At 72.0% G+C, this 54,404-nt stretch carries 55 protein-coding genes and 2 tRNA genes (2 of these 57 only partly in view); 31 read left to right on the top strand and 26 right to left on the bottom strand.

The genetic code is table 11. From position 1 onward, the window contains the following. From ACJ5H2_RS16165 to ACJ5H2_RS16135, 7 genes are all read left to right on the top strand, one after another. Positions 1-649, top strand: partial view of an XdhC family protein gene (locus ACJ5H2_RS16165; RefSeq protein WP_408896445.1) — the 3' portion only. 470 nt of this gene lie to the left of the window's left edge; only the last 649 of its 1,119 coding nucleotides appear in the window; its start codon lies beyond the left edge, outside the window; its stop codon occupies positions 647-649. A 142-nt stretch (positions 650-791) separates the two neighbouring features. Next, complete coding sequence (locus ACJ5H2_RS16160) at positions 792-1,268, top strand: hypothetical protein (RefSeq protein WP_408896444.1); 477 nt, start codon at positions 792-794, stop codon at positions 1,266-1,268. A gap of 12 nt (positions 1,269-1,280) precedes the next feature. Then, the gene (locus tag ACJ5H2_RS16155) at positions 1,281-2,006 is read left to right on the top strand and encodes an ABC transporter ATP-binding protein (protein ID WP_408896443.1); all 726 of its coding nucleotides are present in this window, start codon (positions 1,281-1,283) and stop codon (positions 2,004-2,006) included. Beyond that, complete coding sequence (locus ACJ5H2_RS16150) at positions 2,003-3,271, top strand: hypothetical protein (protein WP_408896442.1); 1,269 nt, start codon at positions 2,003-2,005, stop codon at positions 3,269-3,271. Before ACJ5H2_RS16155 ends, ACJ5H2_RS16150 begins: the two co-directional genes overlap by 4 nt. Then, a complete protein-coding gene (locus tag ACJ5H2_RS16145) occupies positions 3,204-3,818 on the top strand; it encodes a hypothetical protein (protein ID WP_408896441.1) in 615 nt (204 codons plus the stop codon). The genes ACJ5H2_RS16150 and ACJ5H2_RS16145 overlap by 68 nt, the downstream gene beginning before the upstream one ends. Positions 3,819-3,855: 37 nt before the next feature. Further along, positions 3,856-5,094, top strand: a complete 1,239-nt coding sequence (locus ACJ5H2_RS16140) for a transcriptional regulator (protein WP_408896440.1) — start codon at positions 3,856-3,858, stop codon at positions 5,092-5,094. Between the two features lie 2,089 nt (positions 5,095-7,183). Further along, the gene (locus tag ACJ5H2_RS16135) at positions 7,184-7,342 is read left to right on the top strand and encodes a hypothetical protein (RefSeq protein ID WP_408896439.1); all 159 of its coding nucleotides are present in this window, start codon (positions 7,184-7,186) and stop codon (positions 7,340-7,342) included. On the opposite strand, the gene ACJ5H2_RS16130 is transcribed toward ACJ5H2_RS16135, so the two are convergent. Both ACJ5H2_RS16130 and ACJ5H2_RS16125 read right to left on the bottom strand, forming a co-directional pair. After that, complete coding sequence (locus tag ACJ5H2_RS16130; RefSeq protein ID WP_408896438.1) at positions 7,343-8,503, bottom strand: CaiB/BaiF CoA transferase family protein; 1,161 nt, start codon at positions 8,501-8,503, stop codon at positions 7,343-7,345. Positions 8,504-8,568: 65 nt separating this feature from the next. Then, positions 8,569-9,021: a MaoC family dehydratase gene (locus ACJ5H2_RS16125; RefSeq protein WP_408896437.1), complete on the bottom strand. Its 453-nt coding sequence runs from the start codon at positions 9,019-9,021 to the stop codon at positions 8,569-8,571. 49 nt (positions 9,022-9,070) lie between these two features. Between ACJ5H2_RS16125 and ACJ5H2_RS16120 the strand changes: the two genes are divergently transcribed. Further along, positions 9,071-10,168 carry an adenosine deaminase gene (locus ACJ5H2_RS16120; RefSeq protein WP_408896436.1) on the top strand — a complete coding sequence of 366 codons (1,098 nt, stop codon included), beginning with the start codon at positions 9,071-9,073 and terminating at the stop codon, positions 10,166-10,168. A gap of 3 nt (positions 10,169-10,171) precedes the next feature. On the opposite strand, the gene ACJ5H2_RS16115 is transcribed toward ACJ5H2_RS16120, so the two are convergent. Both ACJ5H2_RS16115 and ACJ5H2_RS16110 read right to left on the bottom strand, forming a co-directional pair. Continuing rightward, positions 10,172-10,690: a hypothetical protein gene (locus tag ACJ5H2_RS16115; RefSeq protein ID WP_408896435.1), complete on the bottom strand. Its 519-nt coding sequence runs from the start codon at positions 10,688-10,690 to the stop codon at positions 10,172-10,174. Next, a complete protein-coding gene (locus ACJ5H2_RS16110; RefSeq protein WP_408896434.1) occupies positions 10,674-11,306 on the bottom strand; it encodes an ATP-binding protein in 633 nt (210 codons plus the stop codon). The genes ACJ5H2_RS16115 and ACJ5H2_RS16110 overlap by 17 nt, the downstream gene beginning before the upstream one ends. A 59-nt stretch (positions 11,307-11,365) precedes the next feature. On the opposite strand from ACJ5H2_RS16110, the gene ACJ5H2_RS16105 reads away from it, so the two are divergent. Continuing rightward, the gene (locus ACJ5H2_RS16105) at positions 11,366-12,559 is read left to right on the top strand and encodes a dipeptidase (RefSeq protein WP_408896433.1); all 1,194 of its coding nucleotides are present in this window, start codon (positions 11,366-11,368) and stop codon (positions 12,557-12,559) included. Positions 12,560-12,909: 350 nt separating this feature from the next. Beyond that, the gene (locus ACJ5H2_RS16100; protein WP_408896432.1) at positions 12,910-14,205 is read left to right on the top strand and encodes an HNH endonuclease; all 1,296 of its coding nucleotides are present in this window, start codon (positions 12,910-12,912) and stop codon (positions 14,203-14,205) included. Positions 14,206-14,284: 79 nt separating this feature from the next. Here ACJ5H2_RS16100 and ACJ5H2_RS16095 read toward each other — a convergent pair whose 3' ends face one another. The 4 genes from ACJ5H2_RS16095 to deoC are packed head-to-tail and all read right to left on the bottom strand — an operon-like array spanning position 14,285 to position 18,138. Further along, positions 14,285-14,806, bottom strand: coding sequence for a putative immunity protein (locus ACJ5H2_RS16095; protein ID WP_408896431.1), 522 nt, complete (start codon positions 14,804-14,806; stop codon positions 14,285-14,287). A gap of 22 nt (positions 14,807-14,828) precedes the next feature. Further along, entirely contained in the window at positions 14,829-15,701 is an 873-nt protein-coding gene (locus ACJ5H2_RS16090) for an aldehyde dehydrogenase family protein (protein WP_408896430.1), read from the bottom strand. Continuing rightward, positions 15,701-17,137 carry an aldehyde dehydrogenase family protein gene (locus tag ACJ5H2_RS16085; RefSeq protein ID WP_408896429.1) on the bottom strand — a complete coding sequence of 479 codons (1,437 nt, stop codon included), beginning with the start codon at positions 17,135-17,137 and terminating at the stop codon, positions 15,701-15,703. Before ACJ5H2_RS16085 ends, ACJ5H2_RS16090 begins: the two co-directional genes overlap by 1 nt. 17 nt (positions 17,138-17,154) lie before the next feature. Beyond that, positions 17,155-18,138 carry a deoxyribose-phosphate aldolase gene (gene deoC, locus ACJ5H2_RS16080; protein ID WP_408896428.1) on the bottom strand — a complete coding sequence of 328 codons (984 nt, stop codon included), beginning with the start codon at positions 18,136-18,138 and terminating at the stop codon, positions 17,155-17,157. A gap of 23 nt (positions 18,139-18,161) precedes the next feature. Here deoC and ACJ5H2_RS16075 point away from each other — a divergent pair, with 23 nt between their 5' ends. Together ACJ5H2_RS16075 and ACJ5H2_RS16070 are read left to right on the top strand one after the other, a co-directional pair. Next, a complete protein-coding gene (locus ACJ5H2_RS16075) occupies positions 18,162-18,734 on the top strand; it encodes a hypothetical protein (protein ID WP_408896427.1) in 573 nt (190 codons plus the stop codon). Between the two features lie 29 nt (positions 18,735-18,763). Then, positions 18,764-19,309: an FKBP-type peptidyl-prolyl cis-trans isomerase gene (locus ACJ5H2_RS16070; RefSeq protein WP_408896426.1), complete on the top strand. Its 546-nt coding sequence runs from the start codon at positions 18,764-18,766 to the stop codon at positions 19,307-19,309. Positions 19,310-19,334: 25 nt separating this feature from the next. Here the strand turns inward: ACJ5H2_RS16070 and ACJ5H2_RS16065 are convergent, their stop codons facing one another. From ACJ5H2_RS16065 to ACJ5H2_RS16055, 3 genes are read right to left on the bottom strand one after another with little or no spacing between them, the layout of a single operon-like run. Further along, positions 19,335-21,005 (bottom strand): phospho-sugar mutase, encoded by a 1,671-nt coding sequence (locus ACJ5H2_RS16065; protein ID WP_408896425.1) that lies wholly within the window; start codon positions 21,003-21,005, stop codon positions 19,335-19,337. Positions 21,006-21,036: 31 nt separating this feature from the next. After that, positions 21,037-22,023 (bottom strand): aldo/keto reductase, encoded by a 987-nt coding sequence (locus tag ACJ5H2_RS16060; RefSeq protein WP_408896424.1) that lies wholly within the window; start codon positions 22,021-22,023, stop codon positions 21,037-21,039. Between the two features lie 34 nt (positions 22,024-22,057). Continuing rightward, on the bottom strand, positions 22,058-22,441 hold the full coding sequence (locus ACJ5H2_RS16055; protein ID WP_408896423.1) for a MerR family transcriptional regulator: 384 nt from the start codon (positions 22,439-22,441) through the stop codon (positions 22,058-22,060). Between the two features lie 77 nt (positions 22,442-22,518). Here ACJ5H2_RS16055 and ACJ5H2_RS16050 point away from each other — a divergent pair, with 77 nt between their 5' ends. Beyond that, positions 22,519-22,959: a polyketide cyclase gene (locus ACJ5H2_RS16050; protein ID WP_408896422.1), complete on the top strand. Its 441-nt coding sequence runs from the start codon at positions 22,519-22,521 to the stop codon at positions 22,957-22,959. Here the strand turns inward: ACJ5H2_RS16050 and ACJ5H2_RS16045 are convergent. Further along, complete coding sequence (locus ACJ5H2_RS16045) at positions 22,942-23,517, bottom strand: VanZ family protein (protein WP_408896421.1); 576 nt, start codon at positions 23,515-23,517, stop codon at positions 22,942-22,944. The genes ACJ5H2_RS16050 and ACJ5H2_RS16045 overlap by 18 nt on opposite strands. A 38-nt stretch (positions 23,518-23,555) precedes the next feature. Beyond that, a complete protein-coding gene (locus ACJ5H2_RS16040; protein ID WP_408896420.1) occupies positions 23,556-24,506 on the bottom strand; it encodes a helix-turn-helix transcriptional regulator in 951 nt (316 codons plus the stop codon). Positions 24,507-24,569: 63 nt separating this feature from the next. Between ACJ5H2_RS16040 and ACJ5H2_RS16035 the strand changes: the two genes are divergently transcribed. Together ACJ5H2_RS16035 and ACJ5H2_RS16030 are read left to right on the top strand one after the other, a co-directional pair. Then, positions 24,570-25,586 carry an ABC transporter ATP-binding protein gene (locus ACJ5H2_RS16035; protein ID WP_408896419.1) on the top strand — a complete coding sequence of 339 codons (1,017 nt, stop codon included), beginning with the start codon at positions 24,570-24,572 and terminating at the stop codon, positions 25,584-25,586. Beyond that, complete coding sequence (locus ACJ5H2_RS16030) at positions 25,583-26,410, top strand: ABC transporter permease (protein WP_408896418.1); 828 nt, start codon at positions 25,583-25,585, stop codon at positions 26,408-26,410. The genes ACJ5H2_RS16035 and ACJ5H2_RS16030 overlap by 4 nt, the downstream gene beginning before the upstream one ends. A 30-nt stretch (positions 26,411-26,440) precedes the next feature. On the opposite strand, the gene ACJ5H2_RS16025 is transcribed toward ACJ5H2_RS16030, so the two are convergent. The 5 genes from ACJ5H2_RS16025 to ACJ5H2_RS16005 all read right to left on the bottom strand — a co-directional run bounded on the left by ACJ5H2_RS16025 (position 26,441) and on the right by ACJ5H2_RS16005 (position 30,589). After that, positions 26,441-27,022: a Uma2 family endonuclease gene (locus ACJ5H2_RS16025; protein WP_408896417.1), complete on the bottom strand. Its 582-nt coding sequence runs from the start codon at positions 27,020-27,022 to the stop codon at positions 26,441-26,443. A 72-nt stretch (positions 27,023-27,094) separates the two neighbouring features. Beyond that, complete coding sequence (locus ACJ5H2_RS16020; RefSeq protein WP_408896416.1) at positions 27,095-27,760, bottom strand: DUF2332 family protein; 666 nt, start codon at positions 27,758-27,760, stop codon at positions 27,095-27,097. A 14-nt stretch (positions 27,761-27,774) separates the two neighbouring features. Then, a complete protein-coding gene (locus ACJ5H2_RS16015; RefSeq protein ID WP_408896415.1) occupies positions 27,775-28,626 on the bottom strand; it encodes a purine-nucleoside phosphorylase in 852 nt (283 codons plus the stop codon). Continuing rightward, positions 28,626-30,062: a YncE family protein gene (locus ACJ5H2_RS16010; protein ID WP_408896414.1), complete on the bottom strand. Its 1,437-nt coding sequence runs from the start codon at positions 30,060-30,062 to the stop codon at positions 28,626-28,628. The genes ACJ5H2_RS16015 and ACJ5H2_RS16010 overlap by 1 nt, the downstream gene beginning before the upstream one ends. Positions 30,063-30,136: 74 nt before the next feature. After that, positions 30,137-30,589, bottom strand: coding sequence for a gamma-glutamylcyclotransferase family protein (locus ACJ5H2_RS16005; protein ID WP_408896413.1), 453 nt, complete (start codon positions 30,587-30,589; stop codon positions 30,137-30,139). A 142-nt stretch (positions 30,590-30,731) separates the two neighbouring features. On the opposite strand from ACJ5H2_RS16005, the gene lpdA reads away from it, so the two are divergent. Then, complete coding sequence (gene lpdA, locus ACJ5H2_RS16000) at positions 30,732-32,144, top strand: dihydrolipoyl dehydrogenase (RefSeq protein WP_408896412.1); 1,413 nt, start codon at positions 30,732-30,734, stop codon at positions 32,142-32,144. Positions 32,145-32,204: 60 nt separating this feature from the next. On the opposite strand, the gene ACJ5H2_RS15995 is transcribed toward lpdA, so the two are convergent. The 3 genes from ACJ5H2_RS15995 to ACJ5H2_RS15985 are packed head-to-tail and all read right to left on the bottom strand — an operon-like array spanning position 32,205 to position 34,698. Continuing rightward, positions 32,205-32,960 carry an amino acid ABC transporter ATP-binding protein gene (locus ACJ5H2_RS15995; RefSeq protein ID WP_408896411.1) on the bottom strand — a complete coding sequence of 252 codons (756 nt, stop codon included), beginning with the start codon at positions 32,958-32,960 and terminating at the stop codon, positions 32,205-32,207. Further along, a complete protein-coding gene (locus ACJ5H2_RS15990) occupies positions 32,960-33,820 on the bottom strand; it encodes an amino acid ABC transporter permease (protein WP_408896410.1) in 861 nt (286 codons plus the stop codon). Before ACJ5H2_RS15990 ends, ACJ5H2_RS15995 begins: the two co-directional genes overlap by 1 nt. Next, positions 33,817-34,698 carry an ABC transporter substrate-binding protein gene (locus tag ACJ5H2_RS15985; protein ID WP_408896409.1) on the bottom strand — a complete coding sequence of 294 codons (882 nt, stop codon included), beginning with the start codon at positions 34,696-34,698 and terminating at the stop codon, positions 33,817-33,819. Before ACJ5H2_RS15985 ends, ACJ5H2_RS15990 begins: the two co-directional genes overlap by 4 nt. Positions 34,699-34,742: 44 nt before the next feature. On the opposite strand from ACJ5H2_RS15985, the gene ACJ5H2_RS15980 reads away from it, so the two are divergent. The 9 genes from ACJ5H2_RS15980 (at position 34,743) to ACJ5H2_RS15940 (ending at position 42,159) form a co-directional block, all read left to right on the top strand. Beyond that, a complete protein-coding gene (locus tag ACJ5H2_RS15980; protein ID WP_408896408.1) occupies positions 34,743-36,110 on the top strand; it encodes an NAD(P)H-quinone dehydrogenase in 1,368 nt (455 codons plus the stop codon). A gap of 61 nt (positions 36,111-36,171) precedes the next feature. Further along, positions 36,172-36,693 carry a ribose-5-phosphate isomerase gene (locus ACJ5H2_RS15975; protein ID WP_408896407.1) on the top strand — a complete coding sequence of 174 codons (522 nt, stop codon included), beginning with the start codon at positions 36,172-36,174 and terminating at the stop codon, positions 36,691-36,693. Then, on the top strand, positions 36,693-37,553 hold the full coding sequence (locus ACJ5H2_RS15970) for an Fpg/Nei family DNA glycosylase (protein WP_408896406.1): 861 nt from the start codon (positions 36,693-36,695) through the stop codon (positions 37,551-37,553). Before ACJ5H2_RS15975 ends, ACJ5H2_RS15970 begins: the two co-directional genes overlap by 1 nt. Further along, positions 37,508-38,599: a PP2C family protein-serine/threonine phosphatase gene (locus ACJ5H2_RS15965; RefSeq protein WP_408896405.1), complete on the top strand. Its 1,092-nt coding sequence runs from the start codon at positions 37,508-37,510 to the stop codon at positions 38,597-38,599. Before ACJ5H2_RS15970 ends, ACJ5H2_RS15965 begins: the two co-directional genes overlap by 46 nt. A 75-nt stretch (positions 38,600-38,674) precedes the next feature. Then, a tRNA-Gly gene (locus tag ACJ5H2_RS15960) sits at positions 38,675-38,745 on the top strand. A gap of 39 nt (positions 38,746-38,784) precedes the next feature. After that, a tRNA-Pro gene (locus tag ACJ5H2_RS15955) sits at positions 38,785-38,857 on the top strand. A 68-nt stretch (positions 38,858-38,925) separates the two neighbouring features. After that, complete coding sequence (gene tig / locus ACJ5H2_RS15950; protein WP_408896403.1) at positions 38,926-40,332, top strand: trigger factor; 1,407 nt, start codon at positions 38,926-38,928, stop codon at positions 40,330-40,332. 120 nt (positions 40,333-40,452) lie between these two features. Further along, a complete protein-coding gene (locus ACJ5H2_RS15945; protein WP_408896402.1) occupies positions 40,453-41,622 on the top strand; it encodes an esterase/lipase family protein in 1,170 nt (389 codons plus the stop codon). A 60-nt stretch (positions 41,623-41,682) separates the two neighbouring features. Beyond that, a complete protein-coding gene (locus ACJ5H2_RS15940; RefSeq protein ID WP_408896401.1) occupies positions 41,683-42,159 on the top strand; it encodes an SRPBCC family protein in 477 nt (158 codons plus the stop codon). A 16-nt stretch (positions 42,160-42,175) separates the two neighbouring features. On the opposite strand, the gene ACJ5H2_RS15935 is transcribed toward ACJ5H2_RS15940, so the two are convergent. After that, positions 42,176-43,570, bottom strand: a complete 1,395-nt coding sequence (locus ACJ5H2_RS15935; protein ID WP_408896400.1) for a PQQ-binding-like beta-propeller repeat protein — start codon at positions 43,568-43,570, stop codon at positions 42,176-42,178. 170 nt (positions 43,571-43,740) lie between these two features. Here ACJ5H2_RS15935 and ACJ5H2_RS15930 point away from each other — a divergent pair, with 170 nt between their 5' ends. From ACJ5H2_RS15930 to ACJ5H2_RS15915, 4 genes are all read left to right on the top strand, one after another. Continuing rightward, on the top strand, positions 43,741-44,346 hold the full coding sequence (locus ACJ5H2_RS15930; RefSeq protein WP_408899644.1) for an ATP-dependent Clp protease proteolytic subunit: 606 nt from the start codon (positions 43,741-43,743) through the stop codon (positions 44,344-44,346). A gap of 11 nt (positions 44,347-44,357) precedes the next feature. Next, positions 44,358-44,963 (top strand): ATP-dependent Clp protease proteolytic subunit, encoded by a 606-nt coding sequence (locus ACJ5H2_RS15925; protein WP_408896399.1) that lies wholly within the window; start codon positions 44,358-44,360, stop codon positions 44,961-44,963. Positions 44,964-45,075: 112 nt separating this feature from the next. Beyond that, positions 45,076-46,362 carry an ATP-dependent Clp protease ATP-binding subunit ClpX gene (gene clpX / locus ACJ5H2_RS15920; protein ID WP_408896398.1) on the top strand — a complete coding sequence of 429 codons (1,287 nt, stop codon included), beginning with the start codon at positions 45,076-45,078 and terminating at the stop codon, positions 46,360-46,362. Positions 46,363-46,650: 288 nt separating this feature from the next. Then, positions 46,651-47,604 carry a type IV toxin-antitoxin system AbiEi family antitoxin domain-containing protein gene (locus ACJ5H2_RS15915; RefSeq protein WP_408896397.1) on the top strand — a complete coding sequence of 318 codons (954 nt, stop codon included), beginning with the start codon at positions 46,651-46,653 and terminating at the stop codon, positions 47,602-47,604. A gap of 212 nt (positions 47,605-47,816) precedes the next feature. Here ACJ5H2_RS15915 and valS read toward each other — a convergent pair whose 3' ends face one another. Continuing rightward, the gene (gene valS, locus ACJ5H2_RS15910; protein WP_408896396.1) at positions 47,817-50,348 is read right to left on the bottom strand and encodes a valine--tRNA ligase; all 2,532 of its coding nucleotides are present in this window, start codon (positions 50,346-50,348) and stop codon (positions 47,817-47,819) included. Between the two features lie 57 nt (positions 50,349-50,405). Here valS and ACJ5H2_RS15905 point away from each other — a divergent pair, with 57 nt between their 5' ends. Further along, a complete protein-coding gene (locus ACJ5H2_RS15905; RefSeq protein ID WP_408896395.1) occupies positions 50,406-51,587 on the top strand; it encodes a SpoIID/LytB domain-containing protein in 1,182 nt (393 codons plus the stop codon). Here the strand turns inward: ACJ5H2_RS15905 and ACJ5H2_RS15900 are convergent. Then, entirely contained in the window at positions 51,544-52,746 is a 1,203-nt protein-coding gene (locus ACJ5H2_RS15900) for a benzoate/H(+) symporter BenE family transporter (protein WP_408896394.1), read from the bottom strand. The two genes, ACJ5H2_RS15905 and ACJ5H2_RS15900, sit on opposite strands and share 44 nt — an antisense overlap. A gap of 73 nt (positions 52,747-52,819) precedes the next feature. Here ACJ5H2_RS15900 and ACJ5H2_RS15895 point away from each other — a divergent pair, with 73 nt between their 5' ends. Then, entirely contained in the window at positions 52,820-53,383 is a 564-nt protein-coding gene (locus ACJ5H2_RS15895; RefSeq protein ID WP_408896393.1) for a helix-turn-helix domain-containing protein, read from the top strand. Between the two features lie 93 nt (positions 53,384-53,476). Here ACJ5H2_RS15895 and ACJ5H2_RS15890 read toward each other — a convergent pair whose 3' ends face one another. Together ACJ5H2_RS15890 and ACJ5H2_RS15885 are read right to left on the bottom strand one after the other, a co-directional pair. Then, positions 53,477-53,767 (bottom strand): DUF4873 domain-containing protein, encoded by a 291-nt coding sequence (locus ACJ5H2_RS15890; protein WP_408896392.1) that lies wholly within the window; start codon positions 53,765-53,767, stop codon positions 53,477-53,479. Next, on the bottom strand, positions 53,764-54,404 hold the 3' portion of the coding sequence (locus ACJ5H2_RS15885; protein WP_408896391.1) for a TetR family transcriptional regulator. It continues 43 nt past the right edge of the window; only the last 641 of its 684 coding nucleotides appear in the window; its start codon lies beyond the right edge, outside the window; it ends in the stop codon at positions 53,764-53,766. Before ACJ5H2_RS15885 ends, ACJ5H2_RS15890 begins: the two co-directional genes overlap by 4 nt.

The following is a 54,404-nucleotide window of genomic DNA, read 5'->3' as shown; positions in this document are numbered from 1 at the left end:
GATCGACGACGCGGTCCGCGACGACGCGCTCGGGCTGCTCGCGTCCGGGCACCACGGGACACTGTCCTACGGACCCGACGGCGAGCGGCGCGGCGAGGGCATGCGGGTCTTCGTCTGGGCCTTCGCCCCCGCCCCGCGGATGCTGGTGTTCGGCGCGATCGACTTCGCGGCCGCGGTCGCGCGGGTCGGTGCCTTCCTCGGCTACCACGTCACGGTCTGCGACGCGCGGCCCGTTTTCGCCACCACCAGCCGGTTCCCCGGCGCCGACGAGGTCGTCGTCGAGTGGCCGCACCGCTACCTGGCGGCCGAGCAGGACGCGGGCCGCGTCGACGCCCGGACCGTCATCGCCGTGCTCACCCACGACCCCAAGTTCGACGTCCCGCTGCTCGAGGTGGCGCTGCGGCTGCCCGCGGTCGGGTACGTCGGCGCGATGGGCTCGCGTCGTACGCACGACGACCGGATGGCGCGCCTGCGCGAGGCCGGTCTCACCGAGGCGGAGCTCGAGCGGCTGCACAGCCCGATCGGGCTCGATCTCGGTGCCCGGACGCCGGAGGAGACGGCCATCAGCATCGCCGCCGAGATCGTGGCCGGTCGCTGGGGCGGCTCCGGCGAGCCGCTGGGCGTGCGGTCGGGGCGCATCCACAGCTGAGCCGTCCCCCGGCGAGGCGGGACTTCTCCACAGCTGAGCGCCGCCTGCGCCGACCTCCTTGACAACAGCGTGAGGGCGTAGTCCACTTTCCTCACCCATACGGGTATGTCCATACGCAAATGACCATCTCGGGAGTCAAACCATGAGGAATTTCCTGTCACGCGGATCCACGAAGCGCCTCGGTGCCCCGGCCCTCACGGCCGCGCTCGTGGTCCTCGGCACGGCGGGGCCGGCGCTGGCCGGCTCGTACTACTCGGCCTCCAGTCCGCTGAAGGCCTACCAGGACGGCGTCTCGCAGGCCGAGTCGTACGGCAGCTTCTCGATCCGCAACCTCTCCTACGCGCGCAACGACTACCACTACCGCGACGCGCGCCCCGGTGGTGACGCGGCCTACGTGGAGACCTTCTACGACTGGTACCAGGGCTCCACCTTCGTCAGCAACGTGGGCACCGACACCAGCCCGAAGGTGACCAGCTCGTACTGGACCGCGAGCGCCGACCAGCACCAGCTGTACGGCGGGGCGAACGGCGTGCGGATCAGGACCAACGTGTGCGAGGACCACGGGACCTGGGCCAAGGACCCGTGCAGCATCAAGCCCACCCAGTTCTTCAACTACTAAAGGGCCGGGCGCTTGTCGATCTCGGTCGCCTGCAGCCACGAGTACCGTGCCGGGAAGCCGGCACTCGTCGACGTGGAGCTCACTCTCCGCCCCGGGGTCACCGGCCTGCTCGGTGTCAACGGGGCGGGGAAGACCACCCTGCTGCGCATCCTGTCGGGCGGTCTGCGACCTTCCACGGGAGATGCCGTGCTCGACGGCCGTTCGCTGTACGGCCGTCAGCGCCGTCAGGTGCTCGGCCGGGTGGGCTACATGCCGCAGAGCTTCGACGCCCCCGCCCGCTCGAGGACGCGCGACGTCCTGCGCTACCTGGGGTGGATGCGGGGGCTCGACGCGGCCGCGGCGAGCGCGGCCGCCGACCGGCTGCTGGGGGTGGTGGGGCTCACCGAGCGCGCGGACGCGCCGATGGGCTCCCTGTCGGGAGGCATGAAGCGGCGGCTCGGGTTCGCGCAGAGCCTGATGGCCGACCCGGACGTGCTGCTCCTGGACGAGCCCACCACCGGGCTCGACCCGGAGCAGCGCGCCGCGATGCGGACGGTGATCGCCGCCCAGGAGCGCCGCGGCGTCACGGTGATCAGCAGCCACCTGATCGAGGACGTGTCCAGCCTGGCCGACCACCTGGTCGTCCTCGAGGAGGGCCGGGTCCTCTTCGACGACTCGATGGCACAGTTCCGGCGGGGCGCGGGTGCCAATGACGAGGAGCGCTTCTTGCGGATGCTGACCACGGAGCGCCGAGCGTGACCCGCGGCTGGGTGTGGTGGTCACGCCGGGAGGGCGCGCTGCTCGCGCTGCTCTGCCTGGCCGCGGGCATCGTGTTCATGGTCTCCGGCGGCCTGCCGTGGCTGGGCTCGTGGAAGATGGCGCTCGACTGGTCCAGCGGGTCGGCCATCCTGGTCGGCCCGGTCGTCGCCGGGCTCGCGGCCTGGCGCTACTCGAAGATCACCGCCGTCGGGCTCGACGTACTCGCCGCTCAGAGCGTGCGCGGTGCGCGCGCCTGGCTGGCGCCGGCCGCCGCGCTCTGGTCCCTCGCCTGCGCCGTGGTCCTGCTGGTGGCGCTCGTGACCACCTCCCTCACCCTGACCCACGGCTCGGTGACGGCCCCGCGGCAGGCCGTCATCCTGGTCCTGGCGGGGAGCGCGCTCGCCGCGCAGGTGCTCCTCGGCGCCTTCGTGGGCACCCGGTTCCCCGGTCCGTGGGCGCCGCCCGTCTCCGCCGCACTCGTCTTCAGCCTGGGCATGTTCTCCTCGGTCGGTGCGATCCCGGAGACCTTCCGCACCGGCGGAGTCACCAGCTCCCTGGTGGGGCAGGGCTACGTCGGGCGTACCCTCCTCGCCCAGGCGGCCGTGGCGCTCGCCCTCGCCGCGATCCTGCTGTACGCCGTGCGAGCGAGGATCGCGCCCACCGCGAGTCGCGCCCTGGGCGCCGTCACCGCCATCGCCGTGCTCGTGGGCGCGGCGTGCTGGGTCGGCGGCCCGGCCACCGGCGAGCGGTACCGCTTCGTCCCGGCCCCCCTGGTCTGTGACGACCGGGGCCGGCCCGAGGTCTGCATGGCCCGGGAGACGCGTCGGCCGCTGCACGCGGTCGCCGAGGCCCTGCGGGCGGCCGCAGCGCCGCTGCGCGACGCCCGGGTGGACCTGCCGGAGCGCTGGGTCCAGGACGTGCCCGGCCGGCGGCATCCCGCGGGCGCGGGCGTGCTTCGCTTCGTCGACATCGGAGAGACCCGGGCCCGCGCCGATCGCGACGCCGTCCTGTGGTCCCTGGGTGCACCGGCCGACTGTGCGGCCTTCCGGGGCTACGACGCGCCCCCAGCGGCACTCCAGGCACAGTCCCTGCTGGTGCGGTGGCTCGGCCTGGCGGCCGATCCCGGACGCTCCGACGGAGGTGACGTCGACACCTGGCTGCTCAGCGCCGAGGGCGAGACCTGGGCGGCGCGCACCTATGCCGGGCTCGCCTCGTGCTCGCTCGACGAGCTGCAGGTTCCGCCCGTCGCCGATCGAGGCTGGTGAACCGATCGTCCTCTTCCTGCGCGCCAACGGCTTCCTGGTCACCCTCCCGCTCGCCGTGGTCCTGGGCGTCTGCCTGAACCTGCTCTCGGGTGTGCGCGTCGGCTTCCCCACGCTGCCCAACGCCTTCCTCATCGGGCTGCTGGTCCCGGGCGCGGTCACCCTGCTGCTCGGCTGGACCCTGGTCGACCGGTGGCCGACGAGGGAGCTTGCGCTCGTGCGCGACGGCCGGGCCGTCGCCGCGGCGCGTGCGGGGCTGACGGTCGCCGTCTGCCTGCTCGCGGCGGTGGCGGCTGGTGCCGGGCACCAGGACGGCGCCGTGGGCAGCACGGTCGGGAGCAACGTCGCCGGCACCTGCTGGCTGCTCGCGCTGGCTCTCGTCCTCGACGTCCTGGTCTCCGGCAGCGGGTGGCTCGGGGTGGTCGTCGGCCAGTTCCTGATGCTGCGGGTCCACCAGCTCCATCCATCGTGGACCGGCTTCCTCGACTCCCCGGCGTGGGCCGCGTCCGCGCTGGCCGTGGGGATCGTGGTCCGGCTGTCCCGGAGGTGACCGCGATCACAGTAGGCTGCGTGCAGGAGGTGTCGTCATGGACGAGCTCGACCAGCGCCGTCGCCGTACCCTCGCGGCCTGGACCACCTGGGTGGAGGAGGGCGAGGGGGTCGCGACCTCCGTCCGGCCCGAGATCCTCGACAGCTGGACCCGCTCGGGCGCCTCCGTCGCCCGCGACCTCGGCCAGGCGCCGCTGGCCGACGAGTCCGAGACCCGCTCCCTGTGGCAGGGCTCGCCGCTCCAGATCGCGGTGGAGCGCGTCGAGGACGAGCTGCGTCGCACGGCCGAGGACGGCGACCTCGTGCTCGCGGTCACGGACCCGGACACCCGTGTGCTGTGGACCTACGGCGGCCGCGTCATGCGGCGCAAGGCCGAGAGCGTGAACTTCGTGGCCGGCGGGCGCTGGGACGACCGGTCCGTCGGCACGAACGCGCTCGACCTCGCCAACCGCCTGGACCGCCCCGCGATGGTCTTCAGCGCCGAGCACTATGCGCCGATCGTGCACAACTGGGTGTGCTGGGCCGCGCCCCTGCACGACCCCACCAGCGGGACGAAGCTCGGCGTCCTCGACATCTCCACGACCTGGGACCGCACCCACCCGATCGGCCTGGCGACCGTGCGGGTCCTGGCCCGGCTTGTCGAGCAGGCGATGCCCGCCACCCGCGAGTACGTCGACGACGCGACCACCCAGGAGACCGCCGAGCCCGGCCTCGTCCTCCGGCTGCTCGGCACGGCCGAGGCCTGGGTCGACGGACAGCGGCTGCTGCTCAACCGGCGGCAGACCGAGATCCTCTCGCTGCTGGCCCTTCACCCCGACGGGCTCTCGCTGGACCAGCTGCACGCGATGCTCTACGGCGACCACGCGGTCACCTTCTCCACGCTCAAGGCCGAGGTGTCGCACCTGCGCCAGGCGCTCGCCGGCCAGCTCGCCTCCCGGCCGTACCGCCTGCTCATGCCGATCGCGACCGACGTCGACCACGTGCTGGCCCTCCTCCGGCGCGGCGAGGTCGCGGCGGCGGTCGAGGCCTACGGCGGCGACCTGCTGCCCGGCACCGAGAGCCCGGCCCTGGTGCAGATGGGGGAGTACGTCGCGGTGGCGGTGCGCGAGGCCCTCCTCGCCGACCCGCAGCCGGACGCGGTGCTGCACTACAGCGAGCTGGCGCCGTACGACACGGCGGTGCTGGAGGCCTGTCTCGCCGAGCTCGGCCGGGAGGGGCGGCTGCGCCACCCGGCCATCCCGCTGCTCAAGGCGCGACTGGCGGTCGCCGACGCGTGATCAGGACTGGTCGAGCCACTCCCTGACCGAGGCGTTGTGCTGGCCCAGGGTGGGCGGGGCGACGTGTTGCTCGCGCCCGCCTGGAGATGGATGCCGCTCGCGTTTGGACGCTGCGGCAAGTCCGCGCTAAAGGCCAGCTCGGTGTGATCGCGGGATCTCATCCTGGAGAACTTCGGAAGTTGATCAACACCGCAATCAAGAAGCTGGACAAGCCTTGTCAAGCGCGGTTTCCGGGAACCGGTAGGGCCGCGACATGGTAACGACGGGCCGATCGAGCTCGCCGCCCAGGGCGCCGCAAATTAAGGCCCGATTGACCGCAGCTAAGATCTTCGTCTCCTCATCGAGAATTCCCCGGACTGCAGGGGGCGTCCTCCAAGCCGCACAAGAAAAGTTCGCGTGAACATAAAAACCCTGGGGGTTTGCCTGGACCTCGCCATTTGGCGAGTCATTCTTAGAGAAAACTGGACCCTGGAGACGGCTGCTTCTCCTGTCCGACAATTTCATCCAGGGCTAGTGACCTTGCGGCCGCATTCGCGATTTGGGCGCCTCTGCAACAGCTGTTGGGTGCACCATTGTTGCGACATAGCTGTTTCGGCCTAGGTTTGCGCTGATGGGAGATCCTGAGGTACTTGATGGTTTGTGACTCATGGCGGCGGCCCTGGGCCACCCAACGCGTGGGAATCCTGCGGTCAGGTGCCCGAGTCGTCCTGGCGCCGGATGAGGCGAGCCAGGCGACGTTGATCTCCTGTCGGCTCGCCGATAGCTGCCACGCCAACGACATAGTCGCCTCCCTCAACAAGGCACCGGCGAGACACAGCAGACCACCACGTTCACCCTGGACCCCGCCGGCAACCGGATCGCAACCCAGGCCGCCACCGTCGCGGCGGTCGCACCGACACTCCCGACCACGACCACCCTCACCAACCACTACCCATGCTCGGGGGACAGCCCCACTTGGGACGCAGATCCCGTCCGATTGACGACCAGCAACGACGGCAACACCATCACCTGGTCGCGCCATGTGGCTTGGGATCGGCGGTCTTGTCTACAACCCCACCACTGGCCGCTTCCTCGCTGTCGTCCCCGCCCCAGGCGGTAACGCCAACGCATAGTTGTACCCAACGGATCCGATCAATGGAACCGACTCCACCGGCCAATGGAACCTATGCGGCGAAATGTGTCGAAGGATCGCGTTCAACGCGTTGGTGTTCAGGGTCGGACACGTCGTCGGGGGCTTCGTATGCCGCAGAGTTCCAGGGCTCTATAGCATCGTGTGCGACGGCATGGTCGGGGCCGAGTGTGGGACTATTGTCGTATTTGACGGAGTAGTCCTCATCGACGGAGGCAGCCGTCCGGGAAGCGGTCAAGGGATTCAAGCAAGGCGTTGCGGAGAACATGGTGCTCTCCCGACTGGAACCCTGTATGTGGAAGGCTCGCGAGTACCTCGGCAGGCTGGTGGGATTCATCAAGGGTCGGCTCAGGGACCCGAAGTACGGACGAATACTCCTCGCGATCACCGGCCTTTGTGTCATCAGCCCTAGCCGCAATCGGAGCAGAAGTGAACAAGTCGAGGACCTTATGATGAGCGCCTTTCCACCTAAAGAAGTCGATACCGAGCTGCGATACGTTGTGCCGGCGGAGTCGCCGGACGATGCAGAGCTCCTGATCGTTGTGGCGATGAAGGGTGCGCCATTTATTCGTCTCTTCCCGTTCGGGACACTAATCTCGCCCATACTCGTATGGCTCGAAGAGTTGGTTGAAGTTCGGATTGGAAGGCGCTCCGGTGTTCGAAAGGTTGGGATCTTTGAGCGGCCGCGCCCTTGGAGTCGGCCGAAGTGTCGTTGGAAGACTTGGGTGCCGAGCTTGGAAGACGCGGATGAACTCGTCCTGGAGATCTATTCGGAGTTGAGCCGGGGCGTCCGTCGATGGGAGCTACCCGAAAGCTGAGAAACCGTGAGCCTTGCCCTGCGGAGACATGGGCGTGACTGCGGCGAGGGCTCTGAGGGTGTGCACAGCGGGCCCGTCGGCCTTGATCCGCCCGTCGGGTTCACCGCGACGTTGATCTCCTGTGCTGGTGCCGCATCCATCGGTGAATGCGCGGCGGCTGCGCATCGTGGAGTCCGAGGAGCTGGTGGCGTACGTCGTCGTGAGGCTGGAGGCCTGTCTCGCCGAGCTCGGCCGGGAGGGGCGGCTGCGCCACCCGGCCATCCCGCTGCTCAAGGCGCGACTGGCGGTCGCCGACGCGTGATCAGGACTGGTCGAGCCACTCCCTGACCGACGCGTTGTGCTGGCCCAGGGTGGGCGGGGCGACGTGCTGCTCGCGCCCGCCGGCGTAGGGGTTGTCGTCGAAGCGCAGCGTCGGTCCGGGCAGCTGGATCTCGCCGAGCGTCGCGTGCTCGACGTCGATGAGCAGGCCCTGCGAGCGGGTCTGCTCCCAGGCGTAGACGTCGTCGAGGGTGCGGACCTTGCCCGCGGGCACCCCCGCCCGGTCGAGCCGGTCGAGGATCTCCTCGGCGGAGACAGTGGAGAGGATCTCCTCGATCAGGGCGATGACCGCGTCGCGGTTCTCGACCCGCTGCGGGTTGGTCGCCATGCCCTCGCGCGCCGGGTCGATGCCGAGCTCGGCGCACAGCGCCTGCCACAGCTTCTCCGAGCCGCACGCGATCTGCACGGGCGCGGTCGCGGTGGCGAACATGCCGTACGGCGCGATCGAGGGGTGATGGCCCCCGGCCAGCCCGGGCACCTCCTTGGCCACGGTCCACTTCGTGCCCTGGAAGGCGTGCACGCCGACCATGCCGGCCAGCAGGGACGTCCGGACGACGCGGCCGCGCCCGGTGCGCTCGCGCTCGTAGAGGGCCGACACCACGCCGTACGCGCCGTTCATTCCGGCGAGCAGGTCGGCGATCGGCACGCCCACCTTGGTCGGCTCGGTGAGCCCGGTGAGCGACATCAGCCCGCCCTCGCCCTGGGCGATCTGGTCGAAGCCGGAGCGCGTGGCCTCGGGACCGTCGTGGCCGAAGCCGGTGATCTGCAGCACGACCAGGCGCGGGTTGAGCGCGTGCAGCCGCTCCACGGGGAAGCCGAGCCGGTCCAGGACGCCGACGCGGAAGTTCTCCATCAGCACGTCGGCCCGCTCGACCAGCCGCGCCAGGACGTCCTGGTCGGCGGGGTCCTTGAGGTCGAGGGTGATCGACTCCTTGTTGCGGTTCGCCGAGAGGAAGTACGTCGACTCTCGCTCGCCCTCGGCCGGGTCCACGAAGGGCGGGCCCCAGCTGCGGGTGTCGTCGCCCGTCGGGCTCTCGACCTTGATCACGCGGGCGCCGAGGTCGCCCAGCATCATCGCCGCATGGGGGCCGGCGAGGGCGCGGGTGAGGTCGAGGACCAGGACATCATCGAGCGGGGCGGACATGGGTCGACCCTAGTGACGACCGCAACCCGGGAGCATGGCAGGTCTTGCCAACAGATCCTGCCCGATCAGGGCAGGAGCAGCACCACGGTCTCCGCGACCGCGGCCGGCTTGTCGCGGTCCTCGATCTCGATGACGTGCTTGAGCGTGATCTGGTAGCCGGCGGGCAGCGCGGCGACGTCGGCGAGGGTGACGGTCAGGCGGATCCGGCTGCCCACGAGGACCGGGCTGGGGAAGCGCACCTTGTTGATGCCGTAGTTCAGCTTCGCGCCCGGCGTCTCGAGGCGGAAGATCGCGTCGCCCAGCCACGGGATGAGGGAGAGCGTGAGATAGCCGTGGGCGATGGTGCCGCCGAACGGGCCCTCCTTCGCGCGCTCCACGTCCACGTGGATCCACTGGTGGTCACCGGTGGCGTCGGCGAACCGGTCGACGCGGTCCTGGGTGATCTCGACCCAGTCGCCCGTGCCGAGGACCTCCCCGTTGGCGGCGATCAGCTCGTCGAAGGTGGTGAGGACCCGCATGTGTTGCTCCTGATGCGCTGGTGAACGGGGAGGGGGTAAGAATGCGGTCATGGAACCTACACGCGGACTGCCGGAGGACCTGCTGCGGGCTGCACCCAAGGTGCTGCTGCACGACCACCTCGACGGCGGGCTGCGGCCGGCCACCATCATCGAGCTCGCGGCCGGCGTGGGCCACGCGCTCCCCGAGACCAGCACCGAGGCCCTGGCGCGGTGGTTCGCCGAGGCCGCCGACTCCGGCTCCCTCGAGCGCTATCTCGAGACCTTCGCGCACACCGTCGGCGTGATGCAGACCGCCGGTGCCCTCACCCGGGTCGCCCGGGAGTGCGTCGAGGACCTCGCAGCCGACGGGGTCGTGTACGCCGAGATCCGCTACGCCCCCGAGCTCCACGTCGAGTCGGGCCTGGAGCTGGAGGAGGTCGTCGCCGCCGTCCAGCAGGGCTTCGAGGAGGGCATGGCCGCGGCTGCCGGGGCGGGGCGCACGATCATCGTGCGCCACCTGCTCACCGCGATGCGCCAGGCCGCGCGCGCGATGGAGATCGCCGAGCTCGCCATCGCCTGGCGCGACCGCGGCGTCGTCGGCTTCGACATCGCCGGCCCGGAGGCGGGCTACCCGCCGACCCGGTTCATCGACGCCTTCGAGTACCTCCAGCGCGAGAACTCCCACTTCACCATCCACGCCGGCGAGGGCTTCGGCCTGCCGTCGATCTGGGAGGCCGTGCAGTGGTGCGGCGCCGACCGGCTCGGCCACGGCGTGCGGATCGTGGACGACATCAAGGTCGACGAGGGCGGCGACGGGGCCCAGCTCGGCCGGCTCGCGTCGTACGTGCGGGACAAGCGGATCCCGCTCGAGATGTGCCCGTCCTCCAACGTCCAGACCGGCGCGGCGCCCTCGCTGGCCGAGCACCCGATCAGGCTCCTCGCCTCGCTGCGCTTCCGGGTCACGGTCAACACCGACAACCGGCTGATGAGCCGCACCACCCTCAGCCGCGAGTTCGGGCTGCTCAGCGAGGCCTTCGGCTATGGCTGGGACGAGATGGAATGGCTCACCGTCAACGCGATGAAGTCCGCCTTCATCCCCTACGACGAGCGCTACCGGCTGATCACCGAGACCATCAAACCCTGGTACGCCGAGCAGCGGGCGCGCTGAGCCTCAGACGACGAACCAGAAGTGGGACCAGCCCGCGACGTCCACGCGGTGCTCGGCCCACTGCTGCTCGCGGACGGTCACCAGCCGGCCCGTGGCGGGGTCGAACACCTCGACCCCACCCTCGACCGCGCCGACCGCCAGCACCACGTGCCGCGGCAGCCAGCGGTTGCCGAGGTAGACGCCGGCCGGACGGCCGCGCAGCTGCTCGCGCAGCACGTCGTACCCGACGACGGGGCGGGGCCGGACGAACACGGTCGCGATGTGCTCGCCGGTCAGCGCCCGCAGCGCGTTCGCGACCGCCCACGGCGGGGTCCCGAGGGCGCGCGGCCACGGCATCTGGAGGCGGTCACGCGGGCTGCGCGCGGACGTGAGGAGACGGTGCTCCTCGACGATGTCGCTCTCGGGGTTCTCCGGCCGCCACTCGGTCAGCAGCGCCCGGGCGCCGAGCACACTCGCCGCTCCGCAGCTGCGGGCGTCGGGCTGCCGCAGCCGGTGGGGCTCGAGGTCACGGGGCCAGCGCATGGTCGCCCTCCTGGTCGCGGATCTCCGCGAAGGCTCGGTCGCCCGTCGCCACGCGGCAGCCCACCGCGCTGGCGCGCCGCACGATCTGGCGCTGCGCGCGGGCCAGGGCGATGCCGCGCCGCACGAGGACCATGGGCGGCTTGCGGTGCTCGCGCAGGTCGCGGGTCAGGCGCCGCCAGAAGGTGACGACCGGATGCTGGGTGATGCAGTACGCCGCGGCGAGGATGCCCGCCCGGCGGCACTCCTCCACGATCTCGGTGGCGAAGATCCCCTCCGCGCTGAACCGGGACGCCCCGCCCAGGTCCAGCCGCTGCGTCCCCGTCCGCCTGCTCTCGGAGATCGAGTACACCGGCACCTCGGTCGAGCCCGTCGCGCACAGCTCGCGCAGGGCAGCGAGGGCGTCCTCGTGGTCCCACGTGCCCGGGTGGTCCCAGTCCACGAGGCCCGCGTTGGCGCCCTCGGTGATCAGCGGCAGGCCGGGCTCGTCGCCGTCGCGGTAGAAGTCGTCGAGTCGCAGCGTCGGCCAGCCGTACGCCGCGGCGAGACGCGCGGCGAGCCGGGACTTGCCGGACCCCGACGGGCCCGCGAGCACGATCACACGGGCACCTGCACTCACGAGGGTCGAGTCTGCCGTACCCGCCACGGGGGAGCGAGCCGGCGCAGTAGGTTCGCCCCATGGGAGAGGGAGGACGGCGTCCGCGCCGCTGGGTCAGGAACACGCTGCTGTCGCTGCTGGGCCTCGTGGTGGTCGCGGCCGCCGGGTTCTTCGCGTTCGCGCCGCGTATCGTGGAGAACGGCATGAACAAGGTCGAGCCGGCCGACCTACCGGCGGTGAGCCCTGAGACGCGGCGGCTGCACGAGTCGCTGCAGGTCGTCGACATGCACTCCGACACCTTGATGTGGGACCGCGACCTGCTGGACCGCTCCGGTCGCGGACACGTGGACCTGCCCCGCCTGGAGGACGGGAACGTCGCACTGCAGGTCTTCTCGTCGGTCTCGAAGTCGCCGAAGGGCCAGAACTACGACCGCAACTCCGCCGACAGCGACAACATCACGCTGCTGACCTTCGCCCAGCTGCAGCCGCCCCGGACCTGGACTTCGCTGCTCCAGCGCTCGCTCTACCACGCACAGAGGCTCGAGACCGCCGCCCGCGAGTCCCGTGGTGCGCTGCGGCTGATCCGCTCGCGCAAGGACCTCGACCGCCTCGTCGCCGACCGCGAGGGCGGTAAGCAGGTCACCGGCGCCCTGTTCTCCGTCGAGGGGCTGCAGAACCTCGAGGGCCACTTCGACAACCTCGACCGGCTCTACGACGCAGGCATGCGGATGGCCGGGTTCACCCACTTCTTCGACAACGAGGTCGCCGGGTCCATGCACGGCGAGAAGAAGGGCGGGCTGACCGAGCTCGGGCGCAAGGTGTTCGCCGAGATGGAGCGCCGTGGCATCGTGGTCGACATCGCGCACGCGAGCCACGCCGCGGTCGCCGAGATGCTCGCGCTCGCGACCCGGCCTCTCGTGCTCAGCCACGGCGGCGTGCAGGCCACCTGCGACGTCAACCGCAACCTCACCGACGAGGAGATCCGCGGGGTCGCCGCGACCGGCGGCGTCGTCGGCGTCGGCTACTGGGACGCCGCGGTGTGCGAGCTCACGACCGACGCGGTCGTCGACGCGATCGACCACGTCGTCGAGGTCGGCGGCCTCGAGACCGCCGCCCTGGGCAGCGACTTCGACGGCGCCACCACCGTCGGCTGGGACACCACCCAGCTCGCCGCCATCACCCAGGAGCTGGTCGACCGCGGGTACGACGACCGGGAGGTCGCCGCGATCATGGGCGGCAACACGCTGCGGGTCCTGCGCGCGACGTTGCCCTGAGGTGGGGGTTGAGTCGTCGGTTCTGACCCGTTGAGTCGTCGGTTCTGACCCGTCGAGTCGTCGGTTTCTGACCCGCGGGGGTGGTGTGGGTCCCTTCCGGGTTTGCTCGGTGCCAGGTCTTGATTTTTCGATGGACGTGGTGGCGCGCCGCTGTGGTTGAGCTGGTTGGCTGGACGTCCCGTTCGGGTTTGAGATTGTGCCCGTCTGACCCCTGGGGTTGCGGTGGTCTCGGTCGACTTTCGTCACTCGATGACGCACTGGTTGTTCACACCCTGCCGGACGGGTTTCGCCTGTCCCCAGGCGGCTTTTCTCCCGTTCGTTGTGTCGTAGGTCGATGGGAGAATTCAGTCATGGATCTCGGGACCACGGCTCGTTCGACGGCAGTGCTGCTGTCCGACCTGGCTGCCGAGGTCGCCGGCCGACAGGCCTCCCAGGTCCGGGAGTGGGTCGGGATCGTGGAGTGGGCCAGCCGCCACGTCGTGACCGGTCCGGAGGGTGCGGCGACGATCACGGAGGGCTATCTCGACACCGGGGTCCCGATCGCGGGTGAGGGTGCTCCGTTGGTGTCGGAGTTCGGGTTGATGGAGTTGGTCGGGGTGCTCGGTCGCTCGCCGGATGGTGGGCGGGCGTACGTCGGGCGGGTGATCGAGTGCGCCTGGCGCCTGCCCCATGTGTACGACGCGGTGGTCGCCGGGCGTCTTGCGCCGTGGCGGGCCGAGCGGATCGCCGAACGCACCCACGGCCTCAACGCCGACGCGGCCGGGTTCGTGGACCGTCAGCTGTTCGACGCCACCGGGGTCGGGTGGGCCCAGCTGGACCGGCTCGTCACCGAAGCCGTGCTGCGGTTCGACCCGGCCACCGCCGAGGCCGAACGGGTGAAGGCCGCCGACGGGCGGCGGTTCGACATCGACCCCCACGTCGACGACCACGGCCTCGTCACGGTCTCGGGGCTGCTTGATGCCGCTGACGGGCACGACCTCAACCTCGCGGTCGCGCGGCGTGCTGAGGTCCTCGGCCGCTTGGGTGACGAGTCCTCGTTGGACGTACGCCGCTCCAAGGCGGCCGCGGAGCTGGGGCGTGCCGACCTCGCCCTGGACCTGCTCATCCCTGACCAGGAGACCGGCGAGGTCGTCGCGACCGTGCCCGGGCGGAAGGTGGAGCTCAACGTCCACATCACCGACACCACCCTGACCGGAGCCAACCCGGTCGGTCGGTGGGAGCAGGGCAACGGCCCGATCAGCAGCGAGCAGATCCGGGAATGGCTGCAGGCCCATGACACGACCATCACCGTCCGCCCGGTCATCGACCTGACCGAGCACATCCCGGTCACGAGCTACGAGGTCCCCGACCGCCACAAGCGCGCGGTCGCCCTCAGGGATCACACCTGCCGCTTCCCGCACTGCACCCGCCCCGCCATGCGCTGCGACATCGACCACGCGACCCCCCATGCCCAGGGCGGGGTGACCTGCCCGTGCAACGAGGTCCCCCTCTGCCGACGCCATCATCGGGCGAAGACCCACTCGGCCTGGCGCTACGTCACCCCGACCGCGGGCGCCTATGTGTGGACCAGTCCGAGCGGCCACGCTTTCCGCGTCGACCACCGCGGCACCCATCCGGTCCACACCGCGCACCCGCCCGACGAGTAGCCACCCCGCCCCACACCCCGCAGGACCCCCGACCTGCGGGGGCACAGGCGCGCCGCGGCCTGGACTCGGCGATGCGCCGTCAGGCGCGTCGCAGCATCGCGTCGAGGTCGGCCATCAGCTCGGAGGTCCGACTGCGTCCGCGCGGGGCCGGGGGATAGCGGCGGAGGACGTCGACGAGGACGGGGCTCGCGCGACGGCATGTGGCCTCGAGCTCCGCCGTCGCCGCGCCGGGGTCGCCCGAACCGAGCTCGGCGATCCGCGCGGCGTTCGCGGCTGCGCGCAGGAGGTGGCCGACCTGGTGTGCCTTCGCGATCGGGTGCAGATAGGCGGCAGACGCGGCGTCTCCCGCGGCCTGGGCGGCGAGGCGGGCAGCCTCGGAGGGCGCGGCGGCGGCGGCGCGGTGGGCGTCGAGGGAGGCCGTCCGCTGCAGACGGCTGCGGGGTGCGCCGTCGATGAAGATCCGGGCAGCGTCGAGGGCGGCGCGCGGTCGAGGATCGGTCGGGCAGGCCTCCTCGAAGAGCGGCAGCAGGGGAGATGCGGAGGCCAGCGCGAAGCGGGCCACCTCGCGCAGCTCCTCGGAGGTCAGCTCGAAGTCGCCCACCGGTCGGTCCGCGCCTGCGGCGTCAGATCCCGATCGGGTGCCACACCGTCTTCTGCTCGACGAACGCGGTCATCGCCGACAGGTCCGGGTCGAGCGCCCAGTCCGGCTCGGCGGCCGGCGCGCGGCGAACCCGCTTGAGGTTGTCGGCCGCCGCGATTTCCAGCGAGGTCGCCATCTCGGGGGCGCCGGCGACGCCGACCAGGTCGATCGCGTTGACGTCCATGTGCGAGGCGAGCCACGGTCCCAGGGTGGCGGCGTCACCGGTCAGGATGTTGACGACCCCGCCCGGCACGTCCGAGGTGGCCAGCACCTCGGCGAAGGTCACCGCGGGCAGGGGCCGGTCGTAGGAGGACACGACGACCGCGACATTGCCGGTCACGATCACCGGCGCGACGACGGAGACGAGCCCGAGCAGCGACGACGCCTGGGGCGCGAGCACGCCGACCACGCCGGTCGGCTCGGGAGCGGTGTGGTTGAAGAAGGGCCCCGCGACCGGGTTGGCGTTGCCGATGACCTGGGCGAGCTTGTCCGCCCAGCCGGCGTACCAGACCAGGCGGTCCACCGCGGCGTCCACCTGCCCGCGCGCCGCGGCGGCGGAGACGCCCTCGGACTGCCTGACCGCCTCCTCGAACTGCGGGCGGCGGTCCTCCATCACCTCGGCGATCCGGTAGACGATCTGGCCCCGGTTGTACGCCGTGCGCGACGACCATGGCCCGAAGGCCTTGCGCGCTGCCACGACGGCGTCCCGCACGTCCTTGCGGGAGGCGAGGGCGGCGTTGGCCACGAACTTCCCCTTGCTGTCGGTGACCTCGTAGGAGTGCCCCGACTCCGAGCGCGGGAATGCGCCGCCGATGTAGAGCTTGTAGGTCTTGCGTACGTCGATCCGCGCGGCCATCAGAGGTCCGCTCCCTTCAGGTACGCCGCGAGGCCCTGGCGCCCGCCCTCGCGGCCGTAGCCGGACTCCTTGTAGCCGCCGAACGGGCTGGCCGGGTCGAACTTGTTGAAGGTGTTGGCCCACACCACTCCGGCCCGCAGCTGCGAGGCCATGTGCAGGATGCGCGATCCCTTCTCGGTCCACACCCCCGCCGAGAGCCCGTACGGCGTGTTGTTGGCCTTCTCGACCGCCTCCGCCGGAGTGCGGAAGGTGAGCACCGACAGCACCGGGCCGAACACCTCCTCGCGGGCGATCCGGTGGGCCTGGGTGACGCCGGTGAAGACGGTGGGCGGGAACCAGAAGCCCGACGACGGCAGGTCGCACGCGGGCGCCCAGCGCTCGGCGCCCTCGGCCTCGCCGACGCCCGCCAGCTCGCGGATCCGGTCCAGCTGCTCGCGGGAGTTGATCGCGCCGATGTCGGTGTTCTTGTCGAGGGGGTCGCCCACGCGGAGCGTCGCCATCCGGCGCTTGAGGCGGGCGAGCACCTCCTCGGCGACCGACTCCTGCACCAGCAGCCGCGAGCCCGCGCAGCACACGTGGCCCTGGTTGAAGAAGATGCCGCCGACGATGCCCTCGACCGCCTGGTCGATGGGGGCGTCGTCGAAGACGATGTTGGCGGCCTTGCCCCCGAGCTCGAGGGTGACCTTCTTGTCCGACCCGGCGACCGTGCGCGCGATCGCCTTGCCGACCTCGGTCGAGCCGGTGAAGGCGACCTTGTCGACGTCCGGGTGCGCGACGACGGCCTGGCCGGTGCCGCCGGCCCCGGTGACGATGTTGACCACGCCCGGCGGCAGGTCGGCCTGCTGGCAGATCTCGGCGAACAGCAGGGCGGTCAGCGGCGTCGTCTCGGCGGGCTTGAGCACGACCGTGTTGCCGCAGGCGAGCGCCGGCGCGACCTTCCATGCCAGCATCAGCAGCGGGAAGTTCCACGGGATGACCTGACCCGCGACACCCAGCGGCTGCGGGTCGGGGCCGAGTCCGGCGTACCCGAGCTTGTCGGCCCAGCCGGCGTAGTAGAAGAAGTGGGCGGCGACGACGGGGACGTCGACGTCACGGCTCTCCTTGATCGGCTTGCCGTTGTCGATCGACTCCAGCACCGCCAGCTCGCGGCCGCGCTCCTGGATGATCCGGGCGATGCGGAACAGGTACTTCGCCCGCTCCCGCCCCGACATCCGCGACCAGCCACGGAAGGCGCGCCGCGCCGCCCTCACCGCGAGGTCGACGTCGGCGTCGGACGCCTCGGCGACCTCGGCGAGGGTCTCCTCGGTGGCGGGGTTGATCGTCTTGAAGGACGAGCCCCGGCCGTCGACGAACGCGCCGTCGATGAAGAGCCCGTAGGAGGGCTTGATGTCGACGATGCTGCGCGACTCGGGAGCCGGTGCGTACTCAAAGGCCATGTCTGCCAGATCCCTCGTCAGTCCAAGGTGAAGTAGTCGGGACCGCTGTAGCGGCCGGTGGTCATCTTCGTGCGCTGCATCAGCAGGTCGTTGAGCAGCGTGGAGGCGCCGAAGCGGAACCAGTCCGGGTCCAGCCAGTCGTCACCGGCGATCTCGTTGACCATCACGAGGTACTTGATGGCGTCCTTCGCGGTGCGGATGCCGCCGGCCGGCTTGACGCCGATCTGGACGCCGGTGGCCTCGCGGAAGTCGCGCACCGCCTCGAGCATCACCAGGGTCACGGGCAGCGTGGCGGCGGGCTGCACCTTGCCGGTGGAGGTCTTGATGAAGTCCGCGCCGGCGAGCATCGCCAGCCAGGAGGCGCGGCGCACGTTGTCGTAGGTCTGCAGCTCGCCGGTCTCGAAGATCACCTTGAGATGGGCGTGCGAGCCGTCGGCCCGGGCACAGGCCTCGCGCGTCGCGACGATCTCCTCGAAGACCTGGAGATAGCGGCCGGCCAGGAAGGCGCCCCGGTCGATCACCATGTCGATCTCGTCGGCGCCGTTGGCGACCGCGTCGCGGGTGTCGGCGAGCTTGACGTCCATCGACGCGCGGCCGCTCGGGAAGGCCGTCGCGACCGCCGCGACGTTGACCGCGTCTCCGACGATGGCCTTCACCTCGCCGACCAGGTCGCCGTACACACAGACCGCGGCCACCGACGGGCAGGTCGGGTCGGCGGGATCCGGGCGCAGCGCCTTGCTGGCCAGGGCCCGCACCTTGCCGGGGGTGTCCTGTCCCTCCAGAGTGGTCAGGTCGACCATCCGGATCGCGAGGTCGAGCGCCCACGCCTTCGCCGTGGTCTTGATCGAGCGAGTCCCCAGACCCGCGGCCCGGGCCTCCGCGCCGACCTGGTCGACACCCGGGAGGCCGTGCAGGAAGCGGCGCAGCGACGCCTCGCTCGCCGTCACTTCGGAGTACGCCGCGAGTCCCGGGGCGGGATCGGTGGGGGCGGTGGTCGGCATCTGCCCAGCATAGGGTTGCCGCTGTGCAGAACGAAGGTGCCGGCAAGGTTGAGCGCTACAGCTCCGGAGGGCTGGTCCCTGGAGTGGTCGGACTGGTCCTGGTGGCGGGCACGTTCGGCTACGGGCTGTTCGAGCCGGAGGCCGGCTTCGCGCCCTGGGCCTATCCGCTGTGCCTCCTCGCGGGCGCGGCGGTGTGGGTCGTGATGGTGCGCCCCGCCCTGCGCCTGCACCCCGACGACGTCGAGCTCCGCAACATCCTCGACAGTCACCGCGTGCCCTATGCGCTGGTCACCTCGGTCGACATCGGCCATGTCACCGTGGTGCACGCCGGGGACGAGCGGTACGTCGGCAGCGGGTTCGGCCGCGGCCGCCGCACCATGCGCCAGGACAAGGCCGCTTCCGGCGACACGCCTCTGGAGAAGAGGTCGACGGCATGGCTGATCGAGAACCGGATCGAGCGGCGCGCCCAGGCCGCTCGCGACGCCGCGTCGTGGTCCGGAGCGACCTCGCAGGTCCGCCACCAGTGGGCCTGGGTCGAGATCGGGGTGCTCGCGACGCTGGCCGTGGCGACCCTCGTGGCGGCCCTGGTCGGCTGACCGCGCTGCCCGCTCGTAGGCTGCACGCCATGCTCACTCCCGCGCGCCTGGCCCTCGCCTCCGTCCTGTCCCTCTCGGTCCTCGCGCTGTCCGCCTGTGGCGACTCCGGCGACGAGACGGCCTCGGACGGGGCCGGGTCGAGCACCGAGGCCGGGTCGAGCGGGGTGGAGTGCACCGTCGACGACATCACGGTCGAGGGAGAGCTCGGCGCGACCCCGACGGTCACCCTCCCCGACGACTGCGACCCGCCGGCGACCCTGCTCTCCACCGACCTCGTCGTCGGCACCGGTCCGGCCGCGGAGGCCGGTGACACCGTCGAGACCAACTACCACCTGGTCACCTGGTCCGACCGCCAGGTCCTCGACAGCTCCTTCGAGCGTGGCGAGACCTTCCCTCTCGAGAACCTCGGCAACGCACCGGTCATCGACGGCTGGAACCAGGGCCTCCTCGGCATCACCGAGGGGAGCCGCCGCCTGCTCGTGGTCCCGCCCGACCTGGGCTACGGCCAGGGCGGCAACGGCATCGCCCCGAACGAGACGCTCGTCTTCGTGGTCGACGCCGTCTCCGTCAGCTGACGCCGCCCCGGCGAGGGTCGCGCCCTCAGATCCCCGCAGCCGTCGCGATGTCGGCGCGCAGCGCGGTGAGCCGGGTCGCGGCCTCGGCGCGGGCGGTGGCCACGTCGGCGTCCACGACCGGGACCACCACCTCGAGATAGCACTTGAGCTTGGGCTCGGTCCCGCTCGGGCGTACGACGACGCGGCTGCCGTCCTCGGTGCGGTAGCGCAGCCCGTCGGTGGGCGGCAGCTCCGGCGTGCCCACGGCGAGGTCGTCGGCGGTGGTGACCGGCGAGCCGCCCAGGGTCGTGGGAGGGGTGGCCCGAAGGCGCTCCATCGCGGCCGCGATCTCGCGCAGGTCGGTGACCCGCACCGAGAGCTGGTCGGTCGCGTGCAGACCGTGCTCGACGGCGATGTCGTCGAGCAGGTCCAGCAGGCTGCGGCCTGCGGCCTTGGCCTCGGCGGCGATCTCGCAGAGCAGCAGCGCGGCGGAGATCCCGTCCTTGTCGGAGACGTGCTCGGGGTCGACGCAGTAGCCGAGTGCCTCCTCGTAGCCGAAGACCAGGTCGGGCAGCCGACCGATCCACTTGAAGCCCGTCAGCGTCTCGGCGTAGCGCTGGCCCGCGGCGGTGGCCATCGTCCCCAGCAGGGACGAGGAGACGATGGACGTCGCGTAGACGCCGGCGCGGCCCGCGCGCAGCAGGTGGTCGGCCAGCAGCGCCCCCACCTCGTCGCCGCGCAGCATCCGCCAGCCCTCGGGACCGGGAACGGCGGCCGCGCAGCGGTCCGCGTCCGGGTCGTTGGCGATCACGATGTCGGCGCCCGTGCGCTCGGCGAGGGCGACCGCGCGGTCGATGGCGCCGGGCTCCTCGGGGTTGGGGAAGGCGACCGTCGGGAAGTCCGGGTCCGGCTCCTCCTGCTCGGCCACGACGTGCGGCGCGGTGAAGCCGGCCGTCTCCAGCACGGTGGGCAGCGCACTGCCGCCGACCCCGTGCAACGGGGTGTACACGATGGCGAGTTCGCGGGCGCCGTCGCCGGCGATGGCGGCCGCGGTGTCGAGATAGGCGTCGACGATGCCGTCGTCGAGCACCCGGCCCCCGGTCGTGGTCAGCGGCACCCGGGTCACCGACTCCAGGGTGCCGACCGCGGCGATCCGCCGGGCGATCTCGCTGTCGGCGGGCGGCACGATCTGGCTGCCGTCACCGAGGTAGACCTTGTAGCCGTTGTCCTGCGGCGGGTTGTGGCTCGCGGTCACCATCACTCCCGCCGCGCAGCCGAGCTCGCGGATCGCGAACGCCAGCAGCGGGGTCGGGAGCGGGCGGGGGAGCAGCAGCGGCTTCAGCCCGGCGCCGGCCATCACCTCGGCGGTGTCCTGGGCGAAGACGTCGGAGTTGTGGCGCGCGTCGTACCCGATGACGACGGGGGAGCCCGGTGCGGCGCCCGTGTCGAGCAGGTACGCCGCGAGGCCGGCCGCCGCCCGGATGACCACGATCCGGTTCATCCGGTTGGGCCCGGCCCCGAGCGCGCCTCGCAGACCCGCCGTACCGAACTCGAGGGTGCCGCGGAAGCGGTCGGCGAGGTCGGCGCGTGCGTCGGCGTCGCCCGCCTCGACCGAGGCGATCACCCGGACCAGCTCGTCGCGGGTCTGCGGGTCGGGATCCTGGGCGAGCCAGGACTGGGCCCGGGCGAGCAGGACGTCGGTGTCAGGCGTGGTCACCGGGCCACGGTAGCGGCCGGCCGGGCCGCGGTCAGGCGTCGATGCTGCTCATGTCGCCGTACCGGTCTCCGGCGACGGCGTCGCGCGGCACCGCGGCCTCGAGGGTGGCGAGGTCGTCGGCGGTGAGCTCGACCGCCAGGGCGCCGACGTTCTCCTCGAGATAGCGCACCCGCTTGGTGCCCGGGATCGGGGCGACGTCGTCGCCCTGGGCGAGCACCCAGGCGAGGGCGAGCTGGCCGGGCGTGCAGCCCTTCGCCGCGGCGATGTCGCGGACCTGCTCGACCAGCGACAGGTTCCTCGTCAGGTTGTCCCCCTCGAAGCGGGGGAAGCGGCCGCTCGAGCGGGCGTCGTCCGCCGCGTCCGTGGGCATCGCGCCGGTGAGCATGCCGCGACCGAGCGGGGAGTAGGGCACCAGGCCGATGCCGAGCTCGCGCAGGACGGGGAGGATCTCGTCCTCGAGGTCGCGGGTGAACAGGGAGTACTCCGACTGGAGGGCGGTGATCGGGTGCACCGCGTGCGCCCGACGGATCGTGTCCGCGGACGCCTCCGAAAGGCCGAGGTGACGCACCTTGCCGGCCTCCACGAGCTCCTTCATCGCGCCGACGGTCTCCTCGATGGGGACGGTGCGGTCGACGCGGTGCTGGTAGTAGAGGTCGATGTGGTCCACGCCGAGCCGGGTGAGGGAGGCGTCGCAGGCGCGACGGACGTAGTCCGGGCTGCCGTTGATCCCGACCCAGCTGCCGTCGGGGTTGCGCTCGTTGCCGAACTTCGTGGCGAGCTGGACCTCGTCGCGGCGGCCGGCGATCGCCTTGCCGACGAGCTGCTCGTTGGTGAACGGGCCGTACATGTCCGCGGTGTCGAGGAAGGTGACGCCGAGGTCGAGGGCGCGCTGGATCGTGGCGATGCCGCCGGCCTCGTCGGGTGTCCCGTAGAACTCCGACATGCCCATGCAGCCGAGGCCGAGGGCGGAGACCGTGAGGGCGGAGCTGGTGCCGAGGGTGCGGTGGGGAGTGGTCATGACGGCCAGCCAACTCCTTGGAGCGCGCTCCAGGTCAAGCGCTCTGCTCGAGGACGTCCAGCTTGTGCTCGTAGAGGCCGATCTTGTGGTCGATGGCGCCGAGGTGGGCGGTGACCTCGGCGAGCTGGCGCAGCACGCTGTCCCGGTGGGCGTGCAACAGCGCGAGGCGCTTGTCCTCGTTGCCCTCGCCCGCGCGGACCAGCTCCGCGTAGCGGCGCACGTCGCGGATGGGCATGCCGGTGGCGCGTAGGCAGGTGACCAGTCTGATCCAGCGCAGGTCCGGCTCGTCGTACTGGCGGTGGCCGCTGGCCGAGCGGGGGACCGGGCGCAGCAGCAGGCCGTCGCGCTCGTAGTAGCGCAGGGTGTCGGCGCTCAGCCCGAGCTCGTCCGCGGCCGCGGCGATCGTCATCCCCGTCATCCCCCTATCCTGCGCCCTGGAGTGCACTCCAGGTCAACCGTCCCGCGGGCAGGGCCGGAGCCCGGCATCATGGACGGGTGGCCCGCGTCTACGAGTTCGCCGAGAGCTGGGTGGTCGCGGCGCCGACCGGCGAGGTGGCCGCCACGCTGGTCGACCTCGAGCACTACCGGGCCTGGTGGCCGCAGGTGCGGGCCGTGGCGAAGCTGGGCCCGGACACGGCGTGGGTGCGCTGTCGCTCGACGCTGCCCTACACGCTCGACCTGGTGCTCGACGCGGTCTCCCGCACGCCGCCCGTCGTCGAGGTCGCCCTCAGCGGCGACCTGCAGGGCTTCGCCCGGTTCACCCTCAGCGAGACCGAGGCGGGCACCCGGCTGGACTTCGCGCAGCGGGTGACGGTCCGCGGGGCGCTCGCGCTGGCGTCGTACGCCGCAGGGCCGGTGCTGGCCTGGAACCACCGTCGGATGATGGCGGGCTGCCGGGCGGGGCTGGCCGCGCGGCTCTCAGCCGTGGGCCGATGACCGCTTCCGCTGGCGGTGCCGCCAGGGGCGCAGAACCAGGACCAGGGCGAGCCCGAGAACGGCGCCGAACAGCGCGCCGGTGGTGTTGTCGACGATGTCGGTGACGTCGCAGGCGCGGTCGATCCGGGCCAGCTCCAGCTGGGTCTTCTCGATGAGGGCGGAGTAGCCGGCGAGGCCCGCCAGGCCGAGGGGTGCGAGCACCCAGCCGGCCCGCCAGCGGGCGGCCGCGAGCACGAGCAGCGTGCCGGAGGGTACGAAGAGCGCGGTGTTGAGGGTGCGCTGGCCGGACTGGAGGACCCAGAAGCCCTCGGGCGCCGGGCCGCCGATGTCCCACGAGCACGTGGACATCCGGGTCTCCGCGGGGACGATGCCGGGGTCGGGCGAGGTGGGGACCAGCGTCACCAGCGCGATGACCGCCAGCGACCAGAGCAGGCCGGCGATCGCGACGGCCGACAGCCAGCCGAGCGGGCGCCGCAGCAGCAGCGCGAGGGCGCAGCTGACCAGTCCTGCGACCCCGATGCCGAGCAGCATCACCCCGGTCCCCCCGAACGCGACCATGGCCCCGAGGCTAGCCAGAGCCGTGCGGGGACCCGAAGTCAGCGTGGTACGGCGGAGCGGGCCGCGAGCCGTCCCAGCAGCGCCGTCAGGTCGGCGGGCTCCTCGACCTCGAAGTCGCAGTCGAGGTTGACCAGGATCAACACCGGCCAGTCGAGGCTGTCGGTGTTCATCGTCATCCGGCAGGTCCGCTCGCCCAGTGCGTCGACGCTCGCCCAGCGTCCGACCACCGCGCCCACCTCGGCCGCCGGGGCGTGGAGCACGATGCGGACCTGATGGCGCTGCGGCCGGTTGCGCAGGCCCCGGTTGACGTACTGCGCCGCGTCGCCGCCCGGGATCTCGCGCGGCCGGAAGCGCTGACCCGTCGTGACCGGTACGCCGGCCACCCGGTCGACCCGGAACGAGCGCCAGTCCTGTCGCTCCCGGTCGTGGGCGACGAGATACCAGCGCCGGCCGAGGTTCACGAGCCGGTGCGGCTCGACCCGGCGTGTCGAGCTGGTGCCGTCGAAGGCGGTGTAGGCGAAGGTCACCACCTCGTCGTCGCGGCAGGCCTGGGCGAGCGTGGTGAGCACGGTCGGGTCGAGCGCCGGTCCGCCCGCCCACGGCAGGCCCTCCGTCTGGGTCTGCAGGGCGTCCATGCGGCGCCGCAGCCGGGGCGGCATCAGTGCGATGACCTTCGTGAGCGCCTGCAGTGTCGTGTCCTCGAAGCCGGGGACGCCACCGTTGGCCGCCGCTCGCAGACCGACGGCGACGGCCACGGCCTCGTCGTCGTCGAGCAGGAGCGGAGCCATCGCCCCGCCGGCACGCAGCTGGTAGCCGCCGGCCGCGCCGCGGACCGCGTCGACGTCGTACCCGAGCTCGCGCAGGCGGTCGACGTCGCGGCGCAGGGTGCGCTCGCTCACCTCCAGCCGGCCGGCCAGCTCGCCGCCGGTCCAGAACCGGTGGGTCTGCAGCAGGGACAGGAGGCGCAGCATCCGGGCGCTCGTGCTCATGTCTCCGAGAATAGGTCGCAATCAGGACAGAAGTTGACCGGAATGCTCCCTAGCGTGGTGGTCATGGAGAACAGCACCCAGACAGGCAGGCCGGTGATCCGCACCGTCGGGCTCACCCGCCACTTCACCCGCAACAAGCAGACGATCGAGGCCGTGCGCGGTCTCGACCTGGAGATCCAGGCCGGCGAGCTGGTGGCCTTCCTCGGTCCCAACGGCGCCGGCAAGTCCACGACGCTGCGCATGCTCACCACGCTGATCGCGCCGACGGAGGGGACCGCGGAGGTCGCGGGTCACGACGTGGTCCGCGAGCGCGCCGCGGTCCGCCGCTCGATCGGGTACGTCGGCCAGGGCAACGCCGCCGGCCACCAGTTCCGCGGCCGCGACGAGGTCATGGCCCAGGCCCGCGCGCACGGCCTGTCCCGCAGGGACGCCCGCGCGCGGACCGAGGAGCTGCTCGCGTCCTTCGACCTCGCCGAGCACGCCGACCGGCCGGTCGCCCAGCTCTCCGGCGGCCAGCGACGGCGCCTCGACATCGCGATCGGCCTGGTGCAGGAGCCGCCGATCCTCTTCCTCGACGAGCCGTCGACCGGCCTCGACCCGCAGAACCGGGTCAACCTGCAGGAGCAGGTGCGCCGCCTCAACGCCGAGCTCGGCACGACCATCGTGCTCACGACCCACTATCTCGAGGAGGCCGACGCCCTCGCCGGCCGCGTGATCGTGATCGACCACGGCCGGGTCATCGCCGACGACACCGCGTCGGCGCTGAAGTCGGCGCTCGGCGACCTGGTGGCGATGGACTTCGCCTCCGCGGACCAGGCGCGGGCCGCGGCCGAGCGCGCCGACCGCGTCGCGGGCGCCCAGGTCGTCGTGACCGGCAGCCATGTCGACCTCCGCGCGGCGTTCGGCCGCGACGCGGCGCCCGGCCTGGTCGCCGACCTCGCGGCGGCGGGCACGCCCGTCACCCGTCTCGAGGTGGTCGGACCCACCCTCGACGACGTCTTCCTCAACCTCACCGGGCGCAGCCTGCGCGAGGACCCGACCACCAGCACCGGCACTACCACCGAAGGAGCAGCAGCATGACCGTCGAGATCAGCCTCCCGAGCGACCGGGCCGCCACGGCGCCGGCCGCCGCGCGTCGTACCCGGGTCGCGTCGCGGCCCGTCGGCCTGGTCGCCGACATCGTGAACGTGCTCGTCCGCGAGCTGCAGCCGGTGCTGCGCCAGCCGGTGTCCGTCCTCTTCGCGATGGTCCAGCCTCTGGTGTTCCTCGGCCTGTTCGCGCCGCTGCTCCCCGACACCCCCAGCGGCTCCGCGCTGCAGTGGTTCGTGCCGGGCATCGTGTCGATGACGGCGCTGATGAGTGCCTCCTTCACCGGCGCCAACCTGTCCGAGGAGATCATCAGTGGCTCCTTCGAGCGCCTGCTGGTCTCGCCGGTGCGGCGCTCCTCGCTGATGATCGGCAAGGCGCTGCGCGAGATGGTGCCGCTGCTCCTGCAGACGTTGATCATCGTCGCGGCCGTGACGCCCTTCGCGTTCGACCTGCACGTCGGCGGGGTCCTCCTGGGCGTCGTGGTGCTGGTGCCCTTCAGCGTCGGTCTCGGCGCCCTCAGCCTCGCTCTCGCGGTCGCGGCGAAGGAGCAGTCGTGGGTGTTCTGGACGGTCCAGCAGACGGTGATCTTCCCGCTCCTGCTGCTCGCCGGGGTGCTGCTGCCGCTCGAGGGCGCTCCCGGCTGGCTGCGGACCGCGGCCGACCTGAACCCGCTCACCTACATCGTCGAGGCCGAGCGCGCGCTCTTCGCGGGCACCTACCCGGCCGAGACGGTGCTCTCGGGCATCGCGGCCTCCCTGGTCGTCGGCGTGCTCGGCCTGTGGGTCGGCGTGCGGCGGATGAACCGCGCCAGCTGACGGCGCCGCCCACGCCGCCCCGAGCAGGACTCAGAGGTCCAGCAGGTCGACCGGCGTGATCGTCACCGCGAACGGCTCCGTGGCCGTCCAGGTCTCCTGGGCGGCCACGCGGGCCGTCTCGACGTAGCCGCCCTCACGCAGCGACCACACGGTCAGCTCGGGCCCCCGCGGATCGACCGTCCAATACGACCGGCACCCGGCCGCGGCGAGGATGTCCTTCTTCGGTCCCAGGTCGTAGGCCTTGGTCGACGGCGAGTGCACCTCGACGGCGAGGACCGGTGCGACGCGAACGCCGGACTCGGTGAGGTCGGAGCGCCGGATCACCACCAGATCGGGCTGGATCGCGGAGTGCTCCCCGATGCGGACATCGAAGGGCGCGACATAGACCTGCAACTCCCTGGGCACTGCTGCCCTCAGGCGCACGAGGAGCTCGACGACGATCGACTGGTGTCGCGGTCGAGGCGTCGGCGTCATGAGCAGGACTCCGTCGAGCAGCTCATGTCGGTAGCCGTTCTCGGGGACCGCATCGCGCTCCGCGACCGTGAACGGTCCCTCGCGCACGATCACGTCGCCGTGCTCGAGGGTGGGCCGCGGCAGTGTCATGGCTCCCATGGTGCCTCCTCGCCTCCATGCCGACCAGCGTGCGGGAGGCCTACGACAGAGGCGCTCGGTCGTCCACAGGGCTCAGGCCGTCCAGCGCAGCGTGCGTCCGTGGCCGTGCGTCTGCGCGACCATCCGCCCGTCGATCCCGAGCACGAAGGTCGGGTGGCCGTCGGGGATGGCCGGGCCGGTGGCGGTCACGGACGGCAGCACCTGCTTGCCCTCGTTGCTCACCCAGTGACACCTTCCGGCCCCGACGAGGTCGCGGACCAGCGCGTCGAAGTCGGTACGACGCTCCGGCGGAAGGTAGGCGATGACCGCGCTGTGGAAGACCACCACGGTGCCGTGCTCCGCGGCCCGGTCGACGGCGGCAGGCAGCTCGTCCACGAGGTCGCCCCGCAGGATCAGCGGGGGCTCGCGCCGGGCCACCTCGATCGCGCGGACCAGCCGGGCCCGTCGCTCGTCCTGCTCGGGCCAGACCAGCGTCTCCAGCCAGGCCCGGATCGGGCCGCGGTCGTCCAGGAGCGCCGCGCGGAGGGCGTCGTACGGGCCGGGCGCGGGGACGCCGTGGTGGCGTGCCGCCGCGAAGACGAGGTTGGGCTGCCGCTTGAGCTCCGGCAGGGCCCGGATCCAGGCGAGCAGCTCCGGGTCGTCGGCCACGGCACCCGCCCAGGCGGCGAAGGTGGGGGAGTCCGCGGCCTCGACGGCGAAGCGCCGGTAGGACTCCTCGACCTCGGCGTAGGGCTCCATCGACAGAGGAGGCCTCAGATGCGCGGGACGATGTCGCCGAGCAGCGCGCCCATCCGGGTCGCGGCCTGGCGTCCGGCCTCCAGCACCTCGGCGTGGTCGAGCGGCTCGCCGCTCAGCCCGGCCGCGAGGTTGGTGACCAGGCTGATGCCTAGGATCTCCATGCCGGCCTCGCGGGCGGCGATCGCCTCGAGGGTGGTGCTCATGCCGACGAGGTGGCCGCCCAGGATGCCCGCCATCCGCACCTCGGCCGGCGTCTCGTAATGGGGCCCGGTGAACTGGACGTACACGCCCTCGTCCAGCGTCGGCTCGACCTCGCGGCACAGCGCGCGCAGGCGCGAGGAGTACAGGTCGGTCAGGTCGACGAAGTTGGCGCCGACGATCGGGGACTGGCCCGTCAGGTTGATGTGGTCGCTGATCAGGACCGGCGTGCCGGGCGTCCAGCTCTCCTTCAGCCCGCCGCAGCCGTTGGTCAACACGATCGCGCGGCATCCGGCGGCGGCGGCGGTCCGCACCCCGTGCACCACGGCGGCCACGCCGCGGCCCTCGTAGTAGTGCGTGCGGCTGAGGAAGACCAGCAGGTGGCGGTCCTCGGCGCCGTCGGCACCCGGCATCCGGATCGAGCGGACCTTGCCGGAGTGACCCTGGACCGCAGAGGCTGCGAAGCCGGGCAGCGAGGTCACGTCGATCTCGGTCGTGTTCGCGCCACCCGCGCCGTCGAGGGCGTCGGCCGCCGGCAGCCAGCCGGAGCCGAGGACGAGGGCGACATCGTGCCGGGCGACCCCGGTGAGCTCGGCGAGGCGGGAGGCGGCCTCTTCGGCCAGGGCGTACGGCGTGGGGGACTCGGTCACGGCGCCGAGCCTACTCATCACCAGCCGGCGACGAGTGCTTCCGGGACGTAGCCGTGCCGGACCCGCTGCGGGTGGTCGCCGACCTCGCGGTAGGCGAGCTCCTCGCCGGTCTCGGTGTCGAGGACGGCGACGGCGTCGCTGCCGGACAGCGAGATCCAGCAGGTGTCGCCGAGACCCTCGGTCGTCCAGTAGGGCTTGAGATAGCCGTGGCCGGTGGTCTGCTGGTCGAAGATCGTGGCGCGCCCCGACGTGCGGTCGACCAGCGCCGCGTAGTCGTCCATGGTCCCCGCGACGCAGAGGGTGTCGCCGTCGGCGTTGATGGACAGGCCGTGGTGGGCCGAGTCGTTGACGTACCGCTCGCGCAGCATGTTCGGCACGCGGTTGGGCAGCGGCACCAGCCGGGTGACCGCGCCGACCGACGGCTCGGCCACCCCGCCGAGGGTGTAGTCGACCTTGCCGTTGAGGTCGGGCGCCTGGGTGTCGAACTCCACGAAGCCGTGGAAGAAGGACACCTGGAAGTACACATAGCGCTCGTCGGGGGAGACGGCCATCGGGCGGACCGCGCTGCTCATGTTCGGGTAGCCGGCCTCCGCGAGCTCGCGCCCGATGCCCCAGCGCTCCAGGATCGAGAAGTCGGAGTTGCGCACCACCTGGAACCAGCGGTCGCCCTTGAGGCCGTCGAGCAGCGGCAGGTCGCCGGGGGTGTAGACCAGGCCGATCGAGGCGTGGAAGATCTCCTCGCCGTCGCGGGTGTAGTTGCTCTCGTGGGGCGTCTCGCCGGAGACGAAGGTGCGCATCCGGTCGCCCATCCGCACGACCGTGCCGTCGGTGAGGGTCTCGTCCACCATGGAGTACTCGATGACCTGGCGCTCGGTCGAGTCGGAGACGAGCAGCCGGCGGCCGTCGGGCGAGAGCGCCATGTGGTCACTGCGGTGGCCGTCCATCGACTGCTCGCGGACGATCGCGCCGGGCTCACCGGCCGTGGCCTTGGCGATGTCGACCCACACGACGTCGGCGAAGCTCGGCCGCGACACGGCGAGATAGCGGCCGTCGAGCGTGGTGAACATGTCGTCCACGAACTGGTCGTGGCCCTCGCCCGGCCCGTACCGGATGAGCAGGAAGTAGGCCAGCGCCACCGGGTCCTTGCGGATGTCGGCGAGCTCCTGCGCCTTGTCCGGGATGAGGTCGACCCCGCGCTTGAGGACCGTGAAGTCGCGGGCGTCGACGATGCTCGCGGTGCCGGCCCAGTTGTTGCCGACCCACATGACGTCGCGCAGGCCCGGGGCGCGCCGGGGGAGGGCCGTCGGGCTCGCGGGCAACGTGTCAGCGGCCGCGGCGCGGGCGGGCACGGCCTCCTGGGCGGGCGCGGCGCCTGGAACCAGGGAGAGCGCGGCGACGGCGACGGCGGTGCCGGCCAGGGACAGGCGTCGGAGAGCACGGGAGGACGTCCGCATGACCTGACAACGGTTCAGGTTTCCTCGGGGTCACGCTTCCGGTGCGGTCCGCCGGCCGCGGCGGCCGCGCGCGCTCAGAGGCCGGTCGAGCGACAGGCGCGCTGACGCAGCGCGGCGACGTAGTCCGCCGGCGCGTCCGCCGCCTCCGCCGCGTCGGCGATCACGCCGAGATAGGACGCCGAGGGCAGCCCGCCCTCGTAGGCGTCGAGCACGTAGGTCCAGGCGACGACCTCCCCGACCATCGTCGCGATCCGCACCTTCGTCCGGCGGTAGAGCCCCGAGTCGGCCGCCTCCCACTCGTCCAGGCTCGGCTCGTCCAGCGGGCTGACGTCGTAGACGGCGACGAAGACGGCGCTCATCGGGTCCGGCACGATCGTGGCGAGCGAGCCGTCCCACCCGTGCTCCTCGCCGCCGAAGGTCAGCCGCCATCCGGTCAGCCAGCCGGTGGTCTGCAGCGGCGAGTGCGGGCACCGCTCGCCCATCCGCTGAGGGTCGAGGTTGGTGCCGTAGGCGGCGTACGACGTCACGGGCTCAGGCTAGTGGGTGGCGTCGCGCACGGGCCGGAGCCTGCGCTCGGACGGCGACCCGTGCCGACGTACCCGCCAGTAGGGCGACGCTGCCCTGAGCGTGATGCAGGGCACGGGATGGGGGCCTACTACGCTGGCATTCGTGACCCACTTCGATGTCCTCGTCCTCGGTGCCGGCCCCGGTGGGTACGTCGCCGCGATCCGCGCCGCCCAGCTCGGCAAGTCCGTTGCCGTGATCGAGAAGAAGTACTGGGGCGGCGTCTGTCTCAACGTCGGCTGCATCCCGTCGAAGGCGCTGCTCAAGAACGCCGAGCTGGCCCACACGCTCACCCACGAGAAGGCCAAGTTCGGCATCGAGGGCGACGCGACGATGGCCTACGGCCCGACCCACCAGCGCTCCCGCCAGGTGAGCGCCGGCATCGTCAAGGGCGTCCACTACCTGATGAAGAAGAACAAGATCACCGAGATCGACGGTTGGGGCACCCTGACCGGGCCGAAGGCGGTCTCGGTGAAGCTGAACGACGGCTCCACCGCCGAGTACACCTGCGACAACCTGATCATCGCCACCGGTGCGACGGTGCGCACCGTGCCCGGTGTCGAGGTCAACGGCAAGAACATCGTCAGCTACGAGGAGCAGATCCTCGACGAGAGCCTGCCCTCGTCCATGATCATCGGCGGCTCGGGCGCCATCGGCGTCGAGTTCGCGTATGTGATGAAGAACTTCGGCGTCGACGTCACGATCGTGGAGTTCCTGGACCGGATGGTGCCGACCGAGGACGCCGACGTGTCCAAGGAGCTCGCCAAGCACTACAAGAAGCTCGGCGTGAAGGTGCTGACCTCGACCGCCGTCAAGGGCGTCGAGGACCTCGCGGAGTCGGGCGGGTCCGGCGTGAAGGTCCGGGTCGCGCCGGCCGCGGGCGGTGACGAGCAGGTGCTCGAGGCCGACAAGTTCCTCGCGGCCTTCGGCTTCGCCCCGCGCGTCGAGGGCTACGGCCTCGAGGCCGCCGGCGTCGCCCTCACCGACCGCGGCGCGATCCAGGTCGACGAGTTCTGCCGCACGAACGTCGACGGCGTCTACGCCATCGGCGACGTCACCGGCAAGATGATGCTCGCCCACGTCGCCGAGGCGATGGGCATCGTCGCCGCCGAGCACATGTCCGGCGCCGAGACGATGCCGGTCGAGTACGACTTCATCCCGCGCGCGACGTACTGCCAGCCGCAGATCGGCTCCTTCGGCTACAGCGAGCAGCAGGCCAAGGACAAGGGCTACGACGTCAAGACGGCGTCGTTCCCCTTCTCCGCGAACGGCAAGGCCCAGGGTCTCGGCGAGGCCGTGGGCTTCGTGAAGATCGTCGCCGACGCCGAGTTCAACGAGATCCTCGGCGCCCACATGATCGGCCCCGACGTGACCGAGCTCCTCCCCGCGCTGACCCTGGCGCAGAAGTGGGACCTCACGGCGGACGAGGTCGGCCGCAACGTCTTCGCGCACCCGACCCTGTCGGAGGCGGTCAAGGAGGCGATCCACGGGATCGCCGGGCACATGATCAACCTCTGAGCGAGGTACGCCGGCCCCCTCCCGCTCCGGCGGGCGGGGGCCGGTCTGCTTCTCGGGGCCTCAGGCCGGGAGGACCCGGCGCAGGAACTCCCGGGTGCGCGCCTGCTCCGGTGCGCCGAGGACCTGCGCCGGAGCGCCCTCCTCCACGATCCGGCCGCCGTCGAGGAAGCACACGTGGGAGGCGACCTCGCGGGCGAAGCCCATCTCGTGGGTGGCCAGCACCATCGTCGTACCGGCGTCGGCGAGGCTGCGGACGATGTCGAGGACCTCGCCGACCAGCTCGGGGTCGAGGGCGGCGGTGATCTCGTCGAGCAGCAGCAGCGCCGGGTCGGTGCACAGCGCACGGACCAGGGCGACACGCTGCTGCTGCCCGCCGGAGAGGCGGTCGGGGTGCTTGTCGACGTGCTCGTCGAGGCCGAACCGCGCGAGCAGGTCGCGCGCCTTCTCCTTCGCCGCCGCCGCGCTCAGGCCGTGGACCTTGCGCGGCGCGAGGGTGCAGTTGTCGAGGACGCTGAGGTGGGGGAAGAGGTTGTAGGCCTGGAAGACCATGCCGATGTCGCGGCGCACGACGCGCGGGTCGACCGCCGGGTCGGAGATCTCGCGGCCCTGGAACTCGATCACCCCGTCGTCGATCGGCTCGAGCAGGTCGAGACAGCGCAGCAGGGTGGACTTCCCGGAGCCCGACGAGCCGATCAGGCAGACGACGTCGCCGGGGGAGACGCTCAGGGAGAGGTCGTCGAGGACCACCCGGCGGCCCGGCTCGTCGTGCCGGGCATAGGTCTTGCGGAGGTGGTGGACCTCCAGCAGCGCGGCCATCACAGTCCTCCTGCGCGTTCGCGACGGGCCAGGCGCCGGGCCAGCACGTCGCACAGCCGGGCCAGCGGCACCGTCATCGCGATGAAGAAGAGCGCCGCGACGACGTACGGGGTGAAGTTGAAGTTGAAGTTGCCGTAGTCGGCCGCGGCGAAGAGGGCGTCGAACAGCCCGACCGACGCGACGAGCGCGGTGTCCTTCTGGAGAGAGACGAAGTCGTTGAGCAGCGGGGGTACGACGCGGCGCACCGCCTGCGGGACCACCACGTGGCGCATCGTCTGGCCCCGCGACAGCGCCAGGGCCTCGGCGCTGGCGAGCTGGGAGGGGTGCACCGACTCGATGCCGGAGCGGAACACCTCCGCGACGTAGGCGGAGTAGGAGACGACGAGCGCGACCGTGGCCCAGAAGAAGATGCTCGACGGGATGCCCTGCAGGCCGAGGGCCGGCATGCCGAAGACGAACAGGAAGACCAGCAGCAGGGTCGGGATGCCGCGCACCACGTCGGTGTAGAGGACGGCGAGGCCGCGCAGCGGGACCAGCCAGGCGGACCGCGCCTGCCGCACCAGCGCCAGCGCCAGGCCGATGACGAGGATCACCGGCTCGGCGATGAGGAACATCCGGACGTTGAGCCAGAAGCCCTCGACGATGGTCGGCAGCGACTCCTTCGCGTGGTGCAGGTCGAGGAAGGTGGCGCGCACCCGCGGCCACCCCGGAGACAGCACGAGCGCCGCCCCCAGCACGGCCACCACCACGACGGTCGCGATGCTCGCGACCACCACCCGGTGCCGGTGCTGCCGCGACCGGGTGCGGCGCCGGGCGAGCTCGCGCTCGCTGGGCTGCCAGTCGGTGACGGACGAGCTCACGAGAGCTCGGGCACGCTCACGACGTCGGACAGCCACTTCTGCTCGAGCTCGGCGAGCGTGCCGTCCTCCTTCAGCGCGGCGATCGCGCCGTTGACGCAGGGGAGCAGCTCGTTGCCCTGCTCGAACAGCAGGCCGAACTCCTCGGTCTGGCCGCCGTCGTACTGGAACTGGCCGAGGAGCGTGCTGTCCTCGATCTCGGCGGCGCTGATGTAGAACGCGGTCGGCAGGTCGGCGATGATCGCGTCCACCTGGCCGTTGAGCATCGCCTGCTTGGCGTTGTTGGTGTTCTGGAACACCAGCGGCTCCTGCTCGGGCTTGATGACGTCGCGGATCGCGGTCAGCGACGTCGTGCCGGTCTGCGCGCCGATCTTGAACTTCGCGAGCTCGGCGAGCGAGGTCGCCTCGGCCGCAGGGCTGTCCTCGAGCACGATCACGGCCTGGGCGGCGGAGTAGTAGCCGTCGGAGAAGTCGACGGCCTTCTCGCGCTCCGGGTTGACCGAGATCTGGTTGATGTCGAAGTCGAAGTCCTTGGGGCCCGGCTTGTAGGAGTTGTTGAACGGGACCGTCACCCACTCCACCTGGTCCTTGGCGAAGCCCAGCTCCTCCGCGACGGCGTACGCCACCGCGGACTCGAAGCCCTGCCCGTTCGCCGGGTCGTCGTCCACGAACCACGGCTCGTAGGCGGGGGAGTCGGTGCCGACCGTCAGCACGCCCTCCTTCACCAGCGGCAGGTCGGCGGGCGCGCACTCGTCGGCGGACGCGCTCTTGCCGCTCTGCTCCGGCTCGTCCTCGGCGGGAGCGCAGGCGGCGACCGCGGCGGCGAGGAGGACGGCGGCGACGGGGGTGACGGCGCGGGACAGGCGCAGGGCAGGACGCATGGCAGGAATCGTAGGGCCGGGCCTCCGCTGCAAGAATGGCGGCCATGACGCGCGTGGTGATCGTCGGTGGCGGACCCGGTGGCTACGAGTCGGCCCTGGTGGCCGCCCAGCTCGGGGCGGAGGTCGTCGTCGTCGACTCCGACGGCGTGGGTGGATCGGCGGTCCTGACCGACTGCGTGCCCAGCAAGACCCTGATCGCCACCGCCGAGGTGATGACCGACCTCGGCGAGGCGGGCGAGCTCGGCATCGACGTCCGGGCCCCCCGCGTGGACCTGGCGCGCGTCAACGAGCGGGTCAAGGCGCTCGCGCTGGCGCAGTCCGCCGACATCGCGAGCCGCCTGGCGCGCGAGGGCGTGACCGTCGTCCACGGTCGGGGGCGCCTCGACGGCCCCGCGCGGGTGGTCGCCACGCTCGCGGACGGCACCGAGACGGCGTACGACGCCGATGCGGTGCTCGTCGCGACCGGTGCCGCACCACGCGTCCTGCCGACGGCCCGGCCCGACGGCGAGCGGGTCCTCACCTGGGAGCAGGTCTACGACCTCGCCGAGACGCCGGAGCACGTCATCGTGGTCGGGTCGGGTGTGACGGGCGCCGAGTTCGCCAGCGCCTACCAGTCGCTCGGCATCCCGGTGACCCTCGTGTCCTCGCGCGATCGGGTGCTGCCCGGCGAGGACCAGGACGCGGCGCAGGTGCTCGAGGACGTGCTGACGCGGCGGGGCATGACCGTGCTGTCCCGCTCGCGGATGGAGTCCGTCGCCCGCGACGGCGACACGGTGCGGGTCACCCTCGCCGACGGGCGCGAGGTCACCGGCTCGCACTGCATCCTCGCCCTCGGCTCGGTGCCCAACACGGCCGGCATCGGTCTCGAGTCGGCCGGAGTCGCCCTCGACGAGGGAGGCTTCGTCACCGTCGACCGGGTCTCCCGGACCTCGGCCCCCGGCGTGTACGCCGCGGGCGACTGCACCGGCGTCCTCATGCTCGCGTCGGTGGCCGCCATGCAGGGGCGCATCGCGATGGCCCACGTGCTGGGCGACGCCGTCCAGCCCCTCGACCTCGGCGTCGTCGCCTCCAACGTCTTCACCTCGCCGGAGATCGCGACCGTGGGGGTCACCCAGCGGCAGGTCGACGCCGGCGAGGTGCTGGCCGAGGTGATCGTGCAGCCGCTCGCGACGAACGCGCGGGCCAAGATGCAGGGGATCGTCGACGGCTTCGTGAAGCTCTTCGTCGCTCCCGGCTCACGCAGCCTGCTCGGTGGTGTCGTCGTCGGGCCCCGGGCCTCGGAGCTGATCCACCCGGTCGCCCTCGCCGTCACCGAGCGGATCACCGCCGACCAGCTGGCCCAGACCTTCACCGTCTACCCGTCGATCAGCGGCTCCATCGCCGAGGCCGCGCGCCGGCTGCACCGGGCGTAGGGGAGGTGAGCCCGCAGCAGCCGGCTCACCCCGCCCCCACCCCGCCTGCGAGAATGGGCCCATGCGCGTTCACCTCGGCTGCGACCACGCCGGTCTCGAGCTCAAGTCCCACCTCATCGGCTGGCTGAGCGAGCACGGCTACGAGCCGGTCGACCACGGCCCCTTCGTCTACGACGCACTCGACGACTACCCCGTCTTCTGCCTGCGCGCCGCCGAGGGCGTCGTGGCGGACCGAGACGCCGGGCTGGACAGCCTGGGCGTCGTCATCGGCGGATCCGGGAACGGCGAGCAGATCGCCGCCAACAAGGTGAAGGGCGTCCGCGCCGCGCTGGCCTGGTCGGAGGAGACCGCGACGCTGGCGCGCGAGCACAACGACGCCTGGGTGGTCGCGGTGGGCGGGCGGATGCACACCCTCGAGGAGATGACCCGCCTGGTCGAGGTCTTCCTCACCACGCCGTTCCCCGGCGACGAGCGGCACGTGCGCCGCATCGGCCAGCTGTCGTCGTACGAGACCACGGGAGAGCTGCCTCCCCTCCCGGAGTCCGCCCGCGGCACGGGGCAGCCCGAGCCCGGACGGGACTGATGCCCGAAGGGCATACCCTCCACCGCCTCGCCGGCGAGCTGACCGCGGTCTTCGGGGGGAACCGCGTCCAGGTCGGCAGCCCTCAGGGCCGCTTCGCCGAGTCCGCCGCGCGACTCGACGGCGCGCTGCTCCTCGATGCCGATGCCTGGGGCAAGCAGCTCTTCGTCCGCTTCGAGGGCGAGCGCTTCGTGCATGTCCACCTCGGCCTCTACGGCACCTTCGACGTGCGCGAGCTGGCGCCGGGCGCCGACGTCCCGCTCCCGGTCGGCCAGGTGCGCCTGCGCCTGGTCCGGCCGGCGACGGCGACCCGGCCGGCGGCGTACGGCGACCTGCGCGGGGCCACCACCTGCGCACTGGTGACCGCAGCCGAGCGCGACGCGGTCGCCGCGCGGGTCGGGCCCGACCCGCTGCGCGCGGACGCCGACCCCGACCGCTCCTGGTTTCGCATCGCACGGAGTGCGGCGCCCATCGGCACGCTGCTCATGGACCAGACGGTCCTGGCGGGCGTCGGCAACGTCTACCGTGCGGAGGTGCTGTTCCGGCACCGGATCCATCCGATGCGGCCCGGTCGGACGCTTCGTCGCACGCAATGGCGCGCGATCTGGGACGATCTGGTCGTGCTGATGGGGGAGGGAGTGCAGACCGGGCGGATCGACACCGTCCGGCCCGAGCACAGCCCGGACGCGATGGGTCGCCCGCCCCGGGTCGACGACCACGGCGGCGAGGTCTACGTCTACCGCCGGGCCGGTCAGGCCTGCCACGTCTGCGGCAGCAAGGTCCGCACCGAGGTGCTCGGGGGCCGCAACCTGTTCTGGTGCGCGCGCTGCCAGCCGGTCTTCCGCTCGCGGGCGGGCCGATGATCGCCGCCGGACGCCGGTGGATGGTGACGGATCTCGGGATCGCGATCGCCCTCGCCCTGGCGGCGGGGCTGGTGGTGGTCGGGATCTGGCTCGACCCGGTCGACGTCCCGATCAACCTGCTCTTCCTGCCCCTCGTGCTGGGCATCCTGTTCCTCAGCGGGCGGCTGCTTCCCTGGTTCGCGAGCTACATCCTGCTGGCGCTCGTCACCGCGGGCGTGCTGCAGGAGGAGTACACCCTGCGGATCGCGACGGCGCTCGGCGTCACGGCCACCATCGCCGTCCTGGTGATCGTGATGTCGCTGCGCCGCGGCCAGATCGGCGTCGGGCCGATGCGCGGCCAGTCCATGCTGGTCGACCTGCGCGACCGGATCCTCGCCCAGGGCGAGATCCCCGCACTTCCACCCGGCTGGCTGGTCGAGTCCGCGCTCTCGTCCGCGGGCGGATCGCCGTTCGCCGGGGACTTCGTCGTGGCCACCGCGGTCAACTCCGCCCACCGGATCGAGCTCGTCGTCGTCGACGTCTCGGGGAAGGGCGAGGCGGCCGGGACCCGGGCCCTCCAGCTGTCCGGGGCGATGGGCGGCCTGGTCGCCGCCCTGCCGCCGGACCGCTTCCTGCCCGCCGCCAACGACTACCTCCTCCAGCGCGCCTGGGAGGAGGGCTTCGCGACCGCCGTGCACGTCTCGGTGGACCTGCTCACCGGGGCCTTCGAGCTGCGCTCGGCCGGCCATCCGCCCGCCGTCCAGCGTGAGGCCGGCTCGGGACGCTGGCGGCCGCTGCGTCCCGAGGGCCCGGTCCTCGGCATCGTCGAGGACGCCGAGTTCGTCTGCTACCGCGGCCGCCTCGCGCCCGGCGACAGCCTGCTGCTCTACACCGACGGCATGGTCGAGGAGCCGCGCCGCGACATCGACCTCGGCATCGACCACATGATGGGCGAGGCCGAGTCGCTGCTGCGCGGCTCGTGGGACGGCCTGGCCCGCCGCCTCGTCGCCGCCGTCGGCTCGCCCGACGACGACCGGGCGCTGCTGGTGGTCCACCGGCGCCCCTGAGTTGGGGTCGGCCCCCTGGCGTGTGGCACGATTGCGCGTGGCCTTCAGCCGTGCGCGAGCGCGGCCGGAGCCGTCGGGGATGTAGCTCAATGGTAGAGCCTCAGTCTTCCAAACTGATTACGCGGGTTCGATTCCCGTCATCCCCTCGAAGTGCGGCGCGACAGCCCGATCGTCGCGCCGTCTCGCGGGGCGTAGCGTAGTGGCTAGCGCGCCTGCTTTGGGAGCAGGAGACCGCAGGTTCGAGTCCTGTCGCCCCGACAGATCGCCCCGATCACCGGCGGGCCCTCCGTGTCCGCGCACCATCCACTGACAGTAGGAGAACACCTGTGAAGAGCGCCGTCGAGACCTTGAGCCCGACCCGGGCCAAGCTGACCGTCGAGGTGCCCTTCGAGGAGCTCAAGCCGAGCCTCGACGCGGCGTACCAGAAGATCGCGAAGCAGATCAACGTCCCCGGCTTCCGTCGCGGCAAGGTCCCGCCCCAGGTCATCGACCGCCAGGTCGGTCGTGGCGTGGTCCTCGACGAGGCCGTCAACGAGGTGCTGCCGAAGGCCTATGTCGAGGCGCTCCAGGAGAACAACCTCACCCCGCTCGCGCAGCCTGAGATCGAGGTGACCAAGTTCGAGGACAACGACGGGCTCGAGTTCACCGCCGAGGTCGACGTCAAGCCCGAGATCGACCTCCCGGCGTACGACGGCCTCGAGGCCAGCGTCGACGACCTCGCGGTCACCGACGAGGACGTCGCCGAGCAGGTCGACGCGCTCCGCGAGCGGTTCGGCACCCTGATCGACGTCGAGCGGCCCGCCCAGGACGGAGACTTCGTCGTCATCGACCTGGTCGCGACCAACGACGGCGAGGTCGTCGACGGCGCCGAGATCTCCGGGTTCTCCTACAAGGTCGGCAACGGCGGCATGATCGAGGGTCTCGACGAGGCGCTCGCCGGGATGGCCGTCGGCGAGGAGAAGACCTTCACCACCCAGCTCGTCTCCGGCGACCTCGTCGGCCAGGACGTCGAGGTGGCCGTCAAGGTCACCCAGGTCCAGGAGCAGGAGCTCCCCGAGCTGGACGACGAGTTCGCCCAGGAGGCCTCGGAGTTCGACACTCTCGACGAGCTGCGCGAGGACGTGCGTGAGCGGCTCACCCGCGGCAAGCGCCTCGAGCAGGCCGCCGCGGCCCGCGACGCCGTGCTCGAGGCCCTCCTCGAGAAGACCGAGGTCCCGCTGCCCGAGACGATGGTGACCGAGGAGCTCAACGCGCGTCGGGCCAACCTCGAGCAGCAGCTCCAGCTCTCCGGCCTGACCCTGGAGAAGTACCTCGAGGACGAGAAGCAGACCCAGGAGGAGTTCGAGGCCGACCTCGAGCGCCGGGTCCGCGACGCCGTCGCCGCGCAGTTCCTCCTCGACGAGATCGCGGACAAGGAGGAGATGGGCGTCGACCAGGGCGAGCTGACGCAGCACATGATCCGCCGTGCGCAGCAGTCCGGCCAGGACCCGCAGGAGTTCGTGAACCACATGTTCGAGCACAACCACGTGCCCGAGCTGGTCCAGGAGATCCGCCGCGGCAAGGCGCTCCAGCTGCTCGTCGAGGGCGCGACCGTCACGGACGCCTCCGGCAACGTCGTCGAGCTGAAGAACCTCCAGGCCGACGGCACCATCGGCGAGCCGGCCCCCGAGGCGGAGGCCCCCGAGGCCGAGGCCGCGGACGCCGAGGAGACCGAGGCGCCCGCCGAGGCCTGAGTGCCGCTGCCCCGCACGTCACCGCGGCCCCCGACTCGACGAGTCGGGGGCCGCGGGCGTTCGGCGCCGGACACCGTCATTGAGTGCACGACCGTGCACTGAACGGGCTACGCTGTTCCCATGAGCACCGCCCCGACCATGGTCGACGCCCTGGCCCTGGCCACCGCCGTCGTCGACGACCTCCTCGTCGCGACCGCCCGCGACACCCACGAGGCGGTGGCGCGCCGCGCCCACGGCGTCGTACGCCGGGGCGTCGGGCCCACCGGTGTGCCGGCGGAGGCGCTGCACCGGGGGATCGCCACGGTCGTGTACGGCGCGGTCGGGCTCTCCTTCCGCGCCGCCAGCGCGGGGCTCTCCCGGCTCGCCGAGGCCGGGGTCGGTCCCGCTCTCGAGGAGGGTCCCCGCGGTCGCTTCGTCAACGCGGCCGTCAACGGCCTGATCGGGGAGGAGCTGCGCCGTGAGCGCCCGCGCCTGGCGATCGAGATGGGGGTGCGCCACCGCGGCCGCGACGTCGTCCTCGCCCCCGAGCCCGTGGCCGCCGCGTTCCCCGGCGCGACCGGCCGGCTCGTCGTGTTCCTGCACGGCCTGTGCGAGAACGAGGACTACTGGCGTCGCCATCGCGACCGCGTGGGCTCGACGTACGGCGAGAGCCTGGCCCGGCGCGGCTGGACGCCGGTCTACCTGCGCGCCAACACCGGCCTGCCCCTGCGCGAGAACGGCGTGGTGCTGGCATCGCTGATGCAGCGCCTCGTCGACGCATGGCCGACGGAGGTCACCCGGATCGCGCTGGTCGGTCACTCCCTGGGCGGGCTGGTCCTGCGCGCCTCGTCGGCGGTCGTCGCGGAGGGCGCCGCGCCCGCGCCGTGGACCCGGCTCGTCAGCGACGTCGTGACGCTCGGCACGCCCCATCTCGGCTCGTGGTTCGCGGTGGGGGCCGACCACGCCAGCCGCACCCTCGCCCGGGCCCCGGAGGTCGCCGCCTTCGGCCGGATCATCGACCGCCAGGCACCCGGCATCCACGACCTGATCGAGGGCCTCGCCCAGGACGTCCCGCCGCTGCCGCACGCCCGCTACCGGCTGGTCACCGCCACGCTGACCCGCTCCCCGCGCCATCCGGTCGCCCAGGCCTTCGGCGACCTCCTCGTGACCCCCCGCTCCGCCGTGGGCCGCGACCGCCGCGGCACCGAGCTGTTCCCCGGCGCCGAGGTCCTCCACCTGGGCCGCACCGACCACTTCGGGCTGCTCAACCATCCCGAGGTCCACGCTGCCCTGGCCAGGTGGCTCGCGTGAGCCCGGCTTCCTCCCGTGGGAGGTAGAGGCCGCCCGCTCGGGCGGGCCATGATGACCGCCATGACGACGAACGCCGCGCGCGAGCTGCGCGCCGAGGCCGTGATCGAGGCGCCGCGCGCCCACGTGTGGGCGCTGCTGACGGACTTCGGCCAGCTGTCCTCCTGGAGTCCCGAGACGGTCCGGATGATCCCGCTCAAGCGCGGGGGCCTGCGCGTGGGGCAGTGGTATCTCGGCATCAACCGCCGCAAGGCCGTCGTCTGGCCCACGCGGTCGGTCGTCGCGGAGGTCGAGGTCGAGCGGCGCCTGGTCTGGGACACGCCCTCGAGCGGCGCACAATGGGTGTGGGAGCTCGACGCGGACCCCGCCGATGCCGGTCGGACCCGCGTCGTCCACCGGCGGCCGGTGCCCCGCTCGCTGAGCCTCGGCAGCCGGATCGTCGCGCCGCTGCTGCTCGGCGGCAACGAGGGCCACGCCGACGAGCTCGAGGCCGGCATGGCGACCACCGTCGCCGGCCTCAAGGCGGCCGCCGAGCGCTGAGGGCCGTCGTCGCCGGTCAGTCCGGGAAGTCGGTGAAGCCCACGAGTGTCGTGGCTCCGAGCGCCCACACGGTGCCGGTCGAGACGTAGGGACCGCCGATCGCGAGCCCGTCCTCGTTGCCCGCGCGGCCGACCGGCGTGACGTCCCGGGACCAGGCCACCTCACCGGTGTCGCGGTCCAGCGCCTCCACGACCCAGGACGAGCTGTGGTCGGTGCGGACCTGGACGAAGGCGTCCGGGGTCTCCGCGGGGGCGACGTCGCTGCCCGCGCCGGTCCACTGCGTCTCGCCGGTGCGGGCGTCGAGGTACGTGGTGGTCATCTCGCCGGCCTTCGGGTCGAAGCCGGTCACCGCGACCTGCGCCCGGTCCGCCGTCCAGCGCCACCCGGAGAGCTCGTCCCCGAGGTCGGGCCGCTCCCAGACCGCCTCGCCCGTGGTCGCGTCGTACAGCGCCGGGCCGACGCCGACGAGGCCCTCGGGCGTCGTGAGCCGGCCGTCGCGGCTGTCCCACGGCTGGCCGGAGAGCTCGAGCAGGGGCTGCCCGTCGCGGGAGACCGCCAGGCGGTCGTTGCCGAAGCCGCGGCGCACCGTCCAGGGGCGCTCGAGGAAGGCGCCCTTGCCGAGGTGGGTCGTGCTCAGCACGGATCCGGTCTCCCGGTCGAGCTCGAGCTGCGAGGCGTCGGCCTGACCGAAGCGCGTCTCGCGCCACGCGGCCACCGAGACGTTCGGGCCGGTCAGGTCGAGGGCGGGGGAGCCCGCGCCGAGCCCGCGCAGCTCGGCGAGGCCGCCGGCGTCCGCGGACCACCGCCGCTCGAGGGTCTCGGCGTCGAGCGCGGCGACCGCGAACGGCGGGGGATAGGCGTCCTCGTCCGCGCCCGGCGGCGTGACGACGACGTAGAGGACGCCGTCGTCGAGGACCGGTGCGTCGCCCGGCGCGGGCGTGACGTCCGCGCGGGCCCCCGCGCCGCCCGTCTCCGGGTCCACCCGGACCAGCGCCGTCCCCCGCGTGCAGTACAGCGCGACGTCGTCCGGCGACCAGCAGGCGCCGTACCCGCGGCCTCGCCAGCGGACCTCGCCGTCCCCGGTGATGCCGACCAACAGGGGAGCGGCGTCCTCGGCGCCCTCGTCGGCGACGGCGGCCACGAGCACGTCGCCCACGACGACGCCGGCGGGGTCGCCGGCCTCGTCGTCGCCCACCGGCGCGAGGGGGACGAACCGGCCGTTCGGCACGATGTCCGCCGCCCGGACCTCCCAGTCGCGCCCCGGCTCGCCGAGCACGACGGCGGCGGCCGGTCGGTCCGGCTCACCCGGCCGCCCGGGGCGCTCGGCCCCCGCGTCGCAGGCGGCGAGGCCCAGGCCCGTCACGAGCGCGGCGGCGGCCGCGAGCCGGCGGGCGGTGGGGGCGGTGGACATCGGGGCTCCTGTGGGGTGGGCGACGGTTCCCGCAGGCTACCGGCGCGTGGAGCAGGACAAATCCGCTGTCGGCGAACAGGGGTGCCCAACGCGTGGTTCTGTCTCCCGGTCCGGCTAGTGTCACTGACGTGACTCAGAATCTTCCCGGTGGCCCCGTGCGTGGTCATGAGATGAACGGCGGAGCGGGGATCAACTTCCTCGACGACAACATCTACAGCCGGCTGCTTCGCGAGCGGATCGTGTTCCTCGGCTCCGAGGTCCGCGACCAGAACGCCAACGCGATCTGCGCCCAGCTGCTCCTGCTGTCGGCGGAGGACCCCGAGGCGGACATCTTCTTGCACATCAACAGCCCCGGCGGCTCGGTGGACGCCGGCATGGCGATCTACGACACCATGAACTACATCCCCAACGACGTGGCGACCGTCGGCATGGGCCTGGCCGCCTCGATGGGCCAGTTCCTGCTGTGCGCCGGTGCGAAGGGCAAGCGCTACGCGCTGCCGCACGCCCGGATCATGATGCACCAGCCCTCCTCGGGCATGGGCGGCTCGGCGTCGGACATCAAGATCCAGGCGCAGCAGTCGCTGCACATCAAGAAGGTGCTCCTGGAGCTCATCTCCGAGCACACCGGCCAGAGCGTCGAGCAGGTCACCGAGGACGCCGACCGCGACCGCTGGTTCACGGCCCAGGAGGCGCTGGACTACGGCCTGGTCGACCAGGTCATCAAGAGCGCCAAGGAAGCCTCCGACGAGGGCCGCCCGGCCCACAAGAAGGACTGAGTGATCAAGGCATGAACTACTACATCCCGCAGTGGGAAGAGCGCACCTCCTACGGCTTCCGCCGCATCGACCCCTACGCGAAGCTGTTCGAGGACCGCATCGTCTACCTCGGCACGCCGATCTCGGACGACGTCGCGAACGCGGTCATCGCGCAGCTGCTGTGCCTGCAGTCGATGAACCCCGACCAGGACATCAGCATCTACATCAACAGCCCCGGCGGCTCGTTCACCGCGCTCACCGCGATCTACGACACCATCCAGTTCATCAAGCCCGACGTGCAGACCGTGTGCATCGGCCAGGCGGCCTCGGCGGCGGCGATCCTGCTCGCCTCGGGCGCCAAGGGCAAGCGTCTCGCGCTGCCGAACAGCCGGATCCTCATCCACCAGCCCTACACCGAGGGCACCTTCGGCCAGACCTCCGACATCGAGATCCAGGCCAACGAGATCCTGCGCATGCGCGAGCTGCTCGAGAAGATGATCAGCGACCACTCGGGCAAGTCCATGGACGAGGTCAGCCGCGACATCGAGCGCGACAAGATCCTCACCGCCCAGGGCGCGATCGAGTACGGCCTGATCGACTCCGTGCTCGAGTCCCTCAAGACCCCCGCGCTCGTCTGAGCCATCACCACCCAGACCAGTCCGATGAGCAACCCGACGTCACCCTCGTGTCACGCTCCCGTGGGAGCGTGGCAGGGGGTACCGTCGGGGAGTTCGATTGTGAGGAGGACCCGTGGCACGCATCGGTGACGGTGGCGACCTGTTGAAGTGCTCGTTCTGCGGCAAGAGCCAGAAGCAGGTCAAGAAGCTCATCGCTGGTCCGGGTGTCTACATCTGTGACGAGTGCATCGACCTGTGCAACGAGATCATCGAGGAGGAGCTCGCCGAGGGCTCCGAGGTCGAGCTCGCGGACCTGCCGAAGCCCAAGGAGATCTTCGAGTTCCTCAACTCCTACGTGATCGGGCAGGAGCAGGCGAAGAAGGCGCTCGCGGTCGCGGTCTACAACCACTACAAGCGGGTCCAGGCCGGCGTCCAGGCCATCGGCGGGGCGTCGGGCAAGCACAGCAAGGACGAGGTCGTCGAGGTGGCCAAGTCCAACATCCTCGTCATCGGCCCGACCGGATGCGGCAAGACCTATCTGGCCCAGACCCTGGCGAGGATGCTCAACGTCCCCTTCGCGATCGCGGACGCCACCGCGCTGACCGAGGCCGGCTACGTCGGCGAGGACGTCGAGAACATCCTGCTCAAGCTGATCCAGGCCGCGGACTACGACGTGAAGAAGGCCGAGACCGGCATCATCTACATCGACGAGATCGACAAGGTGGCCCGCAAGGCCGAGAACCCGTCGATCACGCGCGACGTCTCGGGTGAGGGCGTGCAGCAGGCGCTGCTGAAGATCATCGAGGGCACCACCGCCTCGGTGCCGCCCCAGGGCGGACGCAAGCACCCCCACCAGGAGTTCATCCAGATCGACACCACGAACATCCTGTTCGTGGTCGGCGGTGCCTTCGCGGGCCTCGAGCACATCATCGAGCAGCGGGTCGGCAAGAAGTCCCTCGGCTTCACCGCCGAGCCGCGCGGCGAGGCCGAGCGTGCCGCCGACGACCTGCTCGCCCAGGTCCGCCCCGAGGACCTGACGAAGTTCGGCCTGATCCCGGAGTTCATCGGGCGCCTGCCGCTCATCGCCAGCGTCAGCCCGCTCGACCAGGATGCCCTCGTGCAGATCCTGACCGAGCCGCGCAACGCCCTGGTCAAGCAGTACCAGAAGCTCTTCGAGCTCGACGGCGTCGAGCTGGAGTTCACCGAGGACGCGGTCGCCGCGATCGCCGACAAGGCGCTCGAGCGGGGCACCGGAGCCCGCGGCCTGCGCGCCATCATCGAGGAGGTCCTCCTCCACGTGATGTACGACGTGCCCAGCCGTGGCGACGTCGAGAAGGTCGTCGTGACCCGGGAGGTCGTCGACAACGACGTCGCCCCCACGCTCGTCCTGCGCGAGTCGAAGAAGAAGAAGTCCGCCTGAGGCTGTCGGAGAGCTCGCTCACCCGCTCGACTGTCGGCGCGCTCGACCGTGGGAGGCGCCTCGGGTGGGGTGCTGCTGAGGTCGGCTGGGGGCGGATTCACCACGGGATGTAGGTGAATCCGCACTTCCCTCGTGGAACTCCGCTACAGATGCTCGGCTTCCGCTACATCCCGTGGTGAATCCGCCTCGGGGACGTCGGCTCTCCACAGGCCCGCTCGGCGGCCCTGCTCTCCACAGGCGCGGTCGTCCGGCAGCACGGGCCGTCCGGGTTCCGGTGACGATCCGACCATGGATCCCCTCCGCATCCTCACCGCTCAGTACGGATTCTTCACACGCACCGAGGCGGTCGGCGCCGGGTACGCCGACAAGGACATCACCCGCATGGTCCGGGCCGGGTACTGGGTGAGGTTCCGACGCGGCTACTACGCGTTCGCCGACGAGTGGACGGCGTGGGACGACGTACGACGCCACCTGGTGCGGTCGCGGGCAGTCCTCCGCTCCCTCGGTGACTCGGTGGCCTTGAGCCATGCCTCGGGCGTGGTGGCGCACGGGATCGACGCCTGGCAGCTCGATCTGCGGCGCGTGCATGTCACCAGACTCGACGGCGCCCAGGGGCGCATCGAGGGGGACGTGGTCCACCATGAAGGACTTGCCGTCGCCGAGGACGTGATCGAGACCGAGTTCGGGCTGGTGCTCCGGCCCGAGCGGTGCGTCGTCGAGGCGGCGTCGCGTCACCCGAACGAGGTGGCGCTGTGCGTGCTCGACGCCGGGCTTCGGTCCTTGCTGTTCGACGAGGCAACGCTGCGCGCACGGCACGCGCAGATGCAGAGCTGGCCCTTCATGCAGCACCTCCAGGTCCCGATCCGGATGGCGGACGGGCGGTCCGGATCGGTGGGGGAGAGCCGTGGCCGGTGGTGGTTCCGCACGCTCGGCTTTCCGGCGCCCGAGCTGCAGTGGGAAGTCCTGGGTCCCGATCAGCAGCTGTTGGGCGTCTGCGACTGGGCCTGGCCTGAGCACCGCACCATCGGGGAGTTCGACGGCAAGGTGAAGTACGGACGGCTGCTGAAGAACGGTCAGGACCCGGGCGATGCGGTCTTCGAGGAGAAGAGGCGCGAGGACGCCATCCGCGAGGCCACCGAGTTCGTGGTGGTGCGCGTCACCTGGACCGACTACGACCGCCCCGCGGTCCTGGCTCGACGTCTCGAGCGCTGGGTGCCCCGGTTCCGCGACTGGGCGTCGTGAGAGCGAAAGCCGGCGTCGCGGCTGCGCCGGCACGGCGGGGTGGGCCGCAGGCCTGAGCTGCGGGCGGATTCACCACGGGATGTAGCCGAATCCGAGCTTCCCGGGTGGAATTCCGCAGGGGAAGTGCGGACTCGCCTACATCCCGTGGTGAATCCGCACCCAGCGCACCGGCACACCCAGCGCACCCGGCGCACCATCCGCACCCGGCGACCTCAGCCCTCTGCGGACTCCTCGGCGATCTCCGCGGTGACCGTCAGCTCGTTGGCGTTCTCGTCGGGGGAGAAGACCAGCTCGCCGACCACGTTGCCGCTGCGGCGCAGGTCGTCGGCGGCCTTCTGGGCGGCATCGAGCAGGGGGGACGGGCCGGTGACCTCGACCCGGGCCAGCGGGGCGCGCATCTTGACCTTCGCGGCCGACTTCGCGCCGCGGATCCCGGAGAGGGCGGCGGCCACGGCGTCGATCAGCGCGCCGTCGGAGGCGGCCGGGGAGCCGAGCTCGGTGACGGTCGGCCACGGCGCGCGGTGCACGGAGCCCTCCTGCCACCACGACCAGACCTCCTCGGTCACGTAGGGCAGGAAGGGAGCGAGCAGCCGCAGCTGGACCTGGAGGGCGAACGCGAGGGTGGCCTGGGCGGAGTCCGAGGCGTCACCGTCGCCGGCGTAGGCGCGCTCCTTGACCAGCTCGAGGTAGTCGTCGCAGAACTCCCAGAAGAACTTCTCGGTGACCTCGAGCGCGGTGGTGTAGTCGTACGCCTCGAACGCCTCGGTCGCCTTGCGGACCACGCCGGCGAGCCGGCCGAGCAGTGCGGTGTCGACGGGCTGGCTCACGCGCGCCGCGCTGAACTCGGTGGCTCCGACGCTGCCGAGGACGAACTTGGAGGCGTTGAGGACCTTCATCGCCAGCCGGCGGCCGACCTTCATCTGGGTCTCGTCGAAGGGTGAGTCGAGACCCGGCCGGGCGATCGCGGCACGCCAGCGGACGGCGTCGGCGCCGTACTTGGCGAGGATCTCGTCGGGGACGACGACATTGCCCTTGGACTTCGACATCTTCTTGCGGTCCGGGTCGACGATGAAGCCGGAGATCATCGCGTGCGACCAGGGCGCGGCGCCGTTCTCGAAGTGCGCGCGGACGACGCGGGAGAACAGCCAGGTCCGGATGATGTCGTGGGCCTGGGTGGCCAGGTCCATCGGGGGGTCGCCGATGAAGCCACCGGGCTTCCCGCGCTGCTCCTCGGTGTAGCCGCTCGGCGCCTGGGTCGAGGGGTCCACGGGCAGCTCCGCCTCGGTGGGCAGCAGGACCCGGCTGTAGTCGGGCTCGCCCTCCTCGTCGAGCGGGTACCAGACGGGGAAGGGGATCCCGAAGAAGCGCTGGCGGGAGATCAGCCAGTCGCCGTTGAGGCCGCCCACCCAGTTGTCGAAGCGGTGCTTCATGTGCGCCGGCAGCCACTCGATCTCGGCGCCGCGGTCGAGCATCTGCTTGCGGATCTCGGCGTCCCGGCCGCCGTTGCGGATGTACCACTGGCGGGTGGACACGATCTCGAGCGGCTTGTCGCCCTTCTCGTAGAAGTTCGCCATCCGCTGGGTCGGCTTCGGGTCGCCGTCGAGGTCGCCGGACTCCCTGAGCTTGGCGACCATCGCCTCGCGCGCGGAGTGCACGGTCTTGCCCTGCAGGTCCTCGTACGCCGCAGACGCGGCCTCGCTGGTGAGCCACGCGGGCGTCTCGCGGGTGAACCGCCCGTCGCGGCCGATGACGGTGCGCACGGGGAGCTGGAGCTCGCGCCACCACTGGACGTCGGTGAGGTCGCCGAAGGTGCAGCACATGGCGATGCCGGCGCCCTTGTCCGGCTCCGCGGCGGGGTGCGCGAGCACCGGGATCTCCACGCCGAAGACCGGAGAGGCGACCGTCGTCCCGAAGAGCTCCTGGTAGCGCTCGTCGTCGGGGTGCGCGATCAGTGCGACGGCGCTGGCGATCAGCTCCGGACGCGTCGTCTCGACGTACACCGGGCTCCCGTCGGGTCGGCGGTAGGCGACCCGGTGGTAGGCGCCCGCATAGTCCCGCGCCTCCAGCTCGGCCTGGGCGACCGCGGTCTGGAAGGTGACGTCCCACAGCGTGGGCGCCTCCTGCAGATACGCCTCACCGCGGGCCAGGTTGCGCAGGAAGGCGCGCTGGCTCGCGGTCTGCGCCTTCGCGCCGATCGTGGTGTAGGTGGTGTTCCAGTCGACGCTGAGGCCGAGGGTGCGCCACAGGTCCTCGAAGACCTTCTCGTCCTGCTCGACCAGCTCCTCGCACAGGGCGATGAAGTTGGGCCGGCTGATCGGGATCTGCCGCTTCGGGTCGGGCTTCTCCGGCGGGGTGAAGTCCGGGTCGTAGGGCAGCGACGGGTCGCAGCGCACGCCGTAGTAGTTCTGGACGCGCCGCTCGGTCGGGAGACCGTTGTCGTCCCAGCCCATCGGGTAGAAGACCGACTTGCCCTGCATCCGCTGGAAGCGCGCGATGAGGTCGGTGTGGGTGTAGGAGAAGACGTGGCCGACGTGCAGGCTGCCGCTCACGGTCGGCGGGGGCGTGTCGATCGCGTAGACGTTCTCGCGGGGCTGGGTGCGGTCGAAGCCGTAGGTGTCGGCCTCCTTCCAGCGCTGCGCCCACTTCTCCTCCAGGCCCTCCAGCGCGGGCTTGTCCGGTACGACGACGGCGCGGGTCGCGTCGCTCGTCGGGTCCGGGTTCTGCGTGCTGTCGGGCTGGGTCATGGTTCCAGCCTATTGCGACTCGACGTCGGGGCTTTAACCGGCAGTTACTCTCGGACGATGCGTCCGTTCCTGCGAACCATCACCACTCTTGCTGCCGGGGCCGCCCTCGCGCTCGCCGTACCCGTCTCGCAGCCGTCCGCATCCGCGACTCCGGCGGCGGCGCCCGCCGCGGGCCCCGAGAGCGTCACCCTCACCGGCAGCGGCTGGGGCCACGGCAAGGGGCTCTCGCAGTGGGGCGCCCGCGGCGCGGCCGGGCAGGGGCTGAGCGCGGCCCAGATCCTCGACTTCTACTACCCGGGCACCCAGACCGGACGTGGCGGCGGCTCGGTGAAGGTGCTGGTCACGGCCGACACCTCGAGCAACGTCGTCGTCCAGCACCGCCCCCGGCTCAAGGTCCGCAGCCTCGCCAACGGGCGGACCTGGAAGCTGGGCACGCGCGGCGCCAAGCGCTGGAAGCTCACCGCGCACCGCGGCGGCACGAAGCTGTCCGTCAAGACCAACCGGTGGCGCAAGGTCCGCATCCTCCCGGGGCAGGCCGAGTTCAAGGCCAAGGGCGGGGCGATCCGTCTCTACCTGCCCGGTGGCTCGGCGGAGTACCGCGGCAGGATCCGCTCCGTCGTCCCCGCCAGCGGCCAGGGCCGGGACACGGTCAACGTCGTGAGCGTGGAGAAGTACCTGCGGGGCGTCGTCCCCTCGGAGATGCCCGCCTCCTGGCATCCGCAGGCGGTCCAGGCGCAGGCCGTCGCGGCCCGCACCTACGCGATCTTCGAGCGCGACACCAACGACCGCGGCGTGTTCGACGTCTGGGACACCACCCAGTCGCAGGTCTACCGAGGGGTCGCGGCCGAGGAGCCGGCCGCGAACGCCGCGATCGCGGCGACGGCCGGCCAGATCCGGACGTACGGCGGCGCGCCGGCGTTCACGCAGTTCTCCTCGAGCAACGGGGGCTGGACGGCGCCGGGGAGCTTCCCCTACCAGGTCGCGAAGGCCGATCCCTACGAGGCCGGCTCGGGCAACCCGAACAACTCCTGGTCGGTGCAGCTGACCGACGACGCCATCGAGGCGCAGTTCCCCGGGATCGGGGACTTCGAGAGCCTCGAGATCACCAAGGACCCGGCCCAGGGCGGACGCGTCACGAAGGTGGTCGTCCACGGCACGACAGGGGACCCGGAGCTCACCGGCGACCAGTTCCGCGTCAGGTTCGGGCTGAGGTCGACGATGTTCGCGCAGACCGCCTGACGCCGGGGCCGCGACCGGCGCGCAGGAAGGTCCGCAGCAGCAGTCCCGCGACGAGCGCCCAGAACGCGGCGCCGATCCCGAGCACCGTCACGCCCGAGGCGGCCACGACGAGGGTGGCCGCGGCCGGCTCGCGCTCGGCCGGGTCGGCGAGCCCCTCGGCGAGTGCCGCGCCGAGCGTGCCGAGCAGGGCCAGGCCGGCAGCGGCCTGCATGACCCCGTCGGCGGCCGCGGCGACCAGGGTCGCGAGCGCGGTGCTGCCGACCGCGAGGACGAGATAGGCGACCGAGGCGCTGACCGCGGCGACCCACCGCCGGCGGGGGTCCGGGCCCGCGCCAGGCCCCGCCGCGAGCGCGGCGCTGATCGCGGCGAGGTTGATCGCGTGCCCGCCCGTCGGGGCACCGACGACGGTGCCGAGGCCGGTCACGGCGAGCGACTCGCGCCAGGGGACGCGGTACCCGAAGCCGCTCATCACGGCGACCCCGGGGACGTTCTGCGAGGCCATCGTGACGACGTACAGCGGAACGGCGATGCCGACGAGCGCCGAGAGCGACCAGGACGGCGTGGTCCAGGCCAGGTGCGGCGCGAGGTCGGCGACGTCGATGCGGGCCGTCGCCAGCACCGTGCCGAGGGCGACGAGCAGGGCACCCGGCACCGCCCAGCGCGGGGCGAGCCGCAACAGGACCAGCCAGGTGACGACGAGCGGCGCGACGGCGGCGGGGGAGTCGACCAGCGCGGTCACGGGAGCCAGGCAGAGCGGCAGCAGGACGCCGGCGAGCATGGCGCGGGCCAGGCTGTGGGGGATCGCCGCCACCAGGTCGCCGACGCGCGGGATGAGCGCGGTCAGCACGATGAGGACGCCCGTGGCGACGAACGCGCCGACCGCGGCCGACCAGCCACCGCTGACGCCCGCCGACGTCGCGAGCAGCGCGGCACCGGGCGTCGACCAGGCCAGCGTGACGGGGATGCGGTGGCGCACGGAGAGCCAGAGCATCCCCAGCGCCTGGGTGACCAGCAAGGTGGCCAGTCCCGAGGCGGCCTGGTCGGCGGTGGCGCCGACCGCGGTGAGGCCCGCGATCACCACGACGAACGAGCTGCTGAACCCGACGAGCGCCGTGACGACGCCCGCGACCACCGGACCGTGGGTACCCTCCTCGGACACGCCGCCTCCTCGCCGAACACCTCACGCACCTCGCGCGGCGTTCTGTTTACGGAACACTACCGGGAGAGAGCGGATGGCGCGAGCGGAGTCGGTCGCAGGCGGACCGGGGGCCGGCTCGCGCTCCGAGGTCGGCGCCCGCATCCGCGCGCTCCGCGAGGCGCGCGGGCTCTCGCTGTCGGCGCTGGCGGCGCAGGCCGGGATCGGGAAGGGCTCGCTGTCCGAGCTGGAGACCGGTCGCCGGAACCCGACGCTCGACACGCTGTACGCGGTGGCCACGCCGCTCGGCGTACCCCTGGCGGCCCTGCTCGACGACCACGACGGTGCGGCGGTCGGCGACGCGGGCGTCGTGGCCACGCGGGTGCGGGTCGTGCACGACGCCGAGCACACGACCGAGGTGTACCTGCTGCGCCTCGCGCCCGGCGTCGAGCGGCGCTCGCCCGCCCACCCGGCGGGCGTCGAGGAGCAGCTCGTGGTCCTCTCCGGCTCCGGGGTGGTCGAGCACGGCGACGGTCCGGTGCCGGTCGGACCGGGCGCGCACATCCGCTTCGCCGCCGACCGACCCCACGCCTACCGGGCGGACCCCGACGCGGCGCTCGAGGCCGTCAACGTGATCGTCACTCCTGCCCCACGAGTGTGAGCCTGGACGAGGAAACTCACGCTGGGACGATGAAGCTTCTTCGTCCAGGCGTGAGTTTCACCGGCCGGCCGGTGAAACTCGCGCCGGCGCCGCTCAGAACGGCGGCCGCCCCGTCCCGCTCACCCGGAACCGCCCCCACGGGTCGACGTCGGCGACCTTTCCGGCGGCCTCGCCGTGGGCGGTGCGCAGGCGCACCGTGGAGCCGCTGCGGACGGCGTCGAGGGCGGGGTCGACGGCGATCCGGCCGTACCAGTGGAAGTGACCGTCCAGCGGCTGGAAGGCGCCACGCAGCGTGACCGCGACGGGATGCTCGGTGTCGTCGACGACGAGGACCGCCGGGCCGTCGTAGGCCTCCTGCGGCTCGTGGGCCTCCGGCGCGGTCACGAGCGGCGCTCCGAGCGCAGGGGGGTGACCTCGTCGGTGCCCGCGTCGAGGCGGGACAGCTCGACTCCGCTCTCCGCGGCCGCGCCCGAGAGTGCGTGCCAGATGAAGTCGCTCAGGTACCGCGCGGCCGCGGCCCGCGACACGGTGTGCCGCTCGAGCCACCACTGCCCGACGGAGGTGCCCAGGCCGACCACGGCGTGTGCCCACGGCTCGGCCGCGCCCGCGTCGCCGCCGAGATGGCGCAGCGCGTCGCCGAGCAGCCGGGTCAGCTTCGCCGCGATCTGGTCCTTGCCCGCCGCGAGCGGGTCGGTGCCCCCGGCGGGGCGGCTGAGGAGGAGGAAGGCCTGGGGGTGCTCGGCCAGCGTGTCGAGGTACGCCGTGACGCCCGCGGTCACCCGGTCGCGCGCCGATGCCGGAGCGAGCACCGCGCTGAGGACCCGGGCCAGGACCAGGTCGGCCGCCCAGGCGCCCACGGCGGCATGCAGCTCGCTCTTGTCCGCGAAGTAGCGGTAGAGGACCGGCTTGCTCACTCCGGCCTCGGCGGCGATGTCGGCCACCGCCGCGTCGGGCCCGAGGGCGTCGATGGCGCGCACGGCCGCGAGGACGAACTCCTCGCGGCGCTCCGCGCGGTGCCGGT

The sequence above is a fragment of the Nocardioides pymetrozini genome, assembly GCF_046058985.1.
GTDB lineage: Bacteria > Actinomycetota > Actinomycetes > Propionibacteriales > Nocardioidaceae > Nocardioides.
This window is presented reverse-complemented; position numbering and strand designations above follow the sequence as displayed.

Excerpts from the sequence above, each read along its gene's own strand:
- ACJ5H2_RS16160 (WP_408896444.1), top strand. The coding sequence starts at position 792 with ATGAGGAATTTCCTGTCACGCGGATCCACGAAGCGCCTCGGTGCCCCG.
- ACJ5H2_RS16145 (WP_408896441.1), top strand. The coding sequence starts at position 3,204 with ATGCCGGGCTCGCCTCGTGCTCGCTCGACGAGCTGCAGGTTCCGCCCG.
- ACJ5H2_RS16140 (WP_408896440.1), top strand. The coding sequence starts at position 3,856 with ATGGACGAGCTCGACCAGCGCCGTCGCCGTACCCTCGCGGCCTGGACC.
- ACJ5H2_RS16130 (WP_408896438.1), bottom strand. The coding sequence starts at position 8,503 with ATGTCCGCCCCGCTCGATGATGTCCTGGTCCTCGACCTCACCCGCGCC.
- ACJ5H2_RS16125 (WP_408896437.1), bottom strand. The coding sequence starts at position 9,021 with ATGCGGGTCCTCACCACCTTCGACGAGCTGATCGCCGCCAACGGGGAG.
- ACJ5H2_RS16120 (WP_408896436.1), top strand. The coding sequence starts at position 9,071 with ATGGAACCTACACGCGGACTGCCGGAGGACCTGCTGCGGGCTGCACCC.
- ACJ5H2_RS16115 (WP_408896435.1), bottom strand. The coding sequence starts at position 10,690 with ATGCGCTGGCCCCGTGACCTCGAGCCCCACCGGCTGCGGCAGCCCGAC.
- ACJ5H2_RS16105 (WP_408896433.1), top strand. The coding sequence starts at position 11,366 with ATGGGAGAGGGAGGACGGCGTCCGCGCCGCTGGGTCAGGAACACGCTG.
- ACJ5H2_RS16100 (WP_408896432.1), top strand. The coding sequence starts at position 12,910 with ATGGATCTCGGGACCACGGCTCGTTCGACGGCAGTGCTGCTGTCCGAC.
- ACJ5H2_RS16090 (WP_408896430.1), bottom strand. The coding sequence starts at position 15,701 with ATGGCCGCGCGGATCGACGTACGCAAGACCTACAAGCTCTACATCGGC.
- ACJ5H2_RS16085 (WP_408896429.1), bottom strand. The coding sequence starts at position 17,137 with ATGGCCTTTGAGTACGCACCGGCTCCCGAGTCGCGCAGCATCGTCGAC.
- deoC (WP_408896428.1), bottom strand. The coding sequence starts at position 18,138 with ATGCCGACCACCGCCCCCACCGATCCCGCCCCGGGACTCGCGGCGTAC.
- ACJ5H2_RS16070 (WP_408896426.1), top strand. The coding sequence starts at position 18,764 with ATGCTCACTCCCGCGCGCCTGGCCCTCGCCTCCGTCCTGTCCCTCTCG.
- ACJ5H2_RS16060 (WP_408896424.1), bottom strand. The coding sequence starts at position 22,023 with ATGACCACTCCCCACCGCACCCTCGGCACCAGCTCCGCCCTCACGGTC.
- ACJ5H2_RS16055 (WP_408896423.1), bottom strand. The coding sequence starts at position 22,441 with ATGACGGGGATGACGATCGCCGCGGCCGCGGACGAGCTCGGGCTGAGC.
- ACJ5H2_RS16045 (WP_408896421.1), bottom strand. The coding sequence starts at position 23,517 with ATGGTCGCGTTCGGGGGGACCGGGGTGATGCTGCTCGGCATCGGGGTC.
- ACJ5H2_RS16040 (WP_408896420.1), bottom strand. The coding sequence starts at position 24,506 with ATGAGCACGAGCGCCCGGATGCTGCGCCTCCTGTCCCTGCTGCAGACC.
- ACJ5H2_RS16035 (WP_408896419.1), top strand. The coding sequence starts at position 24,570 with ATGGAGAACAGCACCCAGACAGGCAGGCCGGTGATCCGCACCGTCGGG.
- ACJ5H2_RS16030 (WP_408896418.1), top strand. The coding sequence starts at position 25,583 with ATGACCGTCGAGATCAGCCTCCCGAGCGACCGGGCCGCCACGGCGCCG.
- ACJ5H2_RS16025 (WP_408896417.1), bottom strand. The coding sequence starts at position 27,022 with ATGGGAGCCATGACACTGCCGCGGCCCACCCTCGAGCACGGCGACGTG.
- ACJ5H2_RS16020 (WP_408896416.1), bottom strand. The coding sequence starts at position 27,760 with ATGGAGCCCTACGCCGAGGTCGAGGAGTCCTACCGGCGCTTCGCCGTC.
- ACJ5H2_RS16015 (WP_408896415.1), bottom strand. The coding sequence starts at position 28,626 with ATGAGTAGGCTCGGCGCCGTGACCGAGTCCCCCACGCCGTACGCCCTG.
- ACJ5H2_RS16010 (WP_408896414.1), bottom strand. The coding sequence starts at position 30,062 with ATGCGGACGTCCTCCCGTGCTCTCCGACGCCTGTCCCTGGCCGGCACC.
- ACJ5H2_RS15995 (WP_408896411.1), bottom strand. The coding sequence starts at position 32,960 with ATGGCCGCGCTGCTGGAGGTCCACCACCTCCGCAAGACCTATGCCCGG.
- ACJ5H2_RS15985 (WP_408896409.1), bottom strand. The coding sequence starts at position 34,698 with ATGCGTCCTGCCCTGCGCCTGTCCCGCGCCGTCACCCCCGTCGCCGCC.
- ACJ5H2_RS15980 (WP_408896408.1), top strand. The coding sequence starts at position 34,743 with ATGACGCGCGTGGTGATCGTCGGTGGCGGACCCGGTGGCTACGAGTCG.
- ACJ5H2_RS15975 (WP_408896407.1), top strand. The coding sequence starts at position 36,172 with ATGCGCGTTCACCTCGGCTGCGACCACGCCGGTCTCGAGCTCAAGTCC.
- ACJ5H2_RS15970 (WP_408896406.1), top strand. The coding sequence starts at position 36,693 with ATGCCCGAAGGGCATACCCTCCACCGCCTCGCCGGCGAGCTGACCGCG.
- ACJ5H2_RS15945 (WP_408896402.1), top strand. The coding sequence starts at position 40,453 with ATGAGCACCGCCCCGACCATGGTCGACGCCCTGGCCCTGGCCACCGCC.
- ACJ5H2_RS15940 (WP_408896401.1), top strand. The coding sequence starts at position 41,683 with ATGACGACGAACGCCGCGCGCGAGCTGCGCGCCGAGGCCGTGATCGAG.
- ACJ5H2_RS15935 (WP_408896400.1), bottom strand. The coding sequence starts at position 43,570 with ATGTCCACCGCCCCCACCGCCCGCCGGCTCGCGGCCGCCGCCGCGCTC.
- ACJ5H2_RS15930 (WP_408899644.1), top strand. The coding sequence starts at position 43,741 with ATGAACGGCGGAGCGGGGATCAACTTCCTCGACGACAACATCTACAGC.
- ACJ5H2_RS15925 (WP_408896399.1), top strand. The coding sequence starts at position 44,358 with ATGAACTACTACATCCCGCAGTGGGAAGAGCGCACCTCCTACGGCTTC.
- ACJ5H2_RS15915 (WP_408896397.1), top strand. The coding sequence starts at position 46,651 with ATGGATCCCCTCCGCATCCTCACCGCTCAGTACGGATTCTTCACACGC.
- valS (WP_408896396.1), bottom strand. The coding sequence starts at position 50,348 with ATGACCCAGCCCGACAGCACGCAGAACCCGGACCCGACGAGCGACGCG.
- ACJ5H2_RS15905 (WP_408896395.1), top strand. The coding sequence starts at position 50,406 with ATGCGTCCGTTCCTGCGAACCATCACCACTCTTGCTGCCGGGGCCGCC.
- ACJ5H2_RS15895 (WP_408896393.1), top strand. The coding sequence starts at position 52,820 with ATGGCGCGAGCGGAGTCGGTCGCAGGCGGACCGGGGGCCGGCTCGCGC.